Source organism: Bradyrhizobium sp. Arg237L, assembly GCF_029990105.1.
Taxonomy (GTDB): Bacteria; Pseudomonadota; Alphaproteobacteria; order Rhizobiales; family Xanthobacteraceae; genus Bradyrhizobium.
Genome location: NZ_JAQMIL010000024.1, coordinates 56,771 through 112,275 on the forward strand (window position 1 = coordinate 56,771; position 55,505 = coordinate 112,275).

The window sequence follows — 55,505 nt, forward strand, 5'->3', positions numbered from 1 at the left end:
GGTCAGCATCTGAAAATCCTGATCGATCTGACGAAATAGCTTCTGCGAAAGGCGCGGTCGCTCGCCAGGCATGGCGAGCGCCGCATTGACTGACATTACCAAATACAAGAGAGAGGAGACGACTATGCTGGACAATAGCCCTCACACCAAGGTGGAGGCTGCCCTCGGTAAGCTGGAGGACGCGCTCGCCAGCGGCGAGATTGATGTCGCGGTGAATCTGTTTCAGGCCGACTGCTACTGGCGCGATCTCGTGGCCTTCACCTGGAACCTGCGCACCATGGAAGGCCAGGGCCAGATCCGGGAGATGTTGACGACGCAGCTCGCCGGCATCAAACCGCGCCATTTTCGTCAGGATCCAAGCAATCCCGCGAGCGAAGCCGACGGCGTCGCGGATGGTTGGTTTGAATTCGAGACCGAAGTGGCGCGTGGCTACGGCCATATCCGGCTGAAGAACGGGCTGATATGGACGCTGCTCACGACCTTGACGGAACTGAAAGGCCACGAGGAGCCGAAAGGGCCGATGCGGCCCATGGGGGCCGAGCACGGCAGCGACCCTAGTCGCAAGACCTGGAAGGAAAAGCGCGAACAGGAGACCGCCGAACTCGGCATCAAGACGCAACCTTACGTCCTTATTGTCGGCGGCGGTCAGGGCGGCATCGCCCTTGGCGCACGATTGCGGCAGCTCGGCGTGCCGACCATTATCATCGAGAAGAACGAGCGGCCGGGCGATAGCTGGCGCAAGCGCTACAAGTCGCTCTGCCTGCACGATCCCGTCTGGTACGATCATTTGCCGTACATCCCGTTCCCGGAGAACTGGCCGGTGTTCGCGCCGAAGGACAAGATCGGCGATTGGCTGGAAATGTACACGAAGGTCATGGAGCTGAACTACTGGAGTTCCACGACGTGCAAATCCGCCAAGTACGACGAGAGGGCAAAGGAGTGGACGGTCGTCGTCGAGCGTGGCGGCAAGGAGATCGTGCTGAAGCCGAAACAGCTCGTGCTGGCGACCGGGATGTCGGGCAAGGCAAACATCCCGAAGTTCAGGGGGCAGGATGTTTTCAAGGGCGAGCAGCAGCACTCGTCGCAACATCCGGGACCGGACGCCTACAAGGGAAAGAAGGTGGTTGTCGTCGGATCCAACAACTCCGCGCACGATATCTGCGCGGCGCTCTGGGAGGCCGGGGCCGATGTGACGATGTTGCAACGCTCGTCAACCCACATCGTGAAATCGGACTCGCTGATGGAAATTGGCCTTGGCGATCTCTATTCCGAGCGTGCCGTCACCTCAGGCATGACGACCCGCAAGGCGGATCTGATTTTCGCCTCGCTCCCCTATCGCATCATGCACGAATTCCAGATCCCGATTTACAACGCCATTCGTAAGAAGGACGAAGCGTTCTACAAGCGGCTGGAAAAGGCCGGCTTCATGCTGGATTTCGGCGACGACGAGTCCGGCCTGTTCATGAAATATCTGCGCCGCGGCTCCGGATATTACATAGATGTCGGAGCCTGCGATCTCGTTGCCGATGGAAGGATCAAGCTGGTGAGCGGCGTGAACGTTCGCGAGCTCAAGGAGCATTCGATTCTGTTGGATGATGGCCGCGAGCTGGATGCGGATCTGATCGTTTACGCCACCGGCTACGGCTCGATGAACGGTTGGGCCGCGGACCTGATCTCCAAGGACGTGGCCGACAAGGTCGGCAAATGCTGGGGACTCGGCTCCAACACGACCAAGGATCCTGGCCCGTGGGAAGGCGAACAGCGCAACATGTGGAAACCGACGCAACAGGAAGGTCTCTGGTTCCACGGCGGCAATCTGCACCAGTCGCGCCACTATTCCCAGTATCTTTCATTGCAGCTAAAGGCCCGAAAGGAGGGACTTGCGACGCCGGTTTACGGCCTGCAGGAAGTCCATCATCTTTCCTGAGGTGCATTGACGCGATGGCGTGCGGCGATTCATGTCGCCGCACGCCATCGGTTCGCTACTCCGCCGCTCTTGCACGCAGCCGCTGCGCATAGACGTTGATGACGAGCGCGGCGAGCAGGATCAGGCCGCGGATCAGGATCTTCAGGAAGCTGTCGATGTTGACATGGTCGAGGCCGTTGTTGAGCACGCCCAATACGAACAGTCCGACAATGGTGTTGCCGATGCCGCCGCGGCCGCCGAACAGACTGGTGCCGCCGACCACCACAGCGGCGATCGAATCGAGCAGGTAGGTGTCGAATTCGTTCTGCTGCGCGCTGCCGAAATGCGCGACGCCCAGCATGCCGGCGATGCCGGAGCAGACCGCGGAGATCACCATAACGCTGCCGAGGATCAGCTTGACGTTGAGGCCGGAATATTCGGCCGCTTCGCGATTGCCGCCGACCATGTAGACGTAGCGGCCGAAGCGGGTGTAGGTGAGCACCAGGTGGCCGGCGAGCAGCATCACCGCCGCGACGATCACGATCCATGGAATGCCGCCGATCGAGCCGGAACCGAGCGTCGTGACCAGGTCCGGCACCTTGTAGGCGATCTGGCCGCGCACCAGCAGCGCCGAGATGCCGGCCGCGATCTGCATCATCGCCAGCGTCATGATGAAAGAGGGGATGCCGATCACGGTCAGCCCCAGCGCATTGACGAGGCCGAGCAGTGCGCAGAGCGCCAATGACAGGAGGATCGCCGCCCAGCCCGGCAGCGGGACATTGGCGATGTTCACATAGGATTCCTGCAGCGTGAAATAGGCAACGGCAATGCCGGTGACATTGGCGATGGCTGCGATCGAGAGATCGATCTCCGCGCACAGGATCACGAAGGTCAGTCCGACGGCGATGATGCCGGTCACGGAGACTTGCGTCAGGATGTTGCCGAGATTGTCGAGGGTTGCGAAGGAGGGGCTCGCGATCGCGAAGAACCCGCTCAGGCAGATCAGGGTCAGGAACGGCGCGATGTTGCGCATCTGCGAGCGGAGGATCGCAGCCGCGCTGCGCTGTCCACCGCGATGCACTGATGCAGTCACTCCTTCGCTGGTCGCCATGCTGTTCTCCGTCAGGCTGCCTCAAGCAGGCGGTCCTTGCTGACCACCTCACCCGCAAACTCGCGCACCACGGCGCCACGCTTCAGGACAATGATACGATCGGCCAGCGACAACACCGTCTCAGGTTCGGTCGAGAGCACGATGATGGCGAGCCCCTTGGCGCTGAGCTCGCGGACGATGTTGATGACATCGTTCTTGGCTCCGACATCCATGCCGCGGGTCGGCTCGCACAGCACCAGCACCCGCGGCGGATAGCTCAGCCATTTGGCGAGCGCGACCTTCTGCTGATTGCCGCCCGAGAGCATGCCGAGATCGAGCTCGACCACCGCAGGGCGGATCTGCAACTGATCGACCTGCCGGACGGCAATCGACCGCTCGCGCGCCGGCTTGAGCAGAAGCGCGGATATCCGATCGAGCACGCTGATCGAGATGTTCTTATAGACCGGCTCCTGGTGGAACAGCATCGCGCGGCGGCTCTCGGGAACGAAGGCGATGCCGGCGCGCCGGGCGGCGGCCGTGCTGGCGAAGGCTTTACGGTCGCCGTCGATGAGCACCACGCCGCTATCGGGCTTGATCTTGCCAAACAGGACGCGCGCCAATTCGAGCTGACCGCACCCCATGAAGCCGTAGATGCCGAGCACTTCGCCGGCGCGCACCTCGAATGAGACGTCCTGAACGCTGCGGGCGAGCGAGAGTGCGTCGGCCTTCAGGACCACGGGGCGGTTACCGCGCGGCGGCAGCGTGATGTCGTGCGCATAGGTCTCTTCCAGCGCTTCGCGGCCCTTGCCGATCATCGCTTCGATCAGGGCAGCCTTGCTCGTCGCGACGGCCTCCGTTTCGTGGACCTTCCGTCCGTTGCGGAACACAGTCACGGTGTCGGAGATGCGCAGGATGTCCTCGATGAAATGGGAAATGAAGACGATGCCGGTGCCCTCGTCGCGCAGCCGTCGCAAGGTCGCGAACAACCGCTCGACCTCGGGTGGGGAGAGCGCAGAGGTCGGCTCGTCCAGGATGATGATGCGGGCGCCGGAAAACAGCACGCGGGCGATCTCGATCAGTTGCTGCAGGCCGATCGGCAGATCGCCGAGCCGCGTCATCGGATCGACGTCGATGCCGAAACGCGCAAGCTGCTCGCCCGCCTCGCGCGCCATTCTCCGCCATTGAACCAGGCCGAAACGGTTGGTCGGCTGGGTACCGAGAAAGACGTTTTCGGCGACGGAAAGATCGGGCGCGACGCTGAGCTCCTGATGCACCATGGCGATGCCGGCCGCATGGGCATCGCGTGCCGAGCGGAAACGGACCTCGCGCCCGTCGAGTGCGATGTGGCCGGAGAATTCCGGATGCACGCCGGCGATGATCTTCATCAGCGTACTTTTTCCAGCGCCGTTCTCGCCGACGAGACCGTGGATCTCGCCGGCATAGAGCGCGAAGTCGACCCCACGAAGCGCTTCGACACCGCCGAAAGCCTTCGTGATCTCCCTCAGTTCGAGGATGGGTGAGCGTCCCTGTGGCATGCGGGCGGCTCAGATCAGGAAATGATCCTCCATCCATTGCATCCCCGCGGCGTTGGCCTTGGTTACGACAGGGCCGTCGGTCACCACGCTCTTTGGAATGCCCTGTCCGCTCTTCTCGCCCGCGGTCACCGCGGCAACGCCGGCGATGATGGCGCCGCCGTGGATGCGGCAGGATGGATTACGAACGGTTGCGAACATGCGGCCTTCGCTCACCGCCTGGATCGCCGGCGGCATGGCGTCGACCCCGCCGATCAGGATGTTGGTACGGTTGCGCGCCTTCATGATGTTGTAGGCGGCGAGCGCCATGTCGTCATTGTGGAAGAAGGCGGCGTCGATCTGCGGATATTTGGTGAGATAGGTCTCCCACAGACGCGCGGTCTTGGAGACGTCCCAATCGGCCGGCTGGGTATCGAGCACCTCGATGTTCGGATACTGCTTCACGACAGAGTTGAAGCCCTTGGCGCGGCCCTGCGCGCCGGTGTGGCCGAGCGCGCCTTGCGTCATGATGATCTTGCCCTTGCCGCCGATGGCGTTGACGAGCGCCTGCGTCACCGAGGAGCCCATGAATTCGTTGTCGGGGGCGAGGAAGGAATGGACGTTGATCTGATCGAGCGGAGCGATCAGCGTATCCATGTCGATGACGGGAATGCCGGCGTCGATCATCTTCTGCACCGGCTGGGTCAGCGTGCCGATGCCGAATGCCTGGATGGCGACGAAGTCCCATTTCTGCGACGCCATGTTGTCGATCGCGGCGCGCTGCTTGACTGCATCGAGCTGGCCATCGAACCAGGTGACCTCGACGTTGAAGAGCTTGCCCCAGTATTCGGCCGCCTGTTTGCCTTGCGCGCACCAGGTAGCCTGCAGGCCTGCGTTGGAGAACGCAGCCTTCAGCGGTTTCTCGGAACGTCCAACTTCGGCCGCGAGCGCGCGGCTCACGCCAATCCCGCCGAGCAGCGCGGCGGCTGCGCCGCCGGCTGCCGCTGTCTGAAGAAGATCGCGCCTGGTCCTTGAGGATGTGTCCTTCCCTGGCATCGCACGCTCCCTGATATCTGTTTTTGGCGCCGTCGGCGTCGGTTGCACGCGCCGCGGATCAGGCAAAGTCTGTCACAATCGGAGCGTTCATGCCAACGGTTCCGATTCGGCGGCTGCGCTAGCCAACGTCCGGCATCACGATGCTTTCGATTTCGCGCAGCAATTTTTGCCACGCAGCATCGATTTCGACCGTCCACTCCACGCCAAGAATTTCTCGGAGCGCGCCCGCAATGACGGTGAAGAACGCGACGAACAATTCTCTCGGCGTGCCGTAAGCGTCGTGCGAGGCGACCTCGCATTCGATCATGCGGAAGTTGCCGCGCCGCTCGCCGGCGAAATTGAGAATCGCTTCGATGGTCAGCGCCAGCATCGAGCCTTTGACGAGCTCGCTGCCTTCGGTGCGAAACATCGCCGTTGCTTCGGGATGCGCTTCGAACAAGCGACGATAGACCAGCGGCGTCAGATCATCACAGCGCGCCGCCGCAAGTTCGAAGCTGCGCTCGATCGGATTTGCCGATGACATGATCAGCGATCGCGATGGCCTAAAGAAAAAAGAGCAGGGCACCAAGCCCTGCTCGAGAAATTGTGTCGACCCTATTTTCCCCAAAAATTCGGATTTGATCTTGATTGATGGGGTGACGCTGCTTCCGCGCGCCGGGCTCCTCCCGAGACTTGGACCACCAGACCGTCCGCCCTGTGGCTGGCCTGAGCCCGAATTGGTAGACCATCTTTTTTGTTTTGTCATCAATTTCAGCAACGATTGTTCAAAATTCGAGCAATTTGCGAAATGATTGGGATTTCGCCACTGCCGGTTGTAGAGCTGCAGTCAGGACCCGTCGCGGGGTAAAGGGGTAGGGCGCGGGCGGACACTTGGTCCCAGCCGATTATTCCTTGCGCCGGGACAAAAAGGCGGCGTTTCCACTCTCGACTCCGGCTGGGCGCAATGATTAGTTCCGCCATCGGATGGGTTTTGCGATGCGCCGGCGGCTGAAGAATTTTCTGCCCGTTTTCCTGATTGCGCTGATGGTGCAAGTCTTTGCGCCGATCGCAGCCTGTTGGGCGGCCGGAATCGCCGCTTCCGATCCGCTGGCTGCGGCCATCATCTGTCATGACAACACCGCCGGTTCCGGCGAAACCGACCCGGGCGGGCCGCACGTCCGAGACGGCTGCTGCTCGATCTGTAATGTGCTGCAGACCGGCACTCCGGTCGATCCACCCGAGATGACCGCCGGCGTTATCGAGCGGTCGCCCGAACAGGTGGCATGGCTCGATTTCGTGTCCCGCCTGGCGGATGTGCGGGCACGCTCCCACGCGCAGGCACGCGCCCCACCATCGATTTCCTGACTGCCGTTCGCTGCCGGTGCGCCTTCGCTGCGCCGGTTGACGCCGTCATTCAAGCCGGCCGCAGAGCCGGTGTCAGGAATTTCCTCCCATGTTACGCCTCGCTTTCCTGAGCGGTGCCGGCACAATGGTGCTTGGTGCCATGCTCGCCACCGATCCATCCCCGGCAACAGCGCAAACTGCCTTGCCGCCGGTCAACGTGGATGCACCCCGAGAAGCCCGCGCCAAGCCCGCGAAACCGAAGCCGGTGGGGCGCACGCTCGCCGCCCGGCCGCGGGTGACGCCGCCGAGGACCACTACCATCCCGACCGTCGTCGTGCAGCGCGACGTTGCGCCCTCGGTTCTGCGCGACGGGCTCAACCAGGCTCCCAGTGGCCAAACCCAAACCACCGTCGACCGCAGCCAGTTCGACAACCGGCCGGCGTTCTCGGTCGGAGACGTGCTGAGAGAGAGCCCCGGCATCTCGATCAAGCAGGGCAACGGGCCGCGCGACGTCGGCATTTCGATCCGCGGATCAAACGCCCGCAACGGCTTCGGGATTCGCAACCTCGTCATCATCGAGGACGGTTTTCCGGTCACCCAACCGGACGGACTGTCGCGCAGCGACCTGATCGATCCGCACGCCTATGGCGCAATCGACGTCATCCGCGGACCATCCTCGGCGCTGTTCGGCAACTACGCGACCGGCGGTGCGCTGAATTTCCGGACGCGGCCGGGCGGCACGATCGACGGTGTCGAATACGGCGTCGACGGCGGCAGCTTCGGTTACTTGAACAACTATCTGGCCGCAGGCAAGAAGGTTGGCAATTTCGAGGGCTCGTTGTTTGCGAGTGATGCGCGCGGCGACGGTTACATCAGCAATAGCTGGTTCAACACCCAGACGGTGAATTTCCTCGGCACGCTGCAGGCCACGCCCGATGACCGCTTCACGGTCAAGTTCATCAACAACGACCTGAGTGCGCGGCTGCCGATCCGGCTGTCGCTGAATCAGTACAACCAGAACCCTTTCCAGAGCGGCTGCGTGACCGGGGCCACCGCGGCACTCGGCTGCGCAACGGTGCCGCTGTTCAACAACGGCTTCAACGCGGCGGCGGGAATCGACAGGGAGACTGCGCTGCAGGCGGGGCTCGGCCGTAACGATCGTCGCACCATCGTCGGTGGCCGCTGGGAGCATGATTTCGACAATCAGACCACCTGGCGCAACCAGTTCGTGTTCGACGACCGCAACATCAATCAGCCGACCGGAGCGACCAGCGCAATCGGCGATTTCCCGTCCTACAACTATATGAGCGACATCACGCGGCGCGGCGAGATCCTTGGCATGGACTCGACCACCTATTTCGGGGGCTGGTACAACACGCTCGCCGCCTCCAGCGATACGCGCAATGTCGCGCCGGGCGGCAATGCCACGCTTGGAGCGCTATCCAGCAATCTGTACAGCGATACATCCAACTACGGCGTTCGCGCGCGACAGGAACTCAAGCTCAACCCGTCGCTCACGGCGATCGCGGGCATTGGATGGGAAACGACCAACCTCAAGGGAAGGAACACGGCGTACACCTATACTGGCCCGACGGGGATCACGACAACGACGGTGACGACCGCCGATCGGCAGTTCCAGAACACTGCGCCGGAGCTTGCGCTTCTCTACAGGCTGAACAGCGAGTGGCAATTCCGCGGCAGGGTGGCTACCGGATACGGGACGCCGCAGGTCGGAAACCTCTTTGTGCTGTCAAACGGTCAGAACGGCAACAATACAGGGCTGCAGGCGCAGAAAAACCTCGGTTACGATCTGGGCTTCGACTGGACGCCGAACAGCGCGCTCAAGCTGAGCGCCACCGGCTTCTACGAGTTTTTCAAGGATGAACTGGTGTCGCAGGCAACTCCGGTCGGAGCGCCCAATGCGAGCTATATGTTCAATGCGCCGCGATCCGAGCATCGCGGCGTGGAGCTTGCCGCCGACTGGCGGTTCCTCCCGGGCTGGCGGCTGACGGCGGCCTACACCTATCTCGACGAGGTCTATACGGAGTACGTCGAGAACATCACCAATGGTGCGGTGTTCGGCTTCAACCGCGCGGGAAACAAGATCCCCGGCATCTCGCCGAACGAATTGACCGCACGGCTTTCCTACGACCAGTTGTCCGGGCCGCTTCGCGGTCTCGGCGCGTTCGTGGAAGTGCAGTGGAAGGACTCCTTCTACATGGACAACGCCAATCTCCTGAAGGCGCCCGGATATGAGCTGGTCAACCTCAATGTCCACTACGGCACCGACCTGGTCTCGGACTATTTCAAGGCGATCAACCTCTATTTCGAGGTGCGGAACGTCTTTGACCGGACGTACGTGGCTTCCGCCAACAACATTGCTGATGCGGTGACGGCGGGGGGCATTCAAAACCCCGCGAGCGTGCTGGCCAACACCACCGGCTCGATCTATGCCGGAGCGCCAAGAACGTTTGTGGCCGGCATGAAACTGGCGTTCAAATGAGGTGCGTTGTCATGAGAGACGTGAGACCTGTTCTCGGTGCTGCTGCCATGGCCGCCGCCTTCATCCTCTGGCACGGTAGCGCATTCGCGCAGATGAACCATCAGCACGCGTCGGAAGCCGCATGCGAGGAGACGGTCCTGCGCTGCGCGAGCAAGGTTACGCCCGTGTTCAGTTCCGACGGCGCGCTTTGGCTGGTCTGGATGGCCGGCGGTCAGATCTCCGTTGCAAGTTCGAAGGACGAAGGAAAGACCTTCTCTTCGCCGGTACAGGTCACGCGCGAGAACCTTAATCTGGATTGGGGACCGGACGCCCGTCCGAAGATCGCCGTCGATGGCAAGGGGCGGATTGCGCTGGTGTTCTCGATCTTCAGGGACAAGGCCTTCAACGGTCAGGTGCTCACGACGCAATCGACCGATGGCGGGAAAAGCTTTGCTCCCTTGCATCCGATCACCGCTGATAACGAGAGCCAGCGCTTCGAGGCCATTGCCTTCGAGCCTGACGGCACCGTGTTGGCGGCCTGGCTCGACAAGCGCAACCGCGTGCCGGCGCGGCAGAACGGCAAGGCCTACGATGGCGCGGGCCTGTTCTTCGCGACGTCGAAGGACGGCGGTTCGACTTACTCCGACGCGCAGCTCGTCGCCGACAACACCTGCGAATGTTGTCGCCTCGGCCTAGCCCTGGATGGCAGCGGCCGCCCGGTCATCCTATTCAGGAATATCTTTGAGGGCGGTGTCCGCGATCATGCAGTCGTCACCTTCTCAGGTCCGGCCTCGCCGGGGGAGGTCCACCGCGTCAGCCGGGATGACTGGCAGATCGCGGCCTGCCCGCATCACGGACCGAGCCTGTCAATCTCGCCAAACGGAACCTATCATGTCGCCTGGTACACGAACGGCAAGGCGCGTAAGGGGCTGTTCTATGCGCGCTCGACCGATGGCGGAAAAACCTTCTCGGATCCGCTGGCGATCGGCGAGCGCAGCCGAAGCCCGTCGCGGCCTCAGGTCATCGCCGGACCGGAAGGGCTTGTGATGGTCTGGAAGGAGTTCGACGGTGAGAAAACCGAGGTGAAGCTGATGACGTCACAGGATGATGGAGCGACCTGGTCGACATCCAGGGTGATCGCCAGCACGACCGACAATTCCGACCATCCGCTGCTCGTCTCGGACAACCGGCGAGTCTATCTCTCCTGGATGACGAAGGCCGATGGATACCGTTTCCAACCAATCGAGAGAGAGCCATGAAACGCGAACTGCTTGCCGCAGCATTTCTGTTGGGGACGCTTTCCGCCGCAGCAACCGCGGAGGACGCCGAGCTCAAGTCATTCGAACGCGGAAGCTGGCAGCAGATTCTGCGTTCACACGCCGGTCGTCCTACCCTGGTTCATTTCTGGGGCGTGACCTGTGGTCCATGCAAGGTCGAGTTACCCCAGCTCGGCAAGTTCATGAAGGATCATCCTGGAATCGATGTGGTCACGATCAGTGCGGACCTGGTGCCCAATCTCCCGGAGGCGACGCAATCGATGCTGCAGAAAGCGGGGCTCTCCGCGGCCGAGAACTGGATGTTCAGCGATGGCTTTGCCGATCGGCTGCGATTTGAAATCGATCCGGCCTGGCAGGGCGATATTCCGCGCACGATGCTGATCGCGCGCGGCGGCGCAGTCACGACGATCGAGGGAGCGGCCGAGATGCCGGAGCTCGACAAATGGGCACAAGGACAGGCCGCGACGACGGGATCAAGATAACAAGTCAATCTGAAATACGGGATAGAACAACATGAAAAAACGCTCTTCCATCATTACGCTCGCTCCTCTCCTGGCCATCTTGCTCGGTGTCCCGGCGCAGGCCGAAGACATCAAGGCCGGCGATCTCGTCATCAGCCAGGCTTGGAGCCGGGCGACGCCGAGCGGCGCGAAGGTCGCTGGCGGCTATCTCACGATCGAGAACAAGGGCTCGTCACCGGACCGGCTGGTGGGGGCCTCCGGCGATATCGCCGGCAAGCTCGAGGTGCATGAGATGGCGACGGAGAACGGCGTGATGAAGATGCGCCCGTTGGAGAAGGGTCTCGTGATCGAGCCCGGCAAGACCGTCAAGCTCGCGCCCGGCGGCTATCATCTGATGATGTTCGACCTGAAGAATCCGCTGAAGCAGGGCGACACGGTGCCGGTCACGCTCGAATTCGAGAAGGCGGGCAAGGTGACATTGTCGCTCGACGTGCAGGCTGTCGGAGCGACGGCGCCGGGCGGCGACCATGGCGGTCACATGGAGATGAAGAAGTCGCACGATCATTCCGGCAGCAAGATGTGAGGCCGGGCAAGAGGCGCTTGAGGTTGTAGGGTGGGCAAAGCGCAGCGTGCCCACCGCTACGAGTGGAATGTTTGATGGTGGGCACGCTGCGCTTTGCCCACCCTACAGGTCGGCCAGATTTAGGGTGAACGTCCGGTAAGGTTTGCTTTACCCACCCCCGGCGATCTCATTACAAATCGGCGCAATGCCCGCAAATCGGCTTATTTGGCGGCTTTTTCGCAAGTACCGGCCTTGTGTTTTCGTATCCGATCCGGTTTCACTGCGTTTCTCTTGCCTCCTCAACTGATTCCTGAGTGCGCCCATGCGATTGTCGCGGTTTTTCCTGCCTATCCTGAAAGAAAACCCGAAAGAGGCGGAGATCGTCTCGCATCGCCTGATGCTGCGCGCCGGCATGATCCGGCAGGAGGCCGCGGGCATCTATGCCTGGCTGCCGCTCGGCTTCAAGGTCCTGCAGAAGATCGAGCAGATCGTGCGCGAGGAGCAGGACCGCGCCGGCGCGCTGGAACTGATGATGCCGACCCTGCAACTCGCCGACCTCTGGCGCGAGAGCGGCCGCTACGACGCCTACGGCCCGGAAATGCTGCGCATCACCGACCGCCACAAGCGCGAGCTGCTTTACGGGCCGACCAACGAAGAAATGATCACGGAAATCTTCCGTGCCTATGTGAAGTCGTATAAGAGCCTGCCGCTCAATCTCTACCACATCCAGTGGAAGTTCCGCGACGAGCAGCGCCCGCGCTTCGGCGTGATGCGCGGCCGCGAGTTCCTGATGAAGGACGCCTATTCCTTCGATCTCGACGAGGCCGGCGCGCGGCGCACCTACAACAGGATGTTCGTCGCTTACCTGCGCACGTTTGCGCGGATGGGGCTGAAGGCGATCCCGATGCGCGCCGAAACCGGGCCGATCGGCGGCGACTTGAGCCATGAATTCATCGTGCTGGCGGAGACCGGCGAGTCCGGCGTGTTCTGCAACAGCGACGTGCTCGATTTGCCGATTCCGCCCGATGATGTGGACTACGACGGCGATCTCACTGACATCATCAAGCAGTGGACCTCGGTCTATGCCGCGACCGAGGACGTCCATGACGCCGCGCGCTTCGAGAGTGAGGTGCCGGCGGAGAAGCGGGTGCATACGCGTGGCATCGAGGTCGGCCAGATCTTCTATTTCGGCACCAAATATTCCGACAGCATGAAGGCGCTGGTCGCGGGCCCCGACGGCGCGGAAGTGCCGATCCATGGCGGTTCCTATGGCGTCGGCGTCTCGCGGCTGGTCGGCGCCATCATCGAGGCCTGCCACGATGATGCCGGCATCAAATGGCCGGAAGCGGTTGCGCCGTTCAAGGCGGCGATCCTGAACCTGAAGCAGGGCGATGCCGCCGTTGATGCGGCCTGCGAAAAGCTCTACGCGGATTTGAAGGCCAAGGGCGTCGACGTGCTCTATGACGATACTGATCAGCGCGCCGGCGCGAAATTCGCCGCCGCCGACCTGATCGGCATCCCCTGGCAGGTCCTGGTCGGCCCGAAAGGCCTTGCCGAAGGCAAAGTCGAGATCAAGCGGCGCAGCGACGGCACGCGCGAGAACCTCACGCTCGACGACGCGCTTGTGAAGATCGCGGGATAGCGTTTATCCACCGCACCCGCGTGCGGTTGGCCAGTCCGGCCACATTTGGCCCCGAATCATGGGATTATCGACACATGGATGAGGCCATGACCGAAAAAGTCCGCACCCCGCCTTTTGCGCCCTTCGAATGGCTGCTGTCCGGACGTTACCTGCGGGCGCGTCGCAGGGAAGGTTTCATTTCCGTGATTGCCGGCTTTTCCTTTCTCGGCATCATGCTCGGCGTCGCCACGCTGATCGTGGTGATGGCCGTGATGAACGGCTTCCGCAAGGAATTGCTCGACAAGATCCTCGGCCTCAATGGCCATCTCCTGGTCCAGCCGCTGGAATCGCCACTCACCGACTGGAAGGATGTCGCCGAGCGCATCAGCCAGGTGCAGGGTGTCCGGCTTGCGGCGCCCGTGGTGGACGGCCAGGCGCTGGCGTCCTCCGCCTTCAATGCCTCCGGCGTGCTCGTGCGCGGCATGCGGGCGGAAGACCTGAACAACCTGTTCTCGATCGCGAAGAACATCAAGCAGGGCAGCCTCGAGAATTTCGACGAAGGGCAGGGGGTCGCGATCGGCCGCCGCCTGGCCGATCAATTGTCGCTGCATGCCGGCGACAGCATCACCCTGGTGGCCCCGCGCGGTGCGGTGACGCCGATGGGGACGACGCCGCGCATAAAGCCTTACAAGATCGCGGCGGTGTTCGAGATCGGCATGTCCGAATATGACTCGGGTTTCGTGTTCATGCCGCTTGCGGAATCGCAGGCCTATTTCAACCGCAACAATGACGTCACCGCGATCGAGATATTCACCACCAATCCCGATCGCATCGACACGTTTCGCAAGACCGTGACGGAAGCCGCGGGACGGCCGGTGTTCCTGGTCGATTGGCGGCAGCGCAACTCGACCTTCTTCAACGCGCTACAGGTCGAGCGCAACGTGATGTTCCTGATCCTGACCATGATCGTATTGGTCGCGGCGCTCAACATCGTCTCCGGCCTGATCATGCTGGTAAAGGACAAGGGACAGGACATCGCGATCCTGCGCACGATGGGTGCGTCGCAAGGATCGATCATGCGCATCTTCCTGATCACGGGCGCCTCGATCGGTGTCGTGGGCACCATCGTCGGTTTCCTCGTGGGCATGCTGATCTGCGTGAACATCGAATCGATCCGGCAATTCCTGTCCTGGCTCACCAGCACCGAATTGTTCGACCCGACGCTCTACTTCCTGTCGAAGCTGCCGGCCGAGATCGATTTCGGCGAAACCACGGCCGTCGTCATCATGGCGCTGACGCTATCGTTCTTGGCGACGCTTTATCCGTCGTGGCGGGCCGCGCGGCTCGATCCCGTCGAAGCACTGCGCTACGAGTGAGGGCTGAGATGGCGGAGGGGGCGCAAGATGTGCCGGTCATCTATCTCCACGACATCAAGCGCCAGTACCGGCAGGGTGAGGCGACGCTGACGATTCTGGACGGCGCCAAGCTCGCGCTGTGGCCGGGACAGTCCGTGGCGCTGGTGGCGCCGTCCGGCTCGGGCAAATCGACGCTCCTGCACATCGCGGGCCTGCTCGAGACCCCCGACGACGGCGAAGTCTATGTCGGGGGCACGCCGACCTCGCAAATGTCGGATATCGATCGCACCCAGATCCGCCGCACCGATATTGGTTTCGTCTATCAGTCGCACCGGCTGTTGCCGGAATTCTCCGCGCTGGAGAACGTGATGCTGCCGCAGATGATCCGCGGCCTCAAACGCTCCGAGACCGTGAAACGCTCGACCGAGATCTTGTCCTATCTCGGCCTCGGCGACCGCATCAAGCATCGGCCGGCCGAGCTTTCCGGCGGTGAGCAGCAGCGGGTCGCCATTGCGCGCGCGGTCGCGAATGCGCCACGAGCGCTGCTGGCCGACGAGCCGACCGGCAACCTTGATCCGCAGACTGCTGACCACGTCTTCAACGCGCTGATGCAACTGGTGAAGGCGACGCGGGTTGCGATGCTGATCGCGACCCACAACATGGACCTTGCCGCCCGAATGGACCGCCGCGTGTCGCTGGCGAACGGGCAGGTGGTCGAGCTTGATTAAGGACAGGGGTTCAGTAGGCCCGGCGATAGCGTTTGTGACGCCGCGGTGACGAATCGACATACGCGTTAGCCGCGTAACGATAAGGGTAGGCGTTGGCCGCGTAAGGATTGACCACGCATTGGGCCGCCCGGCCCGACGCGGACATCGCGCATTGGGGCAGCGAGGTGTAGCTGCATTCGTAGTAGGTGACGGGGCCGTAGACGTGCAGGCAGACCGGATAATTCGGGTCATAGATCTGCGCGCGGGCGGATGATGCCGCCGCGACCGCGCCAAGCGTCAGGATCGCCAACATCGGAATGCGCATCGGTTCCTCCCGCGTCAGGACGACTATTCCGTCCTCCCATCGCTAACCCCACTCGGAACAGAGTATTCGCGGGCGGGACCGTCAAGTCACGTTCCCGCGCCGATCATTTGCCCTTCGCGGAGCGGAGGTGCGCTCCGACTCAATCGTTGAAAGGCTCGAAGAAGGGGACTACGGGCTGGGGCGGCGGCAGAGGACGGCGCGAAGCCCGCCGGCCGTTGCTGTCGCCGGCATAGAAGGGGTTGGGAATGCACCACAGGAAGCGGCCGGACGCCGTTGCCTGGCATTGCTCGTAGCTGGTAAAGGTGCAGTTGCTGAGCCCGGGATGTTCGTTCCCCTGGATACAGAATGGATAGCGCGTGCCGACCGCTGCGGCCGGCGCGGTTCCAAGGGTGCCGATCCCCGCGGCCGCGGACAAAACCAGGATTACGTTGCGCATCTCTTCTCCTTGATCGCAGCTCGTCGCTCGTCAGCCGATCCAAGCCGTACAACCGAGAGGACGTCAAACAAATATGCAACACAAGGAGTGTGGCGAAGGCCGAAGTGTGAATTTTTTGTGGCAGGGGAACGGTACGATCTTCGGGGCTAAGTGTAAGTAATACAACATTAACTCACGTTTTCGTCAGAATCGTTTCACCGCATCTGTTGCAGCCAAGTTACAGCAATTTTGAGGAACCGTGTTTATTGAGGCGCGTGAAGACCGTGGGGTCATCACATCTGGAACGGGAAATAAAAATGAAAAAGGTTTTGCTTGTAACGGCGAGCTTGGTCGCCCTTGGCGCCGCTGCGCCCGCGGTCGCCGCGGATCTCGCTGCGCGTCCTTACACCAAGGCTCCGCCGATGGTCGCCGCCATTTACGACTGGAGCGGCTTCTACATCGGCGTCAACGGCGGCTGGGGCTCGAGCCACAACACCTGGACCAACACGTCGGTCTTCGGTTTCGGCGTCGGTGAAGGTTCCCATGATGCGACCGGCGGTACGGTCGGTGGCCAGCTCGGCTATCGCTGGCAGGCCGGCAACTGGGTGTTCGGTGTCGAAGGCCAGGGCAACTGGGCCGACTTCAGCGGCTCGAACGTCAGCCTCATTGCACCTGCTGTCACCAATCGCTCCAAGATCGATGCCTTCGGCCTGATCACCGGCCAGGTCGGTTACGCCTGGAACAACGTGCTGCTCTACGCGAAGGGCGGTGCTGCGGTCACCAACAGCAAGCACGAGGGCTCGGTCCTTGGCGTGACCCTTGATAGCGTCGAAAAGACCCGTTGGGGTGGCACCGTCGGCGCCGGCGTCGAATTCGCCTTCGCTCCCGGCTGGTCGGCTGGCGTCGAATACAACCATCTGTTCCTCGACACCGAGAGCCACACCTTCGTCAGCCCGATTCTCGGCGTGACGCGTATCGACGACATCAAGCAGGACGCCGACCTCGTCACCGTCCGCTTGAACTACAAGTTCGGCTTCGGCGGCGCTCCGCTTATCGCGAAGTACTGATCCTCGCGAAACCAACGCGGCACAATCAGCCCCGGGCAATTTGCCCGGGGCTTTTTTCTTGGTTTGCCGTCGGTCGGCCCCTGATCATTCTCGGCGCGCGGCGCGAAAATGCCGCGATCGCGGCGCATCGTCAGCGCCATGCTGAAATCCGACGTGCAATGTCCGAGATGCGAAGCCGGTTACCGCCGCATCGAGGTCGATTCGCTTCCCGGCCAGCCGGGGGAATTCCGTTGCCTGGTCTGCGACGAACTCCTCGAGCGCTACAGCGAGAAGCCCTACGTCGCTTACAGGCTGACGGTCCAACCAGAAAAAGTGTTCGGATGACCTCGCCGGTTGCGGCCGCGCATTAACCACCCGCTTCATTCGCGTTCGCTTCTCCTCGCCAAACCGATGCTCGGCCTTGACTCCAGGAACAAATGAGGAACAATGTTCCTCGTATGTTCTCATCAAGGAGACGGCCGATGTTGAAGATTTTCGTCGAAGAGGCGGCGGCGCTGGCATCGATCACGCTGTTCATTGGGATGATCGCGGTCTGGGCCCAGTTGATTCCGCAGTTCTGAGCGGGGAGGAGGGGGCGCGCCGATTTCGTCGGCCGCCATCGGTTGCCATCCGTTGGGGAAAAGCGGGACGCCGCATCACGATGGCGCGTTCGGCGTGGACTCCGGGGATCGGACGCATCACCATTGAATGGCGAGTCGGGATCGGCGGCCTTGTGCCCGAGCCCGGCGGTTGCGTTCCTCCACCAAACCAAGGCCCTTCGAAGCACCCATGCCCAGTGCCGGATTCGTCCATCTTCACGTTCATTCGGCCTATTCTCTGCTGAAGGGTTCGATCAAGATCGCCAAGCTCGGCGAGCTTGCCAAGGCGGACCGCCAGCCGGCGCTGGCGCTGACCGACACCGACAACATGTTCGGTGCGCTGGAATTCTCCGACAAGATGGCCGGCTATGGCATCCAGCCTATCGTCGGCTGTGAGCTCGCGATCGATTTCGGCGACGTCGATCCGAATTCGCGCAGTGTGCTGGCCGGCGCTCCGGCCCGAATCGTGCTGCTCGCCGCGCGCGAACGCGGCTATCGCAGCCTGATGCGGCTGAACTCGCGGGCGTTCCTGGAGACGCCCGTCCACCAGTTGCCGCATATCAAGTTCGACTGGCTGACGGACGATGCCGAGGACCTGATCGCGCTGACCGGCGGTCCGGACGGACCGATCACGCTTGCGTTCGCGGCCGATCACGCCAGCCTTGCCGCCACGCGTTGCGACCGCCTGGCAAGCCTGTTCGGAGACCGCCTCTATATCGAGCTGCAGCGCCACAGCATCGACAAGGAGCGCCGCACCGAGGCCGGCCTGATCGATCTTGCCTATACGAAGGGCCTGCCGCTGGTTGCGACCAACGAGCCCTATTTCGCGAGCACCGACGACTACGAGGCCCACGATGCGCTGCTGTGCATTGCCGGCGGGCGGCTGATCGCAGAGACCGATCGCGAGCAGCTCACGCCCGACCACCGCTTCAAGACGCGCGCCGAGATGGCGGTGCTGTTTGCGGATATTCCGGAAGCCCTGGCGTCGACTGTTGAGATCGCCGAGCGCTGCTCGTTCCGGCCGAAGACGCGCAAGCCGATCTTGCCGCGCTTCACTGTAGGCGCGGGATCGGGGTCCGATGCGGCAAGCGAGGAGGCTGCGGAGCTGATGCGCCAGGCCGAGGAGGGGCTCGCGAGGCGTCTGCGGATCCACGGCTTGTCGCCGGGCATCACGGAAGAGGACTATCAGAAGCGTCTCGCTTTCGAGATCGATGTCATCAACCGCATGAACTATGCGGGCTACTTCCTGATCGTCTCCGACTTCATCAAATGGGCCAAGGCGCACGACATTCCGGTCGGGCCGGGCCGTGGTTCCGGCGCAGGTTCGCTGGTTGCCTGGGCGCTGACTATCACCGATCTCGATCCGATCCGGTTCGGCCTGCTGTTCGAGCGCTTCCTCAATCCGGAGCGCGTGTCGATGCCGGACTTCGACATCGACTTCTGCCAGGATCGCCGCGGCGAGGTGATCTCCTATGTGCAGGAGCGCTACGGCCGCGACCAGGTGGCGCAGATCATCACCTTCGGTACGCTGCAGGCGCGCGGCGTGCTGCGCGACGTCGGCCGCGTGCTGCAGATGCCCTATGGCCAGGTCGACAAGCTGACCAAGCTGGTGCCGCAGAATCCCGCCGCGCCCGTGACGCTGGCGCAGGCGATCGAGGGCGAACCAAAGCTGCAGGCTTTCCGCGACGAGGATCCGGTGGTCGCGCGCGCCTTCGACATCGCGCAGCGCCTGGAAGGCCTGACCCGACACGCGTCGACCCACGCCGCCGGCATCGTGATCGGTGACCGCCCCTTGAGCGAGCTCGTGCCGCTCTACCGCGATCCCAAATCCGACATGCCGGTGACCCAGTTCAATATGAAATGGGTTGAGCCGGCGGGGCTGGTGAAGTTCGACTTCCTCGGCCTGAAGACGCTGACGGTGCTTGATGTCGCCGTGAGGCTGCTCAAGCAGCGCGATGTGCACGTCGATCTGGCGACGCTGCCAATCGACGATGCCGACAGCTACCAGATGCTGGCGCGGGGCGATGTGGTCGGCGTGTTCCAGGTTGAAAGCCAGGGCATGCGGCGCGCCCTGATCGACATGCGGCCGGACCGTTTCGAGGACATCATCGCGCTGGTGGCGCTCTATCGCCCCGGCCCAATGGCCAACATCCCGACCTATTGCGCGCGCAAGCACGGCGATGAAGAGCCGGAATATCTGCATCCGATCCTGGAGCCGATCCTGAAAGAGACGTTCGGCGTCATCATCTACCAGGAGCAGGTGATGCAGATCGCGCAGCAAATGGCGGGCTACACGCTCGGCCAAGCCGACCTGCTGCGCCGCGCCATGGGCAAGAAGATCCGCGCCGAGATGGAGAAGCAGCGCGAGATCTTCGTCGCCGGCGCAGTCAAGAATGGCGTGCCGAAAGGCCAGGCGGAGACGATCTTCGAATTGCTCGCCAAGTTCGCCGACTACGGCTTCAACAAGAGCCACGCCGCGGCCTATGCGCTGGTCTCCTATCAGACCGCCTACATGAAGGCGCATTATCCGGTGGAGTTCCTGGCAGCGTCGATGACGCTCGAACTCAACAACACGGACAAGCTCTCCGAATTCCGTTCCGAGGCGCAGCGGCTCGGCATCAAGGTCGAGCCGCCCGACGTCAATCGCTCCGGCGCAACCTTCGACGTCGGCGGCAACACCATCTACTACGCATTGGCCGCGCTGAAAGGCGTCGGTCTGCAGGCGGTCGAGCAGATCGTGGAGGAGCGGAAAAAGGGCTTCTTCACGTCGCTGGCCGATTTCGCGGCGCGCGTGAGCCCGCGCGCGATCAACAAGCGCATCATTGAAAGTCTCGCCGCCGCCGGCGCCTTCGATTCGCTCGACCCGAACCGGACCCGCGTCTTCGCCGGCGCCGATGCGATCCTCGCCGCCTGCCAGCGGAGCCATGAGGCCGCGACATCGGGCCAGAACGATATGTTCGGCGGGCTCTCGGACGCGCCGAGCATCGTGCTGCCGCAGGTCGAGCAGTGGCTGCCGGCTGATCGGCTGCGACGCGAGTACGACGCCATCGGCTTCTTCCTCTCGGGTCACCCGCTCGACGACTACGCCACGGCCTTGAAGCGATTGCGCGTGCAGTCCTGGGCCGAGTTCTCGCGCGCGGTCAAAACCGGTGCGACCGCCGGCAAGGTCGCGGCAACGGTGGTGTCGCGCATGGAACGGCGCACCAAGACCGGCAACAAGATGGGCATCATGGGCCTGTCGGATCCCACCGGCCATTTCGAAGCGGTGCTGTTTTCCGAAGGATTGGCGCAATACCGCGACGTGCTGGAGCCGGGCGCCGCCGTGCTCCTGCAGCTCGGCGCCGAACTGCAGGGCGAGGACGTCCGCGCCCGCGTGCTGCATGCCGAGCCGCTCGATGCCGCAGCCGCCAAGACGCAAAAGGGCCTGCGCATCTTCCTGCGCGACACCAAGCCGCTGGACTCGATCGCCAAGCGCCTGCAGCCGGGGAACGGCACCGGCGGCGATGTCGCGCTGGTGCTGCGGCTCGATCTGGAGACCGAAGTCGAATTCAAGCTCGAAGGCCGCTTCCAGGTGTCCCCGCAGATCGCGGGCGCCATCAAGGCGGTCAGCGGCGTCGAGATGGTCGAGACGCTATGAGCGCCGGATCGCGGATCGGGCGGTCTGTGTCTATTTGTACACGAGCTGGTACATCGGGTGAGATATGGCCTCTACCACCTTCACAGTGCCCGTAGATTTCGCGGCAAAGAAGCGGCTGGAAAAGCTGGCCAAGAGCACCGGGCGCAGCCGTTCCTTTCTCGCCGCCGAGGCGATCAACGAGTATCTCGACGTCAACGAATGGCAGATTGCGGGCGTCAAGCGAGCGATCGCGTCACTCGATCGCGGCGAGGGAATTTCGCACGACGAGGTCAAAGACTGGGTGACATCGTGGGGTAGCGGCAAAGAAAAGCCGTTTCCCAAGCGGACATGAGCGCGTCTGGTCCCCTGAAGCTGTCGAGGACCTGATCGCGATACGAGCCTATATTGAGCAGAGCAGCCCCGCGGCGGCGAAGCGTATTGTGCTCTACATCATGCACGATGTGGAGATGCTGCTATCCGATAATCCCGAAATGGAAAGGCCGGGCCGGGTTCCAGGAACGCGAGAACTGGTGATTCCGATGACGCCGTATATTGTGCCCTATCGTGTGGCGGGCCAGACCGTGCAGGTTTTGCGGGTATTTCACGGCGCCTGGCGGTGGCCCGAGACCCTTTAAAGGGGGGACGCCCCCAAATCCGCCCATATTTCCTTGCTTCTGGCGGAAATAGCGCTATACAGCGCGCCATCTCACACGGAAACATGGCTCTAGAAGGCCGTCCGGTGGCAGCCGGGCCGAGAAGGCTCGCTTGCTCACACGTTTCCGGAGGAACCAACCGGAGAATCAAAACGATGTCGGTACCCGATTTCACCATGCGTCAGCTTTTGGAAGCTGGCGTGCATTTTGGCCACCAGGCCCACCGCTGGAACCCGAAAATGGCGGAGTACATTTTCGGCGCCCGCAACAACATCCATATCATCGATCTCGCCCAGACCGTGCCGATGCTGCACCGTGCGTTGCAGGCGGTCAGCGATACCGTCGCCAAGGGCGGCCGCATCCTGTTCGTCGGTACCAAGCGTCAGGCGCAGGACGGGGTCGCGGATGCGGCCAAGCGCTCGGCGCAGTATTTCGTCAATTCGCGCTGGCTCGGCGGTACGCTGACCAACTGGAAGACGATCTCGGCCTCGATCAAGCGGCTGCGTCATCTGGACGAGGTGCTCTCGTCCGGCGAAGCCAATTCCTACACCAAGAAGGAACGGCTGACGCTGCAGCGCGAGCGCGACAAGCTTGACCGTTCGCTCGGCGGCATCAAGGACATGGGCGGCCTGCCCGACATGATCTTCGTGATCGACACCAACAAGGAAGACATCGCGATCCAGGAAGCGCAGCGGCTCAACATCCCCGTCGCCGCGATCGTCGACACCAATTCGGACCCCAAGGGCATCACCTTTGTGGTGCCGGGCAACGACGACGCGGGCCGGGCGATTTCGCTCTATTGCGACCTGGTCGCGCGGGCCGCGATCGACGGCATCTCGCGCGCGCAGGGTGATGCCGGTATCGATATCGGCGCCTCCCTCCAGCCGCAGCAGGAAGAACTCCCGGCGCCGTCGGCGACGACCGGCTTCCAGGGGCTGCCGGGACCGCGCGGCACTGCCGACAACCTCAAGAAGCTCACCGGTGTGTCGGGCACGATCGAGAAGAAGCTCAACGATCTCGGCATCTTCCACTATTGGCAGCTCGCCGAGCTCGATCACGACACCGCCCACAAGATCGGCGAACAGGTCGGTCTGCCGAGCCGTGCCGACGCCTGGGTCGCCCAGGCCAAGGCGCTCACCGCGGAAGCGGAATAACCTGAACGGCGGCGCGGCCGGACCTTTCCGGCCAGCGCTTCAATTCCCAGATCAAGGCATTCCCTGTCGCTCGCGGCGGCGCCCTAAAGGCGCCGCCGCGCTTCACAGGCAAGAAGGAATTCAATGATGGCAACGATCACAGCAGCGATGGTCAAGGACCTGCGCGAGTCGACCGGCGCGGGAATGATGGATTGCAAGGCGGCGCTGACCGAGGCCGCCGGCGACATGCAGGCCGCACAGGACTGGCTGCGCAAGAAGGGCCTGTCGAAGGCCGCCAAGAAGGCCGGTCGCGTCGCCGCCGAGGGCCTGATCGGCGCCCTGACCAAGGACACCAAGGGCGTCGTCGTCGAGGTCAATTCCGAGACCGACTTCGTCGCGCGCAACGATCAATTCCAGGGTCTGGTCAAGATGATCGCCCAGGTCGCGCTCGAGGTCGGCGCCGACGTCGAGAAGATCAAGGCGGCCAAGGTCGGCGCCGTCACGGTCGAAGCTGCGATCAACGATGCGATTGCGACCATCGGCGAGAACATGACGCTGCGCCGCGCGGCTTCGCTAGAGGTCGGCAAGGGCGTGGTGTCGAGCTACGTCCACAACGCCGTCATCGAGGGCGCTGGCAAGATGGGCGTGATCGTGGCGCTGGAATCGGCCGGCAAGACCGATGAGCTTGCCGTGCTCGGCCGCCAGCTCGCCATGCATGTCGCCGCGGCCAACCCGCAGGCGATCGATCCCGCCGGGCTCGATCCTGACGTCGTCCGGCGCGAGAAGGACGTGCTCGCCGACAAGTACCGTCAGCAGGGCAAGCCGGAGAACGTGATCGAGAAGATTGTCGAGTCCGGCCTGAAGACCTTCTACAAGGAAGTCTGCCTGCTGGAGCAGGCTTTCATCCACGATAGCGGAAAGTCCGTGGCGCAGGCGGTTAAGGAAGCTGAGGGCAAGGTCGGCGCGCCGGTGAAGATTGCCGGTTTTGTGCGCTATGCTCTTGGTGAGGGAATCGAGAAGCAGGAATCCGATTTCGCAGCCGAAGTCGCGGCGGCCAGCGGCAAGAAGTAACCGCGTGGGTCGAACGGTTCCGGCGCCATCGCGCCGGAACCTGCTTGCGCGGGATGAGGGAGCATCATGGCTGAGCCGGTCTATCGTCGCGTGGTGATCAAGCTTTCAGGCGAATACCTCGCCGGCAGCCAATCCTTCGGCATCGACCAGCCCACCATCGACCGCATCGCCGACGACCTGATCGTGGCGCGCCATCTCGGCACTGAGATTGCCGTCGTGGTCGGCGGCGGCAATATGGTACGCGGCGTGCAGGTGTCCTCCCATGGCGTATCCCGCACCACCGGCGATACCATGGGGATGCTGGCGACCGTAATGAACTGCCTCGCGCTGGAATCGGCGATCGAGCGCAAGGGCACGCCGGCGCGCACCCTGTCAGCCTTCGTGATGCCGGAAATCTCCGAGTTGTTCACCCGCAGTGCGGCGCACAAATACCTCGCCGAGGGCAAGATCATCCTGCTCGGCGGTGGAACCGGCAATCCGTTCTTCACCACCGATACCACCGCGGTTCTGCGCGCGGCCGAGATCGGCGCGGACGCGGTCTTGAAGGCCACCAATGTCGACGGCGTCTACAGCGCCGATCCCAAGAAGGACCCGTCGGCCAAACGCTTTGATCGCCTGACGCATTCGCAGGCGATTGAGGGCGGTTACAAGGTGATGGACGCGACCGCATTCGCACTTGCCCGCGAGACGTCGCTGCCTATCATTGTGTTTTCGATCGCCGAGCCTGGCTCGATCGGCGCCATCCTGCGCGGCACGGGCCACGGTACGGTCGTCGCCGGCTGACGCTTGGGCGTTGCGGCATGGCGGTTGGTTTCTCGAGCATGATCCGGAAAAGTGGAAACCGGTTTTCCGAAAAGATCATGCTCAAACAAAGAATAGGGCATGATCCGGAAAAGCGGGAACCGGTTTTTCGACGAGATCATGCCCAAGCGAAGAGATGAGATCACGATCCGATCCCACCTGATCGGACCATCCAGAGGAAGGGGAGAGCGTCATGCCCACGCCTGGTTTTGACATCAACGAAGTGAAGCGCCGTATGCAAGGTGCGACCCAGTCCCTCAAGCACGAATTGGGCGGTCTGCGTACCGGCCGTGCCGCGGCGTCGATGCTGGAGCCGGTCCAGGTCGAGGCCTATGGCTCGCACATGCCGCTCAACCAGCTCGCCACCGTCAGCGTGCCCGAGCCGCGGCTGCTCTCGGTGCAGGTCTGGGACAAGACGATGGTCAAGGCGGTGGAGAAGGCGATCGTCGATTCCAATCTCGGCCTCAGCCCCGCGACCGAAGGGCAAGTGCTGCGGCTGCGCATTCCCGAACTCAATGCCGAGCGTCGCAAGGAACTCGTCAAGGTCGCGCATAAATATGCGGAAGCGGCCAAGGTGGCGGTCCGTCATGTCCGCCGCGATGGGCTCGATGTCGTCAAGAAGCTCGAGAAGAATCACGAGATCTCCGAAGACGATCAGGAGCGACTCGCCGCCGAGGTGCAGAAGGCGACCGACGGCGTGATCGCCGAGATCGATCAGTTGCTGGCGGCCAAGGAAAAGGAAATCCTGACCGTTTGATTTGGACAGCGCCGATGTCGAACGCCCCCGCACCTGCAACTGCCGGACCGGATCGAACCGGCAGTCCGTTGCATGTGGCGATCATCATGGACGGCAACGGGCGCTGGGCGGCGGCACGCGGCCTGCCGCGCGCGGAGGGACATCGGCGTGGCGTGGAGGCGCTGCGCCGGGTGGTGCGCGCCTCCCACGAACTCGGCATACTCTATCTCACCATCTTCTCGTTCTCGTCAGAGAACTGGTCGCGTCCGGCGACCGAGATCGGGGATCTCTTCGGCCTCTTGCGCCGCTTTATCCGCAATGATCTGGCGACGTTGCACCGGGACGGGGTGAGGGTGCGCGTCATCGGCGAGCGTGAGGGACTCGAGCCGGATATCTGCGCGCTGCTCAACGAAGCCGAAGAGTTGACCAGGGCAAACACCAAGCTCAATCTCGTCGTCGCCTTCAACTATGGCTCGCGCCAGGAGATCGCCGGCGCTGCGCGGCGGCTGGCGCAGGAGGTGGCGGAAGGAAAGCGCGATCCCGCATCGATCGATGCCGACGCGCTCGGGCAATATCTCAACGCGCCCGACATTCCCGATCCCGATCTGATCATCCGCACCAGCGGCGAACAGCGGCTGTCGAATTTCCTGATGTGGCAGGCGGCCTATAGCGAGCTCGTGTTTGTGCCGATCCATTGGCCGGACTTCGACAAGGCGGCGCTGGAAAGTGCGATCGCCGAATACGCCAGACGCGAGCGCCGCTTCGGCGGTCTGGCTGCGAAAACCGCATCGTGACCCAAGATAAAGCCGCACGCGCGGCAACGAGCGAGCCGTCCTCGCGCAATCTCTTGATGCGCGTCATCGCGGCGCTGGTCTTGGCGCCGGTTGCGATTGCGATCGCCTATGCCGGCGGTGTTCTCTGGACGCTTCTGGTCACGCTCGCCGCGATTGGCCTCTATGTCGAATGGCTGATGGTCATCGGCGTCGGACACACGCTGCGCGTGACCGTGGCCGGTGCACTTGCGCTGGCGGCAGCGGGGCTCTGTCTCGGGGCAGGGCGGCTTGACGCCTCGCTATCGGTGCTGGCGGTCGGGCTGATCGTGGTCGCCGTGATTTCATCCGAGCAACGCCGGTGGACGATAGCCGGATTTTGCTACGCCGCCGTCGCGGAAGTCGCCTCGGTCGTGCTGCGACAGGATCCGGAAGAAGGCTTTGTGGCGCTGATGTTCGTGTTGTTGGTCGTCTGGGCGACCGACATCGGCGGCTATTTCGCCGGACGCAGCATTGGTGGCCCAAAACTCTGGCCACGGGTCAGCCCGAAGAAGACCTGGGCGGGCGCGGTCGGCAGCTTCGTTGGTAGTCTCGTCGTCGCGGCGGGCTTTGCGGTGTTCGGCCTCGGCGCGGTTGTGCCGGTGCTGGTCTTGGGCGCGGTGCTGTCGGTAGTCTCCCAGTTCGGCGATCTCTTCGAGTCTGCGGTGAAGCGGCGGTTCGGCGTGAAGGATTCCAGCCATCTCATTCCCGGCCATGGCGGGCTGATGGACCGGCTGGACGGCTTCGTCGCCGCGGTTGCCGTTGCCGCAATTTTCGGCTTCTTGCGGGGCGGCGCGGATGGCGTCGGCCGCGGTCTTATGGTTTGGTGAGGAAATGAGCGCTGTCCCATTGCGAAACAACAAGGCCGCGGCATCCGCGGTCCGCACCGTGACCGTGCTGGGCGCCACCGGCTCGATCGGCGACAGCACCATGGACTTGCTGCGCGGTGCGCGCGACCGCTTCCGCGTCGAGGCGCTGACCGCCAATGGCAATGCGCAGGCCCTGGCCAAGCTCGCCCGGGAATTCAACGTGCGCTTTGCGGCCGTGGCCGATCCGAGCAAGCTGTCCGAATTGAAGGATGCGCTGGCGGGCACCCGGATCGAATGCGGCGCCGGCGAAAGCGCGATCATCGAGGCCGCCGCACGGCCGGCGGATTGGGTGATGGCGGCGGTCAGTGGCGCAGCGGGCCTGAAGCCGGCGCTCGCGGCGATCGATCGCGGCGCGACGGTCGCGCTCGCCAACAAGGAGTGTCTGGTCTGCGCCGGCGACTTTTTCATGCAGCGCGCGCTGAAGGCTGGCGCCTGCATCCTGCCGGCCGATTCCGAGCATAACGCGCTGTTTCAGGCGCTGAGCTCCGGCAATCGCGAGGAACTGGTGCGGGTGATCATCACCGCTTCCGGTGGGCCGTTCCGCACCTGGGCGCCCGCTGACATCGAGCAGGCTACTCTGGAGCAGGCGTTGAAGCATCCGAACTGGAGCATGGGTCAGAAGATCACGATCGACTCAGCCTCGATGATGAACAAGGGGCTCGAGGTGATCGAGGCCTCCTATCTGTTCGCGCTGACGCCGGATCAGATCGACGTGCTCGTGCATCCGCAGTCGATCATCCATGGCATGGTGGAATTCTCGGACCGTTCGGTGGTCGCGCAGCTCGGCACGCCCGACATGCGCATTCCGATCGCGCATTGCCTCGGCTGGCCTGATCGCATCGTCGGGCCGTCGGCCAAGCTCGACTTGGCCAAGGTCGGCCAGTTGACCTTCGAGGCGCCGGATTTCGAGCGGTTCCCGGGGCTCCGGCTGGCTTACGAATCGTTAAGGACCGGTCGGGGCGCGACCACGGTATATAATGCTGCCAATGAGGTGGCGGTTGCCGCCTTCATCGCCGGCAAGATCAAGTTCGGCGCGATCGCGCGGCTGGTGGAGGCGACCCTGAACGATTGGATCAGGTCCGGCAATCTGGCGCCTCTGACATCGGCAGATGATGCGATTTCCGTTGACCATAACGCGAGAAATAGGGCTGCCTCCCTATTGCCTCAAATTGCCTTAAAGGCATCATAGAGGGTTGGAACCAGGCTTGTAGCCCTGGTCGAGGGGAACTGAATGACCGAGTTTTTCGTACATGGTTTCAATACGTTGAGCCACGGGCTCGTCGGTTATGTGGTTCCCTTCCTGTTTGTCCTGACCATCGTCGTTTTTTTTCACGAGCTCGGCCATTTCCTGGTCGCTCGCTGGGTCGGTGTCAGGGTGCTGACCTTCTCGCTCGGCTTCGGCCCGGAGCTGTTCGGCTTCAACGACCGGCATGGCACGCGCTGGAAGGTCTCCGCGATTCCGCTCGGCGGCTATGTCAAATTCTTCGGCGACGATAGTGAAGCCTCTACGCCGTCGACCGAGACCCTCTCGGCGATGACCGCGGAGGAGCGCAAGGGCAGCTTCCATCACAAAAAGGTCGCGCCGCGCGCGGCCATCGTCGCCGCCGGCCCGATCGCCAATTTCATCCTGGCGATCGTGATCTTCACCTGCCTGTTCACCTTCTTCGGCAAGCCGAGCACCACGGCGCAGGTCGACAAGGTCGAGCCGGGAAGTGCCGCCGCGGTCGCCGGTTTCCAAGTCGGCGACGTCATCACCGCGATCGACGGTACCACGATCGGCAGCTTCTCGGACATGCAGCGCGTCGTCAGCATCCACGGCGGCGATCAGCTCACTTTCACCATCAAGCGCAGCGGTTCCACGATCCAGTTGCAGGCGACGCCCGAGCTTCGCGACATCAAGGATCCCTTCGGGAACGCCCACCGGCAGGGCATTCTGGGAATCACCCGCGCCACCGCGCCGGGCGAGGCCGTGACCGAGCGGGTCGATCCCGCCACCGCGCTCTGGCTCGGGGTGAAGGAGACCTGGTTCGTGGTCGACCGGACACTGTCCTATATCGGCGGTGTCTTCACCGGGCGCGAGGCGGCAAACCAGGTCGGCGGGCCGCTCGGGATCGCGCGAATCTCGGGCCAGGTCGCCAGCATCGGCCTTGCCGCGCTGATTCACTTGGCCGCCGTGCTCTCGATCTCGATCGGGCTCCTCAATCTGTTCCCAGTACCGCTGCTCGATGGCGGTCACCTTTTGTTCTATGCGGTCGAGGCGATCCGCGGCCGGCCGCTATCTGAACGCGCACAGGAAATGGGGTTCCGAATCGGCCTCGCTCTGGTGCTAATGCTGATGGTGTTCGCGACCTACAACGACATTCTCCATCTCGCGGCATCGTGAAACGGCTTTTTTGTGGCGTTGCCTAACGGCAACGTCTTGGAATGAAAATGGAATTGTACAGCCGTCAGTCGGTTGCCGACGTAACAAAATTGGCTACAAGCTGTGCAGCAAGGTTGGGAATCTGCCGGTCCGTTGGGGAACGGGCCGGCCGTGGAATGATAAGGGCGCGGTGCGCATGATTGTTGGAATGCGAGTGCGGGGGGGCTTGCTTGCCGCCCTGATCATGTTCGCTGTGCCGGTGGCCGCCTCGCTGGCGGCTATGCTTGTGTCTGAGCCTGCCGTCGCGCAGACGGTGGATGCGATCACGGTGGAGGGGAACCGCCGTGTCGAGGTCGAGACCATCCGCTCCTATTTCAAGCCGGGTCCGGGCGGGCGCCTGAGCCAGGCTGACATCGACGATGGCCTGAAGGCGCTGATCGAGACCGGCCTGTTCCAGGACGTCCGAATCACCCCCGCCGGCGGCCGGATCGTCGTCACCGTGGTCGAAAACCCCGTGATCGGCCGCATCGCCTTCGAGGGCAACAAGAAGGTCAAGGACGACCAGCTTTCGGCTGAAATCCAGTCCAAGCCGCGCGGTACCTTCTCGCGTCCGATGGTGCAGTCCGATGCCCAGCGTATCGTCGAAATCTACCGCCGTTCGGGCCGCTATGACGTGCGCGTCAACCCGGAGATCATCGAGCAGCCGAACAACCGCGTCGACCTGATCTTCACCATCACCGAAGGCCAGAAGACCGGTGTCCGGTCGATCGAGTTCATCGGCAACAATTACTATTCCTCTTATCGTCTGCGCGACGTCATCAAGACCCGCGAATCAAACCTGCTGAGCTTCCTCGGCGGCGCAGACACCTACGATCCCGATCGGGTCGAGGCCGACCGCGACCTGATTCGCCGCTTCTACCTCAAGCACGGCTTCGCCGACGTGCAGGTGGTGGCCGCGCTGACCGAATACGATCCCGAAAAGAAGGGCTTCCTCGTCACCTTCAAGATCGAGGAGGGACAGCAGTATCGGGTGGCGTCCGTCAGCTACCAGTCTTCGATCGCGACGCTGGATCCGAACTCGCTGAGCTCGTTCTCGCGTGTTTCCGTCGGCTCGCTCTACAACGCCGAGGCGCTGGAGAAATCGGTCGAGGAAATGCAGATCGAAGCCTCGCGGCGCGGCTACGCCTTCGCCATCGTGCGGCCGCGCGGTGATCGCAATTTCGAGAATCACACGGTCTCGATCGTGTTCGCCGTGGACGAGGGCCCGCGAACCTATATCGAGCGTATCAATATTCGCGGCAATACCCGCACCCGCGACTACGTGATCCGCCGCGAATTCGATATCTCCGAGGGTGACGCCTACAACCGCGCCCTGGTCGACCGCGCCGAGCGGCGGCTGAAGAACCTCGACTTCTTCAAGAGCGTGAAGATCACCACCGAGCCGGGCTCCTCCAGCGACCGCGTGATTCTGGTGGTCGATCTCGAGGAAAAGTCGACCGGCGACTTCTCGGTCTCCGGCGGCTATTCGACCACGGACGGTGCGCTCGCCGAAGTCAGTATCTCGGAACGCAACTTCCTGGGACGAGGCCTGTTTGCGAAGGCGTCCGTGACCTATGGACAATATGCGCGCGGCTACTCGCTGTCGTTCGTCGAGCCGTACCTGCTCGACTATCGCGTGGCGCTCGGCCTCGACATGTACCAGCGCCAGCAACTCGCAAACAGCTATATTTCGTACGGTACCGAAACGCTCGGCTTCAGCCCGCGGCTAGGCTTCAGCCTGCGTGAAGACCTCGCGTTGCAGCTCCGCTACTCGATCTATCAGCAGAAGATCAGCCTGCCGTTCCAGTTGGCGAATTGTAACAACAATCCCAACAACGGCCTGCTTGCCTTCAACCCGTCGCCGGCCTTCGCGCAACTGAACGGAATTCCTGCAGGAGGCACTGCGACGGCCGGGGGCCAAAGCGCCACTGACAGCTCCGGACTCGGCCTTTGGTGCTACAGCGACGGCGAAGCCTCGCTGCCGGTCCGCAAGGAGTTGCAGGGCGGCAAGACGCTCACGTCGGCGCTCGGCTACTCGCTCAACTACAACACGCTCGACAACAACAAGAACCCGACCGACGGCCTGCTGGTCGACTTCAAGCAGGACTTCGCCGGCGTCGGCGGCGACGTCAGCTACATCAAGAGCGCGATCGACATCAAATACTACACCCCGCTGGTCGCCGATATCGTCGGCCTGATCCATGCCCAGGGCGGTATTCTCAACCAGGTCGGCAACGATCAGATCCGGATGCTCGACCATTTCCAGATGGGTCCGAACCTGGTCCGCGGTTTTGCTCCGAACGGCATTGGTCCGCGCGACATCAACCCGTTCGGTACGATGGACGCGCTCGGCGGCACCAAGTACTGGGGCGTGTCGGCGGAACTGCAGATGCCGTTCTGGTTCCTGCCGAAGGAAGTTGGGCTCAAGGGTTCGATCTATGCCGACGCCGGTGGTCTATATGACTACAAGGGACCGACGTCGTGGGCGCAGACGGGCGAAGTCAACGTGCCGGGCTGCATTCCGCCAACCGTCGGCAACGGGGTGGTCCCGTCCAATCCCGGAACCTGCCTCGGACTGCAGTATGATAATGGTAACGTCGTCCGCACCTCGGTCGGTGTCGGCCTGATCTGGGCCTCGCCGTTCGGTCCGCTGCGCTTCGACTATGCTGTCCCGCTTACCAAGGGTCAGTTCGATCGCGTGCAGCAATTCAAGTTTGGCGGCGGAACATCGTTCTAACCGCGATCGTCGGCCGCACTGCGACGGATGGAATGGCGCAGCCGATCTTCTTCAAGAGTCCCCCTTCGTCGACGCTGGCTGACATCGCCGCGTTGACGAGGGCCCATTTGGTCGACCCCTCCAGGGGCGGTCACGTGATCAGAGGGCTTGCCTCGCTCGACGAGGCCGGCCCGATGCATCTGGCGTTTTTCGACAATCTCAAATATGTCGACCAGCTCACCTCGACCAAGGCTGGCGCCTGTCTGGTCAGCCCGCGCTTCGAGGCCGACGTGCCTGCCCATGTGGCGGTGTTGCGGGCCGCAAAGCCGTTCCACGCCTTCGTGCATCTGGCCCGGCAATGGCACAGCGACGCGCTCAGGCCCGGCTCGTGGTTCGGCGTCGAGGGCATCGCGCCGTCGGCGATCATCGACCCCACGGCGCATCTGGAGGACGGCGTGATCGTCGACCCGCTGGCAGTGATCGGGGCCAGGGTCGAGATCGGTTCCGGTACCGTCGTCGGCGCAGGCGCGGTGATTGCGGCCGACGTCAAGATCGGGCGCGACTGCAATGTGGGCGCCAAGACGACGATTCAGAACGCCCTGATCGGCAACAACGTGCTGATCCATCCCGGCTGTAATATCGGCCAGGACGGCTACGGCTTCATCTTCTTCGGGCCCGACGGCCACCTCAAGGTGCCGCAGACCGGGCGGGTCCTGATCCAGAACAATGTCGAGATCGGCGCCGCTTCCACCATCGACCGCGGCAGTTTGCGCGACACCGTGATCGGCGAGGGCACCAAAATCGACAACCAGGTCCAGATCGGCCACAATGTGACCATCGGCAGGCACTGCCTGCTCGCGGCCCAGATCGGCCTCGCGGGCAGCCTGACCATCGGCGACAATGTCGCGCTGGGCGCCAAGGTGGGCATCAACAACCATCTGAAGATCGGCGATGGCGCCCAGGTCACGGCGATGAGCGCCGTGAAGGACGACATTCCAGCCAACGGCCGCTGGGGCGGTCACTTTGCCAAACCGACCAAACAGTGGTTTAGGGAGATCCTTGCGGTGGAGCGCCTGGTGCGTGACGGTGCGCCGGTTTCGAAAGGCGAGGAAAGGGAGTGATGGAGGAGTCACCGGTCAGGTTCGAGCTTGTGGACATCAACGACATCCTCAAGACGCTGCCGCACCGCTATCCGATGCTGTTGATCGACCGGGTCATCAACATCCGCGCCGACTATAGCGGCATCGGCGTCAAGAACGTCACGTTCAACGAGCCATCATTCCTCGGGCATTTTCCCGAACGCCCCGTCTATCCTGGCGTGATGATGATCGAGGCCATGGCGCAGACCGCCGGCGTGATAGGCATCAAGTCGGTGGAGGGCACCGAGAAGCCGCGCGCGGTCTACTTCCTCACCATCGACAAGTGCAAATTCCGTAAGCCCGTGATGCCCGGCGACACCATCGAGTACCACATGCGCTCGATCGGCCGCCGCAAGACCATGTGGTGGTTTCACGGCGACGCCAAGGTCAACGGTCAGATCGTCGCCGAAGCCGATGTCGGCGCGATGCTGACGGATTGATCGGCTCGGTGCGCCTTCAATCTTCGTCCCGCGTACCGCGCGCTGCAATATGCAGTCATGATACGTCACTGGACATGCCGGGCAATGTCGCGCTAACCACCCGAAAATTCGATTGTTTAGCGCGCTTGCGCATCAACCAGTAGCGGGCCTGTCGTAATGAGCATGATCGATCCCACCGCGCGGATTGCGGATGGCGCCGTGATCGGCGAGGGCACCTCGATCGGTCCCTATTGCATCATCGGCCCCAATGTCGCGATCGGCGCGAACTGCAAGCTCGTTGCGCATGTGACCGTCTCCGGCCATACGTCGATCGGCGCGGAGTGCGTGATCTCGCCGTTTGCGGTGCTGGGCGGGCCGCCGCAGGATCTGAGCTACCGCGGAGAGCCTACGCGGCTTGAGATCGGCACGGGCTGCACCATCCGCGAAGGCGTGACGATGAACATCGGCACGGTGAAAGGCGGCGGGCTGACGCGCGTCGGCGACCGCGGCTATTTCATGAACAACAGCCATGTCGGTCATGACTGCATGGTCGGCAACGACGTGATCTTCGCCACATCAGCCACGCTTGGCGGTCACTGCGAGATCGGGGATTTCGTCTATATCGGTGGGCTCTCGGCCGTGCACCAGTTCACCCGGATCGGGCGGCAGGTGATGGTCGGCGGCGTCTGCGGCGTGCGCGACGACATCATCCCGTTCGGCCTCGCCAACGGCCAATATGCCGTGCTCGAAGGTCTCAACATCATCGGCATGAAGCGCCGCAAGTTCACGAGGGAGCGGCTGGTGACCGTCCGCGCCTTCTACCAGAAGCTGTTCCATGGCGAAGGTGTCTTCGCCGAGCGATTGGCCGCGGTGCAGCCGCTGGCGGCCGAGGATCCGGCGATCGCCGAAATCCTCGCCTTCATCGGCAAGGGCAAGCGGCCGCTCTGTCTTCCGGCTGTCGACGGCAAGCACTGATGCGAGGGGCGCCCGAGCCATGACGTCAGCGGCTCCAGCGATTTCCTCTCCGGTTGGCGTCATCGCAGGTGGCGGCGCCATGCCGTTTGCGGTCGCGGAGTCGCTTGCCAAACGCGGCATGGCGCCGGTGCTGTTCGCGCTGCGCGGCGCATGCGATCCGGTCCGTGTCGAGGGCTTCCGCCACCGCTGGATTTCGGTCGGCCAGCTCGGGCGGGCGACAAGGCTGTTTCGCGAGGAGGGTTGCCGCGACCTGATTTTCATCGGCACCTTGATGCGGCCAGCGCTGTCCGAAATCCGGCTGGATCTGAAGACGCTCCGTGTTCTCGCAAACGTCATCCGCGCGTTTCGAGGCGGTGACGATCATCTGCTATCCGGCGTCGGCCGCATTCTCGAGCAGGATGGATTTCGCATGGTCGGGATCAAGGATGTCGCCCCGGACCTCTTGATGCCCGAAGGCTGCATCACGCGCACGACACCGGCCGGCAACGCCAGCGCCGACATTGCGCGGGGGCGCGAGGTGCTTGCCGCGCTCGGCCCGTTCGACATCGGCCAGGCCGCGGTCGTGATCGACGGGCATGTGGTCGCGGTTGAGGACATCGAGGGAACTGACGGGCTTCTGGCGCGCGTGGCGCGGCTGCGTGCCGACGGCCGCATCCGTGCCCAGAGCGGCCGCGGCGTGCTGGTGAAGGCACCCAAGAGCGGCCAGGACCTGCGCTACGATCTGCCGACGGTCGGGCCGCGCACGGTCGAGGGCGCCGCGAAAGCCGGACTTGCCGGTATTGCCGTCATTGCCGGCAACACGCTTGCCGCCGAACCGCAGGCCATAATCGAGGCTGCGGACGCAAGACGGCTGTTCGTCGTCGGTGTGCCAAGCTGATGCACGGCCGCGCCCCAGACATCACGCGCAAGATCTTCCTGATCGCGACGGAGGAATCCGGCGATCGCCTCGGGGCTGCGCTGATGAAGGTGCTGCGCCAGCGGCTCGGCGATGCCGTGCAATTTGCCGGCGTCGGCGGCCGCATGATGGCGGGCGAGGGCCTCACGTCGCTGTTTCCGATCGAAGAACTCTCGATCGTCGGCCTTGCCGCGGTGGTGCAGCAGTTGCCGAAGATCCTGCGATTGATCCGGCACGCCACGGATGCCGCGATCGATGCGGCACCGGACGTGCTCGTCATCATCGACAGCCCCGATTTCACCCATCGCGTCGCTCGCCGCGTTCGCGCGCGCAATCCCGGCATTCCGATCGTCGACTATGTGTCGCCATCGGTCTGGGCCTGGCGGCCGGGCAGGGCGCGCGCGATGCTCGGCTATGTCGATCACGTGCTGGCGCTGTTGCCGTTCGAGCCGGAAGAATACCGCAAGCTCCGCGGGCCGCCCTGCAGCTATGTCGGCCATCCCCTGACCGAGCAGTTTGCCTCGCTGCGGCCGAATGCCGAGGAAGCGAAGCGGCGCGATGTGCAGCCGCCGGTTTTGCTGGTGCTGCCCGGGAGCCGGCGCAGCGAGATCAGGCATCACCTCGCGCTGTTCGGCGAAACGCTGGCGCAATTGCGCGCAAGCGGCGTCGCGTTCGAGCCGGTGCTGCCGACCATGCCGCATCTGGAAGCTGTGATCCGCGAGGGCGTGCAGGGCTGGCAGGTCAAGCCGCAAATCGTGGTCGGCGAGAGCGAGAAACGCGCAGCGTTCAGGATCGCACATGCCGCGTTCGCCAAATCCGGCACCGTGACGCTGGAGCTTGCGCTGTCAGGCGTTCCCATGGTGACGGCCTATCGCGTCGGCGCCATTGAGGCCTTCATCCTGCGCCGTGCGATCCGCGTGCCATCGGTGATCCTGGCCAATCTCGTGATCGGCAGGGAAGTCATCCCGGAGTTCCTGCAGGAGAACGCGACGCCCGAGAAACTGTCGCAGGCGCTCGGCGAGTTGCTCGCGGATTCCGCGCTGCGCCGCAGCCAGATCGAGGCCTTCGCCACGATGGACGCGATCATGTCGACCGGCAACCAGCCGCCGAGCGTTCGCGCCGCCGACATCGTGCTGGCGACGATGCGGAACGGCCGGCGGACGAGCTAGCTAGCCGTCGTTCACGGCCCTCTTTCAGCACGCCGGCGCGCATCGGGCCCGGATTCATTCATCCATTGAGCCCCCGACTGGCCGATCGGATCTCTATCGGCCCTTCGAGCGTATCCGTTCGGCGAGGACCGCGAGGTACGTGAGCGTGCAGAGTTCCGGCGTTCAAGGTGGATGGAGCAATCCGTCGGATCTTAGCGTGTCAATCGCTTCGACGAGGGTGAGGCCGCGATGGAGGCAGAACCATTCTCCGGTGTGACGGTGCCACTGGATGTCGAAGCGATTGCGGCTGATCCAGTCGAGGCGGGCGAACGGCGCGTCGAACTCTTCGCCGGGATTCTCCGGGAAGCCGGAGCGGTAGCGTTGAATGAAGCGATATTTGGTGCCGTGCCACTTTCCCAGGATATCGACGGGATAGTTGAATTGCGTCGGCCGGATAGTGGACAGGAAGCGACGCTTCAGGAAGTCGTCGATCAGTTGCTGGCAGGCAGCCGTCACCGCCGATTTATCTGCCGCGGACAGACCGCTCGCTCTCATGTGTCCTCCTGGCTCACGCCGCTTCGACATGGCTCGGCGTTAGCTTTCGCCAGTTCCAGGGCAGCAGCTCAGCCTGCCTCCAGATAGCATGATCGTTGATGCGCACCAGCCAGTCGGCGAGCCAAGCCTGTGGATCGAGATCGTTGAGCTTGGCGCTGGCAATATGGGTGCACCTCGAGCCGCGCTTCGCCTCCAAGGAGGCCACTTGCAGCTTGTTGCTGTTGCGACTTAGTTGCAGGAGGCTTGTCTAGCGGAACCGCCTGTGTCAATCTTGCGAGTAATTCGCAACTGGGGTGGGCGGCTGTGCGGGTGAGGCGGCAGATCGACGATTTCGGAGAGGTCTACAGTAGATTTGCGAATGCATCGCAATTGCATCTTGGAGCGTTCCGTCGCCGACCCCAGACCTCAATGGTGGTGGGCTTGGTGGCTGCGTTTCTTGTTTCCGCTCCCGCCCTCGCTGACGACGCCGCCTCGCTGAACGGCATTCCCCCGTCGTCCATCGCGACCAGCCTTTGGGCCGACGGCGATCCCACTGGCTTCCGAAGATGGCTCGCGGAACGCGGGATCACTTTTGGGCTGATCTATACCGGCGAAGCGTTGCGCAACCTGTCAGGAGGCGTTCGGCGCGGAGGGCTCTATGAGGGCAAGCTCGAGGGTTTCGTCGCGGCCGACCTGGAGAAGCTCGCGGGTTGGCCGGGGCTGGGTTTCTTCGCTAATGCCTTCCAGATCCATCATACGGCGGGGCTGCGCGACCAGCATTTCGAGAGCCTGATCACGATCAGCAACATCGAAGCCGTGCCGTCGACACGGCTGTCCGAATTATGGTTGGAGCAGAAGCTGTTCGATGACCGCTTCAGCATCCGCTTCGGCCAGCTTGCGGCGGACACCGAGTTCTTCGTCAGCGACTACAGCAAGACGCTCATCAGCAGCGATTGGCCGACAATCGCCGGTGGCAATTTGCCAAGTGGCGGTCCCGCTTATCCTCTCGCGACGCCGGGCATCCGGCTGAAGTTCGATCCCAGCCCAAGCTGGACAGCCCTGGTCGGATTGTTCAACGGCGACCCGGGCGGGCAAGCGACCATCAATCGCACCGGCACCAATTTCCGCGTCAACGATCCGCCCTTGCTGATGGGAGAACTGCAGTACCGCTACAATCAGGACAAGGATTCGCGCGGGCTGGCCGGCACGTTGCGATTCGGCGGATGGCACCATTTCGGGATGTTCGCAGACATGAGGTTCGACGATGCCGGCCTTTCGCAGGCAAGCCCGTTCGCCAGCGGGAACGCGCGTCTGTTTCGCGGGTCGAGCGGCATTTACGGCATCATCGATCAGCAGATCTATCGACCCGAGGGCGGCGACGCCACAAGCGGCATCGCCGTATTCGGCCGGATCTCGGGCACTCCATCGGATCGCAACCTGATCGACTTCTTCCTCGACGCCGGAATCGTGTTCTCAGGACTGCTGCCCGGCAGGCCTGAGGACAAGTTCGGAGCTTCATTCATCTGCGCGCACATATCCGATCGGGCGCGCGCGCTCGATCGTGACATGATCGACCTGACCGGAATCCATCAGCCGCTCAGGGATTTCGAGCTCACGATCGAGCTCTCCTACCAAGCCCAGATCAAGCCAGGCTGGACGCTTCAGCCGGTCTTTGAATACGTCGTCCATCCCGGTGGACACGTTCCGGACCCGATCTTGCCGAGTTCGCCGGTGAAGAGCGGGGCGCTGATCGGCGTACGCAGCACGATCGCGTATTAGCTAGCCGTCGTCGGCGGAGATCGCAGCCCGCGGCAAACGAAAACGGCGCCACCAGAAATGATGGCGCCGTCTCGAACTTCGCGAATCTTGAAGCTTACTTCCGCTTGTCGATCGGGACGTATTCGCGGCTGGCGACGCCAGTGTAGAGCTGGCGCGGGCGGCCGATCTTCTGTTGCGGATCCTCGATCATCTCGCTCCACTGGCTGATCCAGCCGACCGTGCGGGCGACCGCGAACAGCACGGTGAACATCGAGACCGGGAAGCCCATCGCCTTCAGCGTGATGCCCGAATAGAAGTCGACGTTCGGATAGAGCTTGCGTTCGATGAAGTACTGGTCGCTGAGCGCGATCTTCTCCAGCTCCATCGCCACCTTCAGCATCGGATCGTCGCCGTGGCCGATCTCCTTCAGCACGGCATGACACATCTTCTGCATGATCTTGGCGCGCGGATCGTAGTTCTTGTAGACGCGGTGGCCAAAGCCCATCAGGCGGACTTCGCTGTTCTTGTCCTTCACCTTGGCGATGAAGTCAGGAATGTTCTCCACCTTGCCGATGCTGTAGAGCATGTTCAGCGCGGCTTCGTTGGCGCCGCCATGCGCTGGGCCCCACAGGCAGGCGATGCCGGCCGCGATGCAGGCGAACGGGTTGGCGCCGGAGGAGCCGGCGATGCGCACCGTGGAGGTCGACGCATTCTGTTCGTGGTCGGCATGCAGGATGAAGATCTTCTCCAGCGCGTCCGCCAGCACCGGGTTGATCTTGTATTCCTCGCAAGGCACGCCGAAGCACATATTGAGGAAGTTCTCGGCGAACTTCAGCGAGTTCTTCGGATACATGAAGGGCTGGCCGATGGTGTATTTGTAGGCCATCGCCGCCAGCGTCGGGATCTTCGCGATCATGCGCATGGAAGCGATCATGCGCTGCTGCGGATCATTGATGTCGGTGGAGTCGTGGTAGAACGCGGCGAGTGCGCCGACGGCTGCAACCATGATCGCCATCGGATGGGCGTCGCGGCGGAAACCCTGGAAGAAGCGCGCCATCTGTTCGTGCACCATCGTATGATGGGTGACGCGATAGTCGAAATCCTTCTTCTGCGCGGGCGTCGGAAGCTCCCCGTAGAGCAGGAGATAGCAGGTCTCCAGGAAGTCGCCGTGTTCGGCGAGCTGCTCGATCGGATAGCCGCGGTATTCGAGGATACCGGCGTCGCCGTCGATATAGGTGATCTTGGACTGGCAGCTTCCCGTCGAGGTGAAGCCCGGGTCGTAGGTGAACACGCCGGCCTGGCTGTACAGCTTGCCGATGTCGATGACATCAGGGCCGACGGTGCCGCTCAGGATCGGGAAATCGTAGGTCTTGTTGCCGATCGTGAGGGTAGCTGTTTTGCTGCTGGATTGTGCGTCCATCGTGTTGTCCCCGATGAATTTGTTGCGAAAATCGAACCTGCCCGAGTTGCTATTTTACGGCGGATGTCGGGACAAGCCGGATTGTCTAGAAGGCCTCGCCAGATGCGTAGCTTATTGCCCTGTGCGCTGCAAGGTGGACCCTTGGAGGGGCATGGCAGGGCTTACACAGCCGACTGATCGCGCAGGCGGGCAAGACTTTCCTCCCGCCCCAATACCGCCAGGACATCGAAAATACCCGGTGAGGTGGTGCGTCCCGTCAATGCCACCCGGAGCGGCTGGGCGACGGCGCCGAGCTTGAGATTGTTCTGCTCCGCGAAATTCCGCATGGCGGCTTCCGTGGTCTCCAGCCGCCAGTCAGTGACCGTCTCCAGTGCCGCGCGAAGCTTCCCGATCAGCGCGCGCGTTTCTGGCGTCAGCAGCGCGGCGGCTTTTGGTTCGATCTCGATCGGCCGGTCGGCGAAAATGAAAGACGCGCCCGCGATCAATTCGATCAGCGTCTTGGCGCGCTCCTTCAGACTCGGCATCGCCCGCAGCAATTGCGCGCGCGTCGTGTCGTTGAGCTTGGCTTTGATGGCGGCGCCATCGGGAACGTAGTCCAGCACGCTCTCGAACTGAGTCACGAGAGATTGATCGTCGCTGTGCCGGATATAGTGGCCGTTGAGATTCTCCAGCTTGGCGAAGTCGAACCGCGCCGCCGAACGGCCGATCGCCGGCAGGTCGAATGCCTCGATCATCTCCTGCGTGGAGAATATCTCCTGGTCGCCGTGGCTCCAGCCGAGCCGGACCAGGTAGTTGCGCAGCGCCGCCGGCAGGTAGCCCATCGCCCGGTAGGCATCGACGCCGAGCGCGCCGTGGCGCTTGGAGAGCTTTGAGCCGTCGGGGCCATGGATCAGCGGGATATGGGACATGCTGGGGATGTTCCACTCCAGCGCATCGTAGATCTGCTTCTGGCGCGCGGCGTTGATCAGGTGATCGTCGCCGCGGATCACATGGGTGACGCCCATGTCGTGATCGTCGACCACCACCGCGAGCATGTAGGTCGGCGTGCCGTCACCGCGGAGCAGGACGAGGTCGTCGAGGTTCTCGTTCTGCCAGACCACGCGGCCCTGGACCTGATCCTCGATCACGGTCTCGCCGGTCAGGGGCGCCTTGAGCCGGATTGTGGGTTTCATGCCGGGCGGCGCGCCGGCCGGATCACGGTCGCGCCACATTCCGTCGTAGAGGCGGGTGCGGCCCTCGGCGCGCGCTTTCTCGCGCATGGCGGCAAGTTCCTCTGAAGTCGCGTAGCAGCGATAGGCCCGCCCGGCGGCGAGCAACTGCTCGGCGACCTCGCGGTGGCGGGCGGCGCGGCTGAACTGGTAGATGACCTCGCCGTCCCAATTGAGCTCGAGCCAGGTCAGGCCGTCCAGGATGGCGTCGATCGCCTCCTTGGTGGAGCGCTCGCGGTCGGTGTCCTCGATCCGGAGCAACATCTTGCCGCCGTGCTTCCTGGCATAGAGCCAGTTGAACAGCGCGGTGCGGGCACCCCCGATATGGAGGAAGCCGGTCGGCGAGGGGGCGAAGCGTGTGACGACGGAATCAGACATGACCGGATGCGGGCTCGGGCTTGAACGGCGCTGGTGTATAGCAGGAACAACGCATAACTAAAGCCTTTGGCATTACTAAAGGCTTGGGCTGTGTGAAAGCAGCCTCGAAAGCGGGCTTGGCGGGCCGGGGCGAATTTGGCAGAAGGGCGGCTGATCCCTTTTTTGAGCATGATCTTTCGGGAAGGCGGCTTCCGGTTTTCCGGACCATGCATAGGAACCCTCGATGACGACAGAACCAGTGGCGGCAGAAACGGTGGCGGCGGAGACCGGACGCGATTTCATTCGCGACATCGTCCAGGCTGACCTCGCTGCACAGAAGCACAGCCACGTCGTGACGCGCTTCCCGCCGGAGCCGAACGGCTACCTGCATATCGGCCACGCCAAGTCGATCGCACTCAACTTCGGCATCGCGCAGGAGTTTCCCGGCCACTGCAACCTGCGCTTCGACGACACCAATCCGACCAAGGAAGAGCAGGAATATATCGACGCGATCCAGGCCGACGTGCGCTGGCTCGGCTACGACTGGGGCGACAATCTCTATTTTGCCTCCGACTATTTCGAGCGCCTCTACGAATGGGCCGAAAGCCTCATCAAGCAGGGTGACGCCTATGTCGACGACCAGAGCCAGGAGGAGATCCGCCTCTCGCGCGGCACGCTGACCGAGCCCGGCAAGAACTCGCCCTATCGCGACCGCCCGGTGGAGGAGAACCTCGACCTGTTCCGCCGCATGAAGGCCGGCGAGTTCCCGAACGGCGCGCGGGTGCTGCGGGCCAAGATCGACATGGCCTCGGGGAACATCAACATGCGCGACCCGGTGCTGTACCGGATCCTGCACGCGCACCATCCGCGCACCGGCGACAAATGGTCGATCTATCCGAGCTACGACTATGCCCACGGCCAGTCGGACGCGATCGAGGGCATCACGCACTCACTCTGCACCCTTGAGTTCGAGGATCATCGGCCGCTCTATGAATGGCTGCTCGACAAGCTGCCGGTGCCGTCCAAGCCCAGGCAGTACGAATTTGCGCGCCTGAACCTGACCTACACGCTGCTCTCCAAGCGCGTGCTGACCCAGCTCGTGCGCGAGGGCCATGTCGCCGCCTGGGATGATCCGCGCATGCCCACCATTGCAGGCTTGAAGCGGCGCGGCGTGCCGCCGGCGGCGATCCGCGAGTTCATCAAGCGGATCGGCGTGGCCAAGTCCAACAGCGTCGTCGACGTCGGCATGCTCGAGTTCTGCATCCGCGAGGAGCTGAACCGCACCGCCCTCCGGCGCATGGCAGTGCTGCGGCCGCTCAAGGTCGTGATCGAGAACTATCCGGAAGGGCAGGTCGAGGAGATCGAGGCGATCAACCACCCCGACGATCCCGCAGCCGGCACCCGCAAGATCGCCTTCGGCCGCGAGCTCTATATCGAGCGCGACGACTTCATGGAGAACCCGCCGAAGAAATTCTTCCGCCTCTCGCCGGGCACTGAAGTGCGGCTGCGCTACGCCTATTTCATCAAGTGCACCGGCGTCATCAAGAACGACGCCGGCGAGATCGTCGAGCTGCGCTGCACCTATGATCCCGCGACCAAGGGCGGCAACGCGCCCGACGGCCGCAAGGTGAAGGCGACCATGCACTGGCTGCCGGCGGCGCAGTCGAAGCCGGCCGAGATCCGCATCTACAACCAGCTCTTCGCGACGCCCAGTCCGGACGCCGGCAATTTCGCCGCCGATCTCAATCCGCAGTCCCTGGAAGTGCTGACGGACGCGCGCATCGAGCCGGCGATCGCCGAGAGCAATTCGAACGAGGTGATGCAGTTCGAGCGCCAGGGCTATTTCGTTCGCGACCCCGACTCGACGGCGGACAAGCCGGTGTTCAACCGCACCATCGGCCTGCGCGACACCTTCGCCAAGGAAGTCGGCGGCAAGAGCTAGAGGTGGGCGAGATGCACGGCGAAGCCGACGACATCGTTTCCACCATCATGGCAAAATGGTCCACCGGCTTCAGCAGGCTGGATGCCGCAGCACTCGCTTCGCTCTATTCGGAGGGCGCGTTCTTCTTCGGCTCCAATCCGACACTCTATCGTGGCAGGGAAGGGGTTTCGGCCTACTTCAACGGCCTGCCGCGATGGCGCTCTCCGACCGTTCAGTTTTCCGACGTGCGCGCGGCGCAGGTCACCCCGAACGTGATCAACATGGCCGGCACGGCGTCATTCTTCCTGGGCGACGGCGAACCGCCGCTCTCGGTGAAGATTACCTGGGTGATCGTCCGCGAAGACGGCGACTGGAAAATCGTCAGCCATCACGTCTCGTCGAAAGCGCCGCTGATTGACCGCTAGGCCGCTCATTCCGTCAGCGGTGGTCGTCGCTAGATGTCGTAATAGAGGTGGAACTCGTAAGGATGAGGGCGTAGCCGGATCGGATCGATCTCTTTCTTCCGCTTGTAGTCGAGCCAGGTTTCGATCACGTCGGCGGTGAAGACGTCGCCACGGAGCAGGAAGGCGTGATCGCGCTCGAGCGCATCGAGTGCCTGATCCAGCGACCCGGGTGTGGACTTCACATCCTTGGCCTCGGCGGGCGGCAGGTCATAGAGGTTCTTGTCGATCGGGCTGCCCGGGTCGATCCGGTTGTTGATGCCGTCAAGGCCGGCCATCAGCATCGCGGAGAAGGCCAAATAGGGATTGCAGGAAGGATCCGGCGAGCGGAACTCGACGCGCTTGGCCTTCGGGTTCGGCGAATACATCGGAATGCGGCAGCAGGCCGAGCGGTTGCGCTGGGAGTAGACCAGATTGATCGGAGCCTCATAGCCCGGCACCAGGCGCCGATAGGAGTTCGTGGTCGGGGCGCACAGCCCGCACAGCGCCCAGGCGTGGGTCAGGAGACCGCCGATATAATAGCGGGCAAGCTGGCTCAACTCGGCATAGTCGCCCCTGTCGTAGAACAGATTGGTCTCGCCCTTCCACAGCGACTGGTGAACGTGCATCCCTGAAGCATTGTCCTCGAACAGCGGTTTGGGCATGAACGTCGCGGTCATGCCATGCTGCTTTGCGGTGTTCTTCACCACGTATTTGTAGATCATCAGATTGTCCGCCATGCGCGTGAGCGTGGTGAAGCGCATGTCGATCTCGTTCTGGCCGCCGGTCGCGACTTCATGGTGATGGGCTTCGATCTGGATGCCGAGTTCTTCCATTGTCAGCACCATGTCGGTGCGGAGATCCTGCATGCTGTCGGTTGGGGGAACGGGAAAGTATCCCTCTTTCGGGCGCGGCTTGTGGCCCAGATTCGGCACTTCTTCCTTGCCTGTGTTCCAACTGCCTTCCCCAGAATCGATTTCGTGGAAGGCGTAATTGATGCCCTGTCCGTAGCGGACGTCGTCGAACACGAAGAACTCCGCCTCCGGACCGAAGTAGCTCGTCTCGGCGCGCCCGGTGCCCTTTAGATGGGTCTCAGCCTTCTGCGCGATGTAGCGGGCATCCCGGCTATAGGATTGACCGGTCACGGGATCGCGGATGTTGCAGATCAGGACCAGGGTCGATGCCAGCGAATACGGGTCGAGGAAGGCCGTGGTCGGGTCCGCGACGACCAGCATGTCGCTTTCCTGGATCTCCTGAAAGCCGCGGATCGATGAGCCGTCGAATCCGATGCCCTCGCTGAGAGCATCGATACTTGCCGCGCTCGGCGGGACGGAAAAATGCTGCCACACCCCCGGCAGGTCAGTGAAGCGCAGGTCGATCATCTGCACCTTCTCATCCGCGATCGCCTTTACGAGATCTTCGGCTGTCGTACATTTGGGAAACATGGCTTCGCTCCTGTCATGGAGAGCCGGTCATTAGAGATCACGCTGTCGCTCCGCCGCGACCAAGAACGGTTTGCGACGAATTCTGCTCCACCTTCTCGGTCGCCGCACCGGCACCCTCAGCTTTGGTGCGGCCCGCGCATCAGCTTCATGGCGTCTTCGATATGCCGCCAGGTCTTGGCGAGTTCGACGTCGCCCTTTGCTTCGAGCTCGATGGCGTTCTGGGCAGCCTCCGCAATGGCCTTGGCGCCATGTGCTTCCAAGAGCTGCCGCGCATAATCGTGGATTTCGATTTCTCGCATGGCGTCATGCTCCTCTCCTTCCGGGCGCAACCGTGAAATTCCAGTCGGGCCGAGAGCCGTAGACGTTGACACCTGGTTAAGCGCAGCAGTGTGCATCCTGCTGCGGCGCACTTGCAAGAGTGCTTTCCGCGTGATGGGCGGCCGGGAAGCGGCTCCGGAACACGGGCAGCGGCAACACAACGCAGGTCGGGCGGATGTCTTTCCAGTGCCGCTTCACCATATCCATGGGAGAGGGGAGGTGAGCGTCATGCGCATTCAACACTGGCAGGACGTTGCCAGCTTGTTGGTGGGTGTATGGCTGGTCGTGTCGCCCTTTGCCCTGGGCTTCGGCGGGGCGGCCGTCTGGATAACCATCGCGCTTGGGTTGGCTGTCATCCTGTTTGCCATCGAGGCATTTGTCATTCCATCCTATCTGGAGGAATGGGGCGAGATGCTCCTCGGACTGGCTCTGTTGCTGGCACCTTGGACGGTCGGCTACGAGCACGTCTCGGCGACGGTAAGCAGCATGCTATCGGGCATATTGGTGATCTTGTTCGCTGGCTGGGAGCTGGTGACCGATCGTGATTTCACCACCTGGTGGCACGATCGCTGGCATCACCGCGCCGGCTGAGAACGGAGTCGAACGGGCCTTGCACCGACCGCCATCTGGTGGCGGCCGGGGGGCGGGAATTGTGCGGAGCGCAGGGCTTCACGGCCCCGCACCAAGGCTATTCGATCACGACGCTGTCTTAGGCTCTATCGGTTGCCAGATGCTGATCTTGCGTGTCTCGGGCATCAGGAAAACGGCGAGCACGAAGCAGACCGCGGGAACTACGATCGGATAGATCAGCGCGTAGCCGACGCTGCCGGTGGCGGCGAAAGCCGCCGAGGTAATGAACGGCACCAGGCCGCCGCCCCAGCCGTTGCCGATGTGATACGGCACCGATACCGATGTGTAGCGGATCCTGCTGGGGAAGAATTCGGCCAGGAACGCGCCGACCGGCCCGTACACCATCCCGACGTAACAGACGAGGATGAAGATGATGAAGACTGCGATCGGATAGTTGATGTTTCCGGGCTGCGTGACCGTTCCGAGCCACAGATACAGCGGATAGTAGGTGATCGCGGCAAGCAGCATGCCTCCCAGGATCACCGGCTTGCGGCCGATCAGGTCCGACAGCCAGCCAAAGAAGATCAGGCTCGGCGTCGCAAGTAGCAGCGCGGCCCCGACGATGTAGGCCGAGGTCAGAGCGTCCACCTTGGAGACCTGCTGCAGGAAGTACAGCGCCCAGAACTGTCCGCTGTACCAGACTACGCCCTGTCCGATCAGGACGATGATGGCGATTCCGATGTATTTGATGTTCGAGCTAAGGAACGCTTCCTTCCAGGGGTTCCTGGTCATCTGCCCACGGGCCTTGATCTCCTGGAAGATCGGCGTCTCCTGGAGCTGGAGGCGGATGTAGATGGCGATGGCCACCAGCAGGAATGAGAGCAGGAACGGAACGCGCCATCCCCATTCGTTGAAGGCCTGATCGCCGAAATAGATCCGGGTCAGAATGATCACGGCCAGCGACACCACGATCCCGAGCGTCGGCGAGGTCTGGAGCCAGCCGGTGTAGTAGCCGCGTCTATCGTCGGGCACATGCTCGGCAACATAGGTGATGGCGCCGCCATATTCGCCACCCAGGCACAGGCCCTGGATCATGCGTAGCCCGAACAGCACGAACGCGGCGGTGAGACCGATCGACTGATAGGTCGGGATCAGGCCGATCGCGCCCGTTCCCAGTCCCATTCCGGTGAGCGTGATGAGAAACGTATATTTGCGGCCGACCCGGTCGCCCATCCATCCAAAGAGGAATGCTCCGAGCGGACGGATCAGGAATCCTGCAGTGAACAGGGCGATCGTGCTCAGCAGGGCTGCGACGGGGTGGGATTGTTCGAAGAACTTGACCGACAGAACGGCGGCCAGGCTGCCAAAGATATAGAAGTCATACCATTCGATGATGTTTCCGACCGACGCGGCAACAATCACGCGGCGAAAATCGCTCGGTACCTGAATTGCCATGTGCTGCTCCCATTAGTTCAATGACTTCTCCTCGCGTTTTTCAGCGCTCTATTCGCTCGCGGAGTACGCGTGATGCGCGACGCTACAGGCTTGATTTGCAAGTTGCGTCCGCAACGCCGGTCTCAGGGAAGCCTTGAACCACCTGAGAAGGGCTCCAGCGGTCTTCGAACCGCGAGCCACCACTGCCTCATCCCGTCTGTCCGGGCGGAGGCGCAGCCACAGTCTAATCCTCAATGGGACTGCGGCCTTATGAGACTTTCGGCGCAGTCGGGTTTGAAGCCGGCTGAAGAGCCAGCGCTAGGATTGGGAGCGCCACCGGCACGACGTTCGCATCTGTTCCGCTATCCCGTGGATACCTGCTTCCGGTAGCTTTGCGGAAACAGGGGTAGTCCAGGGCGCAGGATGTCGGACGAGGGCAGGACGCCGGGCGGCAGGCGCGGCTATGCCGGCACCTGGCCGCCGCGCGAGGCGGTGGCGCCGACGGGTGGGTATGCCCCGATCGGCGTCGGCGCCTGGCCGCCAATCGTCGAGACGTTGCGCCAGTGGGCCCGCCCCGAAGCGGGCGCCGGACGGCTTCTGCCCTGGGTGCCGGTCGCGTTCGGCAGCGGCATCGCGCTCTACTTCGCCGCCGACCATGAGCCGGTGCTGTCGGTCGCGGTCATCGTCGCGATCGCGCTGTGCGCTGTCGCGTTCCTGCTCAGGCGAGGGCGGGCGTTCGCTGTCGCCGTCATGATTGCCGCCGTTGCGGGGGGTTTTGCCGTTGCCACCTGGCGAACCGCGCGGGTCGCGCATGGCGTGCTGGCGCGGCCGATGTTCTCGGTGTCACTCACCGGATTTGTCGAGACGCGTGACATCCGCGAGCGCACCGACCGTTTCGTGCTGCGCGTCGCAAGCATCGAAAGCCAGCGCGGCGCGCCGAAACTTGAGCGCGTTCGGCTGTCGGTGAAGAAGGGCACTGCCCCCGAAGTCGGCAGCTTCGTCGAATTGAAGGCGCGGCTGCAGCCGCCGCTCGCTCCTCTGCGGCCCGGGAGCTACGATTTTGGCCGCGATCTCTATTTCCAGGGCATCGGCGCGTCCGGTTTCGTACTCGGCGCCATCAAGACGACCGCGCCGCCGGAAGGCCGCGGATTTACGCTGCGCTATGCGGCCTTCATGCAGGGCATGCGCGATGCGATCGATGCGCGGATCCGCAACGTGCTCGAAGGCGACAATCGCGCGATCGCGACCGCACTCCTGACCGGCCGGCGCGATGCCATCTCCGAGCCGGTGAATGATGCGATGTTCATCTCGGGGCTCGGGCACGTGCTCTCGATCTCGGGCTACCACATGGCCGTGGTGGCCGGCGTGGTCTTCTTCGCGGTCCGCGCGTTGCTTGCGCTGTTTCCGGTGCTCACCGTGGGCTTTCCGATCAAGAAATGGTCTGCCGCGGCGGCGCTCGTGGCGGCCGCCTTCTATCTTCTGCTGTCGGGTGCGGAGGTCGCGACGCAGCGCTCGTTCCTCATGACCGCAGTGGTGCTGATCGCCGTCATGGTCGACCGCCGCGCGGTGACGTTCCGGACGCTCGCGGTCGCGGCCATGATCGTGCTCGCGATCGCGCCGGAGGCGCTGGTACATCCAAGCTTCCAGATGTCGTTTGCGGCGACGCTCGGGCTGGTGGCGCTGGTGCAGATCGGCATGCCGCATCTGTTCGCCGCGCCAGACCATTCCACAACCGCGCGGATCGCGCTGTGGGGCGGGCGTGAGGTCGCGATGCTGCTGCTGGCGTCGTTGGTGGCGGGGCTGGCGACCACGCCCTATGCCGCCTTTCACTTCCACCGGGTGGCGCCCTTTGGCGTGCTCGCCAACCTCGCGGCGATGCCGGTGGTGTCGGCGCTGGTGATGCCGGCCGGGCTGCTTGGCCTGCTGGCGATGCCGTTCGGTTTCGACGGTGTGTTCTGGGCGATCATGGGCACTGGAATCGATTGGATGATCGTGGTCGCGCAGGGGGTCGCCGCGCTGCCGGGCGCGGTCGGCCACGTCAGTGCGTTCGGGATCGGCCCGCTGATCGCCGCGAGCCTGGGCGTCATCCTGCTCGGGCTGTTGCGCACGCCGCTGCGCTTCGTCGGCGCGGCGGTGCTTCTCATTGCGGTGGTCTGGGCGGTGAGGGCGCCGCAACCGGACATTCTGATTTCCGGCGACGGCCGCAATGTCGCCGTCCGCGGCGGTGACGGGCGGCTGCACCTGATGCGGACTGCGAAGGATGCGTTTCTCGCCAAGGAGTGGCTGGCCGCGGATGCCGATGCCCGCAGCGCGGGCGATCCGTCGCTGACGGAGGGCGTGTCCTGCGATGAGAGCGGCTGCGTGACCTCTGCGGCCGGTGGCGCGTTCATCGCGCTCACCCAGCGATCCGAGGCGCTCGCGGACGATTGCGAGCGGGCGGTGCTGATCGTGACCGCACGGCCGGTGCCGCCAGGCTGCGCGGCGGCGGTCATCGATGCCGAGCGGCTGCGGCGGCAGGGCGGGCTGGCGCTAAGGCGGAACCGGAACGGCTTCGTCATCGACGCGGTCAGGCCCGCCGGCCTCGACCGGCCGTGGTCGCCTGCGATGTCAGGCGAAGGCGAACCCGAGACCACGATCCGGATCCAGGGGGCACCCGTGCCGCGCGCCATCGATGCGACCCCGTCCGAATCCGACCTGCAGTCGGACGACTGAGCGCCCCCTTCAATCACCGCCGGCGTTGGCCGCTAGCTCGAAGGCGCCGAGCCGAAATTCATCCGGATCGCCCGAATGCGACGGCATTTGCACGAGCGTAAAGGTCGCATCCGGAAATCGCTCCCAGATCGCGAGATCTTCCGCTGCGACGGTGAGCCAGCCGAACCTGAACATGTATCGGCCGGGCTCAGCCACTCGTCCGGCTCTTTGCCATGTGATCTTGGTGACCACCGATCACGCCCCCTTGGCGAATAAAGCATCCGTTCCAACACAAAATCACATGCGCCCCCGGATGGCCTCCGGGGCCGCTCAAAACACTTTGCTTGTCACTCGCGGCAACGCTCCGCCGGCCGAGACCGGCGGCGCACGCTGCCCGAAGCTGTCTCAGCCGATGAACAGCGGGTTCGGCGCGGGGCGCTGCTCGACCGCCTTCGGTGCCGGCTCTGCAACATGATGCGTCACTGGCAATTGCAGCACGGTCGCCCGCTGCCCTTCGCAGAGCTGGGTCACCAGCACATGGCTGCCATCGGGAAACTCGATCGCGTCGTGATGACGATCCCGAATATGCGGATCGATCTGGTTGAACTTGCCGACGCGGAAGCCGGTCGTCTTGGTCCAGATCCAGCGATTGTCGTAACGGACGTTATCGGCGAACGCGAGTTCGGTCCCGGGAAGCATGCAGACTGCGACCGTCGGATCGCTTTCCGAAGCGAAGCCGCGGGTCGAAGTGCCGCGGAAGGTGGTGGTGATAAGCGTCTCTCCAACCTGGGCGGGACGCGTCGCCACGGCATGCAGGCTATAGTCACACATCGGATTGCTCCTCATTCGAGATAGCCGACCCGTGCCTGGGAAGAGGCGCAGGCCTCTATCAGAGTGGACGATAACTTATAAGCCTCTGCTTCGTTCTTGGCATTTGTACGGCCCGCGCCTTCGGTCCGTTCACAAACACGATAGCGAGACGCTGCCGCACATCACCTTGCACCGAAGTGCCCCGGCGAATTTACCGGGGCTTTCATTCTAATCATTCTAAGTCGTTCTTGTCATCGCCCTCTAGGGCAGAGCACCCACCTAAGTACCCAGACGGGGCTGCTGCGTCCTGGTCGTCTCAGTACTTGCGATAAAGCCCGATCAGCTTGCCCTGGATCCGCACCCGGTTCGGCGGCAGGATGCGGACTTCGTAGGCCGCATTGGCAGGCTCCAGCGCAATCGAGGCGCCGCGGCGACGGAAACGCTTCAGCGTGGCCTCTTCCTCATCGATCAGCGCCACCACGATGTCGCCGGTGTTGGCGGTTTCGTTGCGCTGGATCAGCGCCATGTCGCCGTCGAGGATGCCGGCCTCCACCATGGAATCGCCGCGCACCTCGAGCGCATAGTGCTCACCGGAGCCGAGCATGTCGGGCGGCACGCTGATGGTGTGGCTGCGGGTCTGCAGCGCCTCGATCGGCGTACCCGCCGCGATCCGGCCCATCACGGGAACAGCGACGGGACGGTTGCCATCGTCTTCGGCCACGGCCGCGCTGGTCGTGCGCTTGCCGAGCGTGCCCTCGATGACGCTCGGCGTGAAGCCGCGGCGGCCGTTGCCGGCGGCGGAGAGCTCGGGCAGTTTGATCACCTCGATCGCGCGGGCGCGGTTCGGCAGGCGACGGATGAAGCCCCGTTCCTCCAGCGCCGTGATCAGGCGGTGGATGCCGGACTTCGAGCGCAGGTCGAGCGCGTCCTTCATCTCATCGAACGAAGGAGGCACGCCGGCCTCTTTCAGCCGTTCGTTGATGAAACGCAGAAGTTCATACTGTTTGCGCGTAAGCATCGCGAGCATTCCCCCGGTTGGTAGCGTCGTTCGATCCGAGACTTGAGAAGAGCTGATCTCGGGAGTAACGCACTCCCATTCGTAGACAGCGAGTTTCGAAACAAATCATGAACGGACACTATATGTTCGATATGTGTTCCGCAACCACTTAATTTCTGGTGAACGCGATCAGAGATGCTTCAGTAGGTGCTGGTCGCGGCGTCATTCAGGCAATCGGAGAATGTCGCAAGGCGCGCCTTTTGCTGCGGCCGGCGCGAATGGCGGACGGATCACAAGTGCCTGCGCCGCAGTGAGATTCCCAAGCAGCGAACTGTCCTGCTTGGTGACCGGCGTTGCGATCAGCGTGCCGTCGTCGCGCTCTTCGAGAAGCGCGCGAAGATAATCTTCGCGCTGATCGTTGGCGGCGAGATCGCGGCCGAGCAGGGCGCTTTCGCTGACGTGATGAACAGCCGAGCGGCCGAGGAGGGCCCGAATCAACGGCACCAGGAACAGGTAGGCGCAGACATAGGACGACACCGGATTGCCGGGTAGGCCGATCACTCGCATCGTGCCGAGTCGGCCATGCATCATCGGCTTGCCGGGCCGCATCGCGATCTTCCAGAACGCCATGGTGACGCCCTCGGCCTCGAGCGACGGCTTTACGAGGTCGTGGTCGCCGACCGAGGCGCCGCCGGTGGTGATGAGGATGTCGGCGCCCGCGGCATGCGCGCGGCGGATGCCCTCGGTGGTGGCGGCAACCGTGTCGGCGGCGACCCCCAGATCGATCGCTTCAGCGCCTTCCGCGCGCGCCAGCGCCCGCAGCGCATAGCCGTTGGAATAGACGATCTGGCCCGGGCCCGGAGAGGTGCCGGGCATCACCAGTTCGTCGCCGGTCGCGAGCACGGCCACCTTCGGCCGGCGCCGCACGGCGAGTTCCGGATAGTTCATCGACGCCGCCAGCGACAGCGCGCGGTCGGTCAGCCGGCTTCCGCGCCTGAGCAGCACGTCGCCTTCACGGAAATCGACGCCGGCGGGACGGATATGCCGCCCGGCGATGGCAGCTTCGGTGATGGTGATGTGATCGCCATCGACCCGGGTGTCTTCCTGGATCACGACGGCATCGGCGCCGGCGGGAATGACGCCGCCGGTGAAGATCCGTGCCGCTTCCCGCGGACCAAGTTCCCGATCGAACGGCCGGCCCGCGGCGACTTCGCCGATCACCTTCAGCCGCGCGCTGAGATCGGCGGCATCGGCGGATCGCACCGCATAGCCATCCATCGCCGACATCGCCAGTGGCGGCTGAGTACGCTTTGCTGCGACGTCACGGGCGAGCGTGCGGTGATAGGCGGCATCGAGCGCGACCATCTCTTCCGGCAATGGTTCCGCGCCGGCGAGGACCGCGGCTAGCGCATCGGCGACCGGCATCAGGGCCACGGGCAACTCCTAAATTCCGAGCGCGAGAAGCGCGTTCGTCACATCATCTGACGATGTGACGTGAATGGCTGTGAGACCTGCCGCCCGTGCGCCGCGGATGTTCTCGGCGGAATCGTCGAAGAACACGATGCGCGAGGCCGGCGCGCCGATCGCCTTGACGACGTAATCATAGGCTTCCGCGTCGGGTTTCCGTAGCCCGATCGTCGACGAGAAGAAGATCTGGCGGAAGTGGCCGAGCACGTCCGAATAGGCTGTCGAGAAATGCTCGATATGGGGCGGATTGGTGTTCGAGAAAGCATAAAGCGGCAGGCGCGTCTTGGCGCGCGCCAGGTGCGCGGCGATTCCCGGCATCTCGCCGGCGAAGATCGCGTTCCAGCCTTCCAGGAACTGGGCGTCGGAGATGCCGATGCCGAGCGACTGCCGCAGGCTTGCGAAGAAGGCGGCGTCATCGATCTTGCCGACCTCGTGATGTCTGTAACTCTCGTCCATCACAAAGCGGGTGGCGAGCTCGCCGGGCTCGCAGCCGGCATGGCCGGCCCAGGTGGTCATCACCTTGCCGAAATCGATATCGAGCACGACGCGGCCGAGGTCGAACAACAGGACATCGGCGGCGCCGGGGGAGAGGGACGGTTGAGTCATGGCGAGGGCTGTGTACGAAAATCCCAAGGAGGCGGCAATGTCTTCGATTGTAACAACCGGGAACGGTGACACACATACCGCTGTCGTCCCGTCGAAAGACGGGACCCATAACCACAGGCGATTGTTGTGGCGTGAGCAAGCGGTGGTAGCGGAGCGCACTACAAAGGCCTGTGGTTATGGGTCCCGGGTCCCGGCTACGCCAAGGGGCTTCGCCGCGCCGCGCAAGCTCGGGACGACGGGGGGAAAGGTCCGATTCAATTTTCAAACAGCTTGAGGATGCGAGTCCACATTCTCGCGGCGCTTTGCGTCCGAGCTTTGCGTCACTTCCCACCCTCCTCGATATCAGAGGGCGCAGGGAAAGCCGGGTGCCGGTTGCACCCATGGGTCCCGTGCAACAAAAAGCACGGGGGTA

General features: G+C 63.2%; 50 protein-coding genes and 2 pseudogenes (1 of these 52 cut by a window edge). 34 read left to right on the forward strand and 18 right to left on the reverse strand.

The window, feature by feature from the left end; genetic code table 11:
- Positions 1–39, forward strand: partial view of a 2,3-butanediol dehydrogenase gene (locus OZ411_RS16860; RefSeq protein WP_282528862.1) — the 3' end only. 1,038 nt of this gene lie to the left of the window's left edge; 39 of the gene's 1,077 nt are visible here — the last part of the coding sequence; its start codon lies off the left edge, out of view; the stop codon is at positions 37–39.
- A gap of 85 nt (positions 40–124) precedes the next feature.
- Complete coding sequence (locus tag OZ411_RS16865) at positions 125–1,927, forward strand: NAD(P)/FAD-dependent oxidoreductase (protein ID WP_282528863.1); 1,803 nt, start codon at positions 125–127, stop codon at positions 1,925–1,927.
- 55 nt (positions 1,928–1,982) lie between these two features.
- On the opposite strand, the gene OZ411_RS16870 is transcribed toward OZ411_RS16865, so the two are convergent.
- The 4 genes from OZ411_RS16870 to OZ411_RS16885 all read right to left on the reverse strand — a co-directional run bounded on the left by OZ411_RS16870 (position 1,983) and on the right by OZ411_RS16885 (position 6,089).
- Positions 1,983–3,017, reverse strand: coding sequence for an ABC transporter permease (locus OZ411_RS16870; protein WP_130579975.1), 1,035 nt, complete (start codon positions 3,015–3,017; stop codon positions 1,983–1,985).
- Positions 3,018–3,028: 11 nt separating this feature from the next.
- A complete protein-coding gene (locus OZ411_RS16875) occupies positions 3,029–4,531 on the reverse strand; it encodes a sugar ABC transporter ATP-binding protein (RefSeq protein WP_282528864.1) in 1,503 nt (500 codons plus the stop codon).
- Positions 4,532–4,540: 9 nt separating this feature from the next.
- A complete protein-coding gene (locus OZ411_RS16880) occupies positions 4,541–5,563 on the reverse strand; it encodes a sugar ABC transporter substrate-binding protein (protein ID WP_282528865.1) in 1,023 nt (340 codons plus the stop codon).
- Positions 5,564–5,681: 118 nt separating this feature from the next.
- Entirely contained in the window at positions 5,682–6,089 is a 408-nt protein-coding gene (locus tag OZ411_RS16885) for a globin (RefSeq protein WP_282528893.1), read from the reverse strand.
- Positions 6,090–6,526: 437 nt separating this feature from the next.
- On the opposite strand from OZ411_RS16885, the gene OZ411_RS16890 reads away from it, so the two are divergent.
- The 8 genes from OZ411_RS16890 to OZ411_RS16925 all read left to right on the forward strand — a co-directional run bounded on the left by OZ411_RS16890 (position 6,527) and on the right by OZ411_RS16925 (position 15,372).
- Positions 6,527–6,907, forward strand: coding sequence for a DUF2946 domain-containing protein (locus tag OZ411_RS16890; RefSeq protein ID WP_282528866.1), 381 nt, complete (start codon positions 6,527–6,529; stop codon positions 6,905–6,907).
- Positions 6,908–7,031: 124 nt separating this feature from the next.
- Positions 7,032–9,389: a TonB-dependent receptor gene (locus OZ411_RS16895; protein ID WP_282528894.1), complete on the forward strand. Its 2,358-nt coding sequence runs from the start codon at positions 7,032–7,034 to the stop codon at positions 9,387–9,389.
- Between the two features lie 47 nt (positions 9,390–9,436).
- Positions 9,437–10,627 carry a sialidase family protein gene (locus OZ411_RS16900; RefSeq protein WP_282528895.1) on the forward strand — a complete coding sequence of 397 codons (1,191 nt, stop codon included), beginning with the start codon at positions 9,437–9,439 and terminating at the stop codon, positions 10,625–10,627.
- Positions 10,624–11,127: a TlpA disulfide reductase family protein gene (locus tag OZ411_RS16905; protein ID WP_282528867.1), complete on the forward strand. Its 504-nt coding sequence runs from the start codon at positions 10,624–10,626 to the stop codon at positions 11,125–11,127. Before OZ411_RS16900 ends, OZ411_RS16905 begins: the two co-directional genes overlap by 4 nt.
- A gap of 31 nt (positions 11,128–11,158) precedes the next feature.
- Positions 11,159–11,689 carry a copper chaperone PCu(A)C gene (locus tag OZ411_RS16910; protein WP_282528868.1) on the forward strand — a complete coding sequence of 177 codons (531 nt, stop codon included), beginning with the start codon at positions 11,159–11,161 and terminating at the stop codon, positions 11,687–11,689.
- A 301-nt stretch (positions 11,690–11,990) separates the two neighbouring features.
- Entirely contained in the window at positions 11,991–13,310 is a 1,320-nt protein-coding gene (gene proS, locus OZ411_RS16915) for a proline--tRNA ligase (protein WP_130577970.1), read from the forward strand.
- Positions 13,311–13,384: 74 nt separating this feature from the next.
- Positions 13,385–14,665 carry a lipoprotein-releasing ABC transporter permease subunit gene (locus OZ411_RS16920; RefSeq protein WP_130577969.1) on the forward strand — a complete coding sequence of 427 codons (1,281 nt, stop codon included), beginning with the start codon at positions 13,385–13,387 and terminating at the stop codon, positions 14,663–14,665.
- A gap of 8 nt (positions 14,666–14,673) precedes the next feature.
- Positions 14,674–15,372 (forward strand): ABC transporter ATP-binding protein, encoded by a 699-nt coding sequence (locus OZ411_RS16925; RefSeq protein WP_028162765.1) that lies wholly within the window; start codon positions 14,674–14,676, stop codon positions 15,370–15,372.
- 10 nt (positions 15,373–15,382) lie between these two features.
- Here the strand turns inward: OZ411_RS16925 and OZ411_RS16930 are convergent, their stop codons facing one another.
- Positions 15,383–15,676 (reverse strand): DUF3551 domain-containing protein, encoded by a 294-nt coding sequence (locus OZ411_RS16930; protein ID WP_282528869.1) that lies wholly within the window; start codon positions 15,674–15,676, stop codon positions 15,383–15,385.
- Between the two features lie 139 nt (positions 15,677–15,815).
- Positions 15,816–16,112, reverse strand: a complete 297-nt coding sequence (locus OZ411_RS16935) for a DUF3551 domain-containing protein (RefSeq protein ID WP_282528870.1) — start codon at positions 16,110–16,112, stop codon at positions 15,816–15,818.
- Between the two features lie 296 nt (positions 16,113–16,408).
- On the opposite strand from OZ411_RS16935, the gene OZ411_RS16940 reads away from it, so the two are divergent.
- From OZ411_RS16940 to lpxB, 19 genes and pseudogenes are all read left to right on the forward strand, one after another.
- A complete protein-coding gene (locus OZ411_RS16940; RefSeq protein ID WP_130577966.1) occupies positions 16,409–17,158 on the forward strand; it encodes an outer membrane beta-barrel protein in 750 nt (249 codons plus the stop codon).
- Positions 17,159–17,266: 108 nt separating this feature from the next.
- A complete protein-coding gene (locus OZ411_RS16945) occupies positions 17,267–17,482 on the forward strand; it encodes a hypothetical protein (protein ID WP_282528871.1) in 216 nt (71 codons plus the stop codon).
- Between the two features lie 444 nt (positions 17,483–17,926).
- Positions 17,927–21,373, forward strand: a complete 3,447-nt coding sequence (gene dnaE / locus OZ411_RS16950) for a DNA polymerase III subunit alpha (RefSeq protein WP_282528872.1) — start codon at positions 17,927–17,929, stop codon at positions 21,371–21,373.
- 64 nt (positions 21,374–21,437) lie between these two features.
- Positions 21,438–21,704 (forward strand): CopG family ribbon-helix-helix protein, encoded by a 267-nt coding sequence (locus OZ411_RS16955; RefSeq protein WP_282528873.1) that lies wholly within the window; start codon positions 21,438–21,440, stop codon positions 21,702–21,704.
- 16 nt (positions 21,705–21,720) lie between these two features.
- Positions 21,721–21,987: pseudogene (locus tag OZ411_RS16960) on the forward strand (type II toxin-antitoxin system RelE/ParE family toxin); the annotation flags it as partial.
- A 173-nt stretch (positions 21,988–22,160) separates the two neighbouring features.
- Positions 22,161–23,159 (forward strand): 30S ribosomal protein S2, encoded by a 999-nt coding sequence (locus tag OZ411_RS16965; protein WP_130577963.1) that lies wholly within the window; start codon positions 22,161–22,163, stop codon positions 23,157–23,159.
- Positions 23,160–23,285: 126 nt separating this feature from the next.
- Positions 23,286–24,209 (forward strand): translation elongation factor Ts, encoded by a 924-nt coding sequence (gene tsf / locus OZ411_RS16970; protein WP_282528874.1) that lies wholly within the window; start codon positions 23,286–23,288, stop codon positions 24,207–24,209.
- A gap of 66 nt (positions 24,210–24,275) precedes the next feature.
- Complete coding sequence (gene pyrH / locus OZ411_RS16975) at positions 24,276–24,992, forward strand: UMP kinase (protein WP_282528875.1); 717 nt, start codon at positions 24,276–24,278, stop codon at positions 24,990–24,992.
- Positions 24,993–25,203: 211 nt separating this feature from the next.
- On the forward strand, positions 25,204–25,767 hold the full coding sequence (gene frr / locus OZ411_RS16980) for a ribosome recycling factor (RefSeq protein ID WP_130229726.1): 564 nt from the start codon (positions 25,204–25,206) through the stop codon (positions 25,765–25,767).
- A gap of 14 nt (positions 25,768–25,781) precedes the next feature.
- Entirely contained in the window at positions 25,782–26,540 is a 759-nt protein-coding gene (locus OZ411_RS16985; RefSeq protein WP_130577960.1) for an isoprenyl transferase, read from the forward strand.
- Positions 26,537–27,385: a phosphatidate cytidylyltransferase gene (locus OZ411_RS16990; RefSeq protein WP_282528876.1), complete on the forward strand. Its 849-nt coding sequence runs from the start codon at positions 26,537–26,539 to the stop codon at positions 27,383–27,385. The genes OZ411_RS16985 and OZ411_RS16990 overlap by 4 nt, the downstream gene beginning before the upstream one ends.
- 4 nt (positions 27,386–27,389) lie before the next feature.
- Positions 27,390–28,613 (forward strand): 1-deoxy-D-xylulose-5-phosphate reductoisomerase, encoded by a 1,224-nt coding sequence (gene dxr, locus OZ411_RS16995; RefSeq protein ID WP_282528877.1) that lies wholly within the window; start codon positions 27,390–27,392, stop codon positions 28,611–28,613.
- A gap of 42 nt (positions 28,614–28,655) precedes the next feature.
- Positions 28,656–29,807, forward strand: a complete 1,152-nt coding sequence (rseP, locus tag OZ411_RS17000) for an RIP metalloprotease RseP (RefSeq protein WP_282528878.1) — start codon at positions 28,656–28,658, stop codon at positions 29,805–29,807.
- 175 nt (positions 29,808–29,982) lie between these two features.
- Positions 29,983–32,562, forward strand: a complete 2,580-nt coding sequence (gene bamA, locus OZ411_RS17005; protein ID WP_282528879.1) for an outer membrane protein assembly factor BamA — start codon at positions 29,983–29,985, stop codon at positions 32,560–32,562.
- Between the two features lie 32 nt (positions 32,563–32,594).
- The gene (gene lpxD, locus OZ411_RS17010; RefSeq protein ID WP_282528880.1) at positions 32,595–33,662 is read left to right on the forward strand and encodes a UDP-3-O-(3-hydroxymyristoyl)glucosamine N-acyltransferase; all 1,068 of its coding nucleotides are present in this window, start codon (positions 32,595–32,597) and stop codon (positions 33,660–33,662) included.
- The gene (gene fabZ, locus OZ411_RS17015; protein WP_282528881.1) at positions 33,662–34,120 is read left to right on the forward strand and encodes a 3-hydroxyacyl-ACP dehydratase FabZ; all 459 of its coding nucleotides are present in this window, start codon (positions 33,662–33,664) and stop codon (positions 34,118–34,120) included. Before lpxD ends, fabZ begins: the two co-directional genes overlap by 1 nt.
- Before the next feature lie 156 nt (positions 34,121–34,276).
- Positions 34,277–35,074 (forward strand): acyl-ACP--UDP-N-acetylglucosamine O-acyltransferase, encoded by a 798-nt coding sequence (gene lpxA, locus OZ411_RS17020; RefSeq protein WP_282528882.1) that lies wholly within the window; start codon positions 34,277–34,279, stop codon positions 35,072–35,074.
- Between the two features lie 19 nt (positions 35,075–35,093).
- On the forward strand, positions 35,094–35,951 hold the full coding sequence (gene lpxI, locus OZ411_RS17025; protein WP_282528883.1) for a UDP-2,3-diacylglucosamine diphosphatase LpxI: 858 nt from the start codon (positions 35,094–35,096) through the stop codon (positions 35,949–35,951).
- Positions 35,951–37,138, forward strand: a complete 1,188-nt coding sequence (gene lpxB / locus OZ411_RS17030; RefSeq protein ID WP_282528884.1) for a lipid-A-disaccharide synthase — start codon at positions 35,951–35,953, stop codon at positions 37,136–37,138. Before lpxI ends, lpxB begins: the two co-directional genes overlap by 1 nt.
- A gap of 162 nt (positions 37,139–37,300) precedes the next feature.
- On the opposite strand, the gene OZ411_RS17035 is transcribed toward lpxB, so the two are convergent.
- Both OZ411_RS17035 and OZ411_RS17040 read right to left on the reverse strand, forming a co-directional pair.
- Positions 37,301–37,672, reverse strand: coding sequence for a hypothetical protein (locus tag OZ411_RS17035; protein ID WP_245475797.1), 372 nt, complete (start codon positions 37,670–37,672; stop codon positions 37,301–37,303).
- A 13-nt stretch (positions 37,673–37,685) separates the two neighbouring features.
- A pseudogene (locus OZ411_RS17040) lies at positions 37,686–37,841 on the reverse strand (transposase domain-containing protein); the annotation flags it as partial.
- Between the two features lie 254 nt (positions 37,842–38,095).
- On the opposite strand from OZ411_RS17040, the gene OZ411_RS17045 reads away from it, so the two are divergent.
- Complete coding sequence (locus OZ411_RS17045; RefSeq protein WP_282528885.1) at positions 38,096–39,430, forward strand: carbohydrate porin; 1,335 nt, start codon at positions 38,096–38,098, stop codon at positions 39,428–39,430.
- A 94-nt stretch (positions 39,431–39,524) separates the two neighbouring features.
- Here OZ411_RS17045 and gltA read toward each other — a convergent pair whose 3' ends face one another.
- Both gltA and gltX read right to left on the reverse strand, forming a co-directional pair.
- Complete coding sequence (gene gltA / locus OZ411_RS17050; RefSeq protein ID WP_130577947.1) at positions 39,525–40,829, reverse strand: citrate synthase; 1,305 nt, start codon at positions 40,827–40,829, stop codon at positions 39,525–39,527.
- A 161-nt stretch (positions 40,830–40,990) separates the two neighbouring features.
- Positions 40,991–42,415: a glutamate--tRNA ligase gene (gene gltX, locus OZ411_RS17055; protein ID WP_282528886.1), complete on the reverse strand. Its 1,425-nt coding sequence runs from the start codon at positions 42,413–42,415 to the stop codon at positions 40,991–40,993.
- Positions 42,416–42,638: 223 nt separating this feature from the next.
- Here gltX and OZ411_RS17060 point away from each other — a divergent pair, with 223 nt between their 5' ends.
- On the forward strand, positions 42,639–44,336 hold the full coding sequence (locus tag OZ411_RS17060) for a glutamine--tRNA ligase/YqeY domain fusion protein (protein ID WP_282528887.1): 1,698 nt from the start codon (positions 42,639–42,641) through the stop codon (positions 44,334–44,336).
- A gap of 11 nt (positions 44,337–44,347) precedes the next feature.
- The gene (locus OZ411_RS17065) at positions 44,348–44,740 is read left to right on the forward strand and encodes a nuclear transport factor 2 family protein (protein WP_130577975.1); all 393 of its coding nucleotides are present in this window, start codon (positions 44,348–44,350) and stop codon (positions 44,738–44,740) included.
- A 29-nt stretch (positions 44,741–44,769) separates the two neighbouring features.
- On the opposite strand, the gene glnA is transcribed toward OZ411_RS17065, so the two are convergent.
- Together glnA and OZ411_RS17075 are read right to left on the reverse strand one after the other, a co-directional pair.
- Positions 44,770–46,200 (reverse strand): type I glutamate--ammonia ligase, encoded by a 1,431-nt coding sequence (gene glnA / locus OZ411_RS17070; RefSeq protein WP_282528888.1) that lies wholly within the window; start codon positions 46,198–46,200, stop codon positions 44,770–44,772.
- 116 nt (positions 46,201–46,316) lie between these two features.
- Entirely contained in the window at positions 46,317–46,499 is a 183-nt protein-coding gene (locus tag OZ411_RS17075; protein WP_165421039.1) for a hypothetical protein, read from the reverse strand.
- A gap of 247 nt (positions 46,500–46,746) precedes the next feature.
- On the opposite strand from OZ411_RS17075, the gene OZ411_RS17080 reads away from it, so the two are divergent.
- On the forward strand, positions 46,747–47,109 hold the full coding sequence (locus OZ411_RS17080) for an SPW repeat protein (protein ID WP_165421042.1): 363 nt from the start codon (positions 46,747–46,749) through the stop codon (positions 47,107–47,109).
- A 105-nt stretch (positions 47,110–47,214) separates the two neighbouring features.
- Here the strand turns inward: OZ411_RS17080 and OZ411_RS17085 are convergent, their stop codons facing one another.
- Entirely contained in the window at positions 47,215–48,543 is a 1,329-nt protein-coding gene (locus OZ411_RS17085) for an MFS transporter (protein WP_130577942.1), read from the reverse strand.
- A gap of 402 nt (positions 48,544–48,945) precedes the next feature.
- Between OZ411_RS17085 and OZ411_RS17090 the strand changes: the two genes are divergently transcribed.
- Positions 48,946–51,234 (forward strand): ComEC/Rec2 family competence protein, encoded by a 2,289-nt coding sequence (locus OZ411_RS17090; RefSeq protein ID WP_282528889.1) that lies wholly within the window; start codon positions 48,946–48,948, stop codon positions 51,232–51,234.
- Between the two features lie 9 nt (positions 51,235–51,243).
- Here the strand turns inward: OZ411_RS17090 and OZ411_RS17095 are convergent, their stop codons facing one another.
- The 5 genes from OZ411_RS17095 to OZ411_RS17115 all read right to left on the reverse strand — a co-directional run bounded on the left by OZ411_RS17095 (position 51,244) and on the right by OZ411_RS17115 (position 55,093).
- Positions 51,244–51,429 (reverse strand): hypothetical protein, encoded by a 186-nt coding sequence (locus OZ411_RS17095; RefSeq protein WP_245476776.1) that lies wholly within the window; start codon positions 51,427–51,429, stop codon positions 51,244–51,246.
- Between the two features lie 189 nt (positions 51,430–51,618).
- Complete coding sequence (locus OZ411_RS17100; RefSeq protein WP_130583616.1) at positions 51,619–52,044, reverse strand: hypothetical protein; 426 nt, start codon at positions 52,042–52,044, stop codon at positions 51,619–51,621.
- A gap of 295 nt (positions 52,045–52,339) precedes the next feature.
- A complete protein-coding gene (lexA, locus tag OZ411_RS17105) occupies positions 52,340–53,041 on the reverse strand; it encodes a transcriptional repressor LexA (RefSeq protein WP_130583617.1) in 702 nt (233 codons plus the stop codon).
- Between the two features lie 201 nt (positions 53,042–53,242).
- Complete coding sequence (gene glp / locus OZ411_RS17110; RefSeq protein WP_282528890.1) at positions 53,243–54,454, reverse strand: gephyrin-like molybdotransferase Glp; 1,212 nt, start codon at positions 54,452–54,454, stop codon at positions 53,243–53,245.
- Between the two features lie 9 nt (positions 54,455–54,463).
- Positions 54,464–55,093 carry an HAD-IA family hydrolase gene (locus OZ411_RS17115; RefSeq protein ID WP_130583619.1) on the reverse strand — a complete coding sequence of 210 codons (630 nt, stop codon included), beginning with the start codon at positions 55,091–55,093 and terminating at the stop codon, positions 54,464–54,466.
- Between the last annotated feature and the right edge of the window lie 412 nt (positions 55,094–55,505).

What these genes read in the sequence shown, in the direction of transcription:
- OZ411_RS16895 (WP_282528894.1), top strand. Translation starts at nt 7,032, where the DNA reads ATGGTGCTTGGTGCCATGCTCGCCACCGATCCATCCCCGGCAACAGCG.
- gltA (WP_130577947.1), bottom strand. Translation starts at nt 40,829, where the DNA reads ATGGACGCACAATCCAGCAGCAAAACAGCTACCCTCACGATCGGCAAC.
- OZ411_RS16880 (WP_282528865.1), bottom strand. Translation starts at nt 5,563, where the DNA reads ATGCCAGGGAAGGACACATCCTCAAGGACCAGGCGCGATCTTCTTCAG.
- OZ411_RS16940 (WP_130577966.1), top strand. Translation starts at nt 16,409, where the DNA reads ATGAAAAAGGTTTTGCTTGTAACGGCGAGCTTGGTCGCCCTTGGCGCC.
- glnA (WP_282528888.1), bottom strand. Translation starts at nt 46,200, where the DNA reads ATGTTTCCCAAATGTACGACAGCCGAAGATCTCGTAAAGGCGATCGCG.
- OZ411_RS16965 (WP_130577963.1), top strand. Translation starts at nt 22,161, where the DNA reads ATGTCGGTACCCGATTTCACCATGCGTCAGCTTTTGGAAGCTGGCGTG.
- OZ411_RS16910 (WP_282528868.1), top strand. Translation starts at nt 11,159, where the DNA reads ATGAAAAAACGCTCTTCCATCATTACGCTCGCTCCTCTCCTGGCCATC.
- tsf (WP_282528874.1), top strand. Translation starts at nt 23,286, where the DNA reads ATGGCAACGATCACAGCAGCGATGGTCAAGGACCTGCGCGAGTCGACC.
- lpxA (WP_282528882.1), top strand. Translation starts at nt 34,277, where the DNA reads ATGAGCATGATCGATCCCACCGCGCGGATTGCGGATGGCGCCGTGATC.
- pyrH (WP_282528875.1), top strand. Translation starts at nt 24,276, where the DNA reads ATGGCTGAGCCGGTCTATCGTCGCGTGGTGATCAAGCTTTCAGGCGAA.
- fabZ (WP_282528881.1), top strand. Translation starts at nt 33,662, where the DNA reads ATGGAGGAGTCACCGGTCAGGTTCGAGCTTGTGGACATCAACGACATC.
- bamA (WP_282528879.1), top strand. Translation starts at nt 29,983, where the DNA reads ATGATTGTTGGAATGCGAGTGCGGGGGGGCTTGCTTGCCGCCCTGATC.
- OZ411_RS17075 (WP_165421039.1), bottom strand. Translation starts at nt 46,499, where the DNA reads ATGCGAGAAATCGAAATCCACGATTATGCGCGGCAGCTCTTGGAAGCA.
- frr (WP_130229726.1), top strand. Translation starts at nt 25,204, where the DNA reads ATGCCCACGCCTGGTTTTGACATCAACGAAGTGAAGCGCCGTATGCAA.
- rseP (WP_282528878.1), top strand. Translation starts at nt 28,656, where the DNA reads ATGACCGAGTTTTTCGTACATGGTTTCAATACGTTGAGCCACGGGCTC.
- OZ411_RS16870 (WP_130579975.1), bottom strand. Translation starts at nt 3,017, where the DNA reads ATGGCGACCAGCGAAGGAGTGACTGCATCAGTGCATCGCGGTGGACAG.
- OZ411_RS16920 (WP_130577969.1), top strand. Translation starts at nt 13,385, where the DNA reads ATGGATGAGGCCATGACCGAAAAAGTCCGCACCCCGCCTTTTGCGCCC.
- OZ411_RS16985 (WP_130577960.1), top strand. Translation starts at nt 25,782, where the DNA reads ATGTCGAACGCCCCCGCACCTGCAACTGCCGGACCGGATCGAACCGGC.
- OZ411_RS16930 (WP_282528869.1), bottom strand. Translation starts at nt 15,676, where the DNA reads ATGCGCATTCCGATGTTGGCGATCCTGACGCTTGGCGCGGTCGCGGCG.
- OZ411_RS17065 (WP_130577975.1), top strand. Translation starts at nt 44,348, where the DNA reads ATGCACGGCGAAGCCGACGACATCGTTTCCACCATCATGGCAAAATGG.
- OZ411_RS16905 (WP_282528867.1), top strand. Translation starts at nt 10,624, where the DNA reads ATGAAACGCGAACTGCTTGCCGCAGCATTTCTGTTGGGGACGCTTTCC.
- OZ411_RS16955 (WP_282528873.1), top strand. Translation starts at nt 21,438, where the DNA reads ATGGCCTCTACCACCTTCACAGTGCCCGTAGATTTCGCGGCAAAGAAG.
- OZ411_RS16935 (WP_282528870.1), bottom strand. Translation starts at nt 16,112, where the DNA reads ATGCGCAACGTAATCCTGGTTTTGTCCGCGGCCGCGGGGATCGGCACC.
- OZ411_RS17090 (WP_282528889.1), top strand. Translation starts at nt 48,946, where the DNA reads ATGTCGGACGAGGGCAGGACGCCGGGCGGCAGGCGCGGCTATGCCGGC.
- proS (WP_130577970.1), top strand. Translation starts at nt 11,991, where the DNA reads ATGCGATTGTCGCGGTTTTTCCTGCCTATCCTGAAAGAAAACCCGAAA.
- OZ411_RS17060 (WP_282528887.1), top strand. Translation starts at nt 42,639, where the DNA reads ATGACGACAGAACCAGTGGCGGCAGAAACGGTGGCGGCGGAGACCGGA.
- lexA (WP_130583617.1), bottom strand. Translation starts at nt 53,041, where the DNA reads ATGCTTACGCGCAAACAGTATGAACTTCTGCGTTTCATCAACGAACGG.
- OZ411_RS17100 (WP_130583616.1), bottom strand. Translation starts at nt 52,044, where the DNA reads ATGTGTGACTATAGCCTGCATGCCGTGGCGACGCGTCCCGCCCAGGTT.
- OZ411_RS16865 (WP_282528863.1), top strand. Translation starts at nt 125, where the DNA reads ATGCTGGACAATAGCCCTCACACCAAGGTGGAGGCTGCCCTCGGTAAG.
- dnaE (WP_282528872.1), top strand. Translation starts at nt 17,927, where the DNA reads ATGCCCAGTGCCGGATTCGTCCATCTTCACGTTCATTCGGCCTATTCT.
- dxr (WP_282528877.1), top strand. Translation starts at nt 27,390, where the DNA reads ATGAGCGCTGTCCCATTGCGAAACAACAAGGCCGCGGCATCCGCGGTC.
- OZ411_RS16925 (WP_028162765.1), top strand. Translation starts at nt 14,674, where the DNA reads ATGGCGGAGGGGGCGCAAGATGTGCCGGTCATCTATCTCCACGACATC.
- gltX (WP_282528886.1), bottom strand. Translation starts at nt 42,415, where the DNA reads ATGTCTGATTCCGTCGTCACACGCTTCGCCCCCTCGCCGACCGGCTTC.
- OZ411_RS17085 (WP_130577942.1), bottom strand. Translation starts at nt 48,543, where the DNA reads ATGGCAATTCAGGTACCGAGCGATTTTCGCCGCGTGATTGTTGCCGCG.
- OZ411_RS16945 (WP_282528871.1), top strand. Translation starts at nt 17,267, where the DNA reads ATGCCGCGATCGCGGCGCATCGTCAGCGCCATGCTGAAATCCGACGTG.
- OZ411_RS16900 (WP_282528895.1), top strand. Translation starts at nt 9,437, where the DNA reads ATGGCCGCCGCCTTCATCCTCTGGCACGGTAGCGCATTCGCGCAGATG.
- OZ411_RS16890 (WP_282528866.1), top strand. Translation starts at nt 6,527, where the DNA reads ATGGGTTTTGCGATGCGCCGGCGGCTGAAGAATTTTCTGCCCGTTTTC.
- OZ411_RS17035 (WP_245475797.1), bottom strand. Translation starts at nt 37,672, where the DNA reads ATGAGAGCGAGCGGTCTGTCCGCGGCAGATAAATCGGCGGTGACGGCT.
- lpxB (WP_282528884.1), top strand. Translation starts at nt 35,951, where the DNA reads ATGCACGGCCGCGCCCCAGACATCACGCGCAAGATCTTCCTGATCGCG.
- lpxD (WP_282528880.1), top strand. Translation starts at nt 32,595, where the DNA reads ATGGCGCAGCCGATCTTCTTCAAGAGTCCCCCTTCGTCGACGCTGGCT.
- OZ411_RS16875 (WP_282528864.1), bottom strand. Translation starts at nt 4,531, where the DNA reads ATGCCACAGGGACGCTCACCCATCCTCGAACTGAGGGAGATCACGAAG.
- OZ411_RS17115 (WP_130583619.1), bottom strand. Translation starts at nt 55,093, where the DNA reads ATGACTCAACCGTCCCTCTCCCCCGGCGCCGCCGATGTCCTGTTGTTC.
- OZ411_RS17080 (WP_165421042.1), top strand. Translation starts at nt 46,747, where the DNA reads ATGCGCATTCAACACTGGCAGGACGTTGCCAGCTTGTTGGTGGGTGTA.
- lpxI (WP_282528883.1), top strand. Translation starts at nt 35,094, where the DNA reads ATGACGTCAGCGGCTCCAGCGATTTCCTCTCCGGTTGGCGTCATCGCA.